General features: G+C 59.2%; 56 protein-coding genes (2 of these 56 only partly in view). 28 read left to right on the top strand and 28 right to left on the bottom strand.

The features are described 5' to 3' along the window. On the bottom strand, window positions 1-267 hold the 5' end (the start) of the coding sequence (locus tag ACR0KS_RS10650; RefSeq protein ID WP_170564014.1) for an NADPH-dependent 2,4-dienoyl-CoA reductase. The gene continues 1,761 nt to the left of window position 1, outside the view; the window shows 267 of its 2,028 coding nt (coding positions 1-267); it begins with the start codon at window positions 265-267; the stop codon falls past the left edge of the window. Between the two features lie 138 nt (window positions 268-405). Here ACR0KS_RS10650 and ACR0KS_RS10645 point away from each other — a divergent pair, with 138 nt between their 5' ends. From ACR0KS_RS10645 to ACR0KS_RS10630, 4 genes are all read left to right on the top strand, one after another. After that, on the top strand, window positions 406-891 hold the full coding sequence (locus tag ACR0KS_RS10645; protein ID WP_170558298.1) for an RNA pyrophosphohydrolase: 486 nt from the start codon (window positions 406-408) through the stop codon (window positions 889-891). A 6-nt stretch (window positions 892-897) separates the two neighbouring features. Beyond that, complete coding sequence (gene sigZ, locus ACR0KS_RS10640) at window positions 898-1,437, top strand: RNA polymerase sigma factor SigZ (RefSeq protein WP_170564011.1); 540 nt, start codon at window positions 898-900, stop codon at window positions 1,435-1,437. A 64-nt stretch (window positions 1,438-1,501) separates the two neighbouring features. Next, on the top strand, window positions 1,502-2,212 hold the full coding sequence (locus ACR0KS_RS10635) for a glutathione S-transferase family protein (protein WP_170564008.1): 711 nt from the start codon (window positions 1,502-1,504) through the stop codon (window positions 2,210-2,212). A gap of 129 nt (window positions 2,213-2,341) precedes the next feature. After that, complete coding sequence (locus ACR0KS_RS10630; RefSeq protein ID WP_480693196.1) at window positions 2,342-3,178, top strand: DUF547 domain-containing protein; 837 nt, start codon at window positions 2,342-2,344, stop codon at window positions 3,176-3,178. A gap of 2 nt (window positions 3,179-3,180) precedes the next feature. Here the strand turns inward: ACR0KS_RS10630 and ACR0KS_RS10625 are convergent, their stop codons facing one another. The 3 genes from ACR0KS_RS10625 to nth are packed head-to-tail and all read right to left on the bottom strand — an operon-like array spanning window position 3,181 to window position 5,296. Beyond that, entirely contained in the window at window positions 3,181-3,669 is a 489-nt protein-coding gene (locus ACR0KS_RS10625; RefSeq protein ID WP_170564002.1) for a hypothetical protein, read from the bottom strand. Further along, window positions 3,666-4,655 carry an adenosine kinase gene (locus ACR0KS_RS10620; protein ID WP_170563999.1) on the bottom strand — a complete coding sequence of 330 codons (990 nt, stop codon included), beginning with the start codon at window positions 4,653-4,655 and terminating at the stop codon, window positions 3,666-3,668. Before ACR0KS_RS10620 ends, ACR0KS_RS10625 begins: the two co-directional genes overlap by 4 nt. Beyond that, window positions 4,652-5,296, bottom strand: a complete 645-nt coding sequence (nth, locus tag ACR0KS_RS10615) for an endonuclease III (RefSeq protein ID WP_170387699.1) — start codon at window positions 5,294-5,296, stop codon at window positions 4,652-4,654. The genes ACR0KS_RS10620 and nth overlap by 4 nt, the downstream gene beginning before the upstream one ends. Window positions 5,297-5,412: 116 nt before the next feature. Here nth and ACR0KS_RS10610 point away from each other — a divergent pair, with 116 nt between their 5' ends. Beyond that, window positions 5,413-6,264: a bifunctional helix-turn-helix domain-containing protein/methylated-DNA--[protein]-cysteine S-methyltransferase gene (locus tag ACR0KS_RS10610; RefSeq protein WP_170563995.1), complete on the top strand. Its 852-nt coding sequence runs from the start codon at window positions 5,413-5,415 to the stop codon at window positions 6,262-6,264. Between the two features lie 54 nt (window positions 6,265-6,318). Here ACR0KS_RS10610 and ACR0KS_RS10605 read toward each other — a convergent pair whose 3' ends face one another. Further along, window positions 6,319-7,758 (bottom strand): aldehyde dehydrogenase family protein, encoded by a 1,440-nt coding sequence (locus ACR0KS_RS10605; RefSeq protein WP_170563992.1) that lies wholly within the window; start codon window positions 7,756-7,758, stop codon window positions 6,319-6,321. A 218-nt stretch (window positions 7,759-7,976) separates the two neighbouring features. Here ACR0KS_RS10605 and ACR0KS_RS10600 point away from each other — a divergent pair, with 218 nt between their 5' ends. Then, window positions 7,977-8,627 (top strand): peroxiredoxin, encoded by a 651-nt coding sequence (locus tag ACR0KS_RS10600; RefSeq protein WP_170355987.1) that lies wholly within the window; start codon window positions 7,977-7,979, stop codon window positions 8,625-8,627. Between the two features lie 43 nt (window positions 8,628-8,670). Here ACR0KS_RS10600 and ACR0KS_RS10595 read toward each other — a convergent pair whose 3' ends face one another. Then, window positions 8,671-9,393 (bottom strand): glycosyltransferase family 25 protein, encoded by a 723-nt coding sequence (locus ACR0KS_RS10595; protein WP_170387693.1) that lies wholly within the window; start codon window positions 9,391-9,393, stop codon window positions 8,671-8,673. A 299-nt stretch (window positions 9,394-9,692) separates the two neighbouring features. On the opposite strand from ACR0KS_RS10595, the gene ACR0KS_RS10590 reads away from it, so the two are divergent. Then, window positions 9,693-10,328, top strand: coding sequence for a DUF1326 domain-containing protein (locus tag ACR0KS_RS10590; protein ID WP_170550812.1), 636 nt, complete (start codon window positions 9,693-9,695; stop codon window positions 10,326-10,328). A gap of 54 nt (window positions 10,329-10,382) precedes the next feature. On the opposite strand, the gene pnp is transcribed toward ACR0KS_RS10590, so the two are convergent. Next, window positions 10,383-12,530, bottom strand: a complete 2,148-nt coding sequence (pnp, locus tag ACR0KS_RS10585) for a polyribonucleotide nucleotidyltransferase (RefSeq protein WP_170563989.1) — start codon at window positions 12,528-12,530, stop codon at window positions 10,383-10,385. Between the two features lie 420 nt (window positions 12,531-12,950). Between pnp and ACR0KS_RS10580 the strand changes: the two genes are divergently transcribed. Next, window positions 12,951-14,552 carry a BCCT family transporter gene (locus tag ACR0KS_RS10580; RefSeq protein WP_170387687.1) on the top strand — a complete coding sequence of 534 codons (1,602 nt, stop codon included), beginning with the start codon at window positions 12,951-12,953 and terminating at the stop codon, window positions 14,550-14,552. A 145-nt stretch (window positions 14,553-14,697) separates the two neighbouring features. Further along, window positions 14,698-15,954 (top strand): guanitoxin biosynthesis MBL fold metallo-hydrolase GntH, encoded by a 1,257-nt coding sequence (gene gntH / locus ACR0KS_RS10575; RefSeq protein ID WP_170563986.1) that lies wholly within the window; start codon window positions 14,698-14,700, stop codon window positions 15,952-15,954. A 78-nt stretch (window positions 15,955-16,032) separates the two neighbouring features. Here gntH and ACR0KS_RS10570 read toward each other — a convergent pair whose 3' ends face one another. The 8 genes from ACR0KS_RS10570 to rbfA all read right to left on the bottom strand — a co-directional run bounded on the left by ACR0KS_RS10570 (window position 16,033) and on the right by rbfA (window position 21,809). Next, on the bottom strand, window positions 16,033-16,683 hold the full coding sequence (locus ACR0KS_RS10570; RefSeq protein ID WP_170563983.1) for a sulfotransferase family 2 domain-containing protein: 651 nt from the start codon (window positions 16,681-16,683) through the stop codon (window positions 16,033-16,035). Window positions 16,684-16,797: 114 nt separating this feature from the next. Next, window positions 16,798-17,427 carry a porin family protein gene (locus tag ACR0KS_RS10565; RefSeq protein WP_170563980.1) on the bottom strand — a complete coding sequence of 210 codons (630 nt, stop codon included), beginning with the start codon at window positions 17,425-17,427 and terminating at the stop codon, window positions 16,798-16,800. A 255-nt stretch (window positions 17,428-17,682) separates the two neighbouring features. Further along, window positions 17,683-17,952: a 30S ribosomal protein S15 gene (gene rpsO / locus ACR0KS_RS10560; protein WP_050605082.1), complete on the bottom strand. Its 270-nt coding sequence runs from the start codon at window positions 17,950-17,952 to the stop codon at window positions 17,683-17,685. Between the two features lie 145 nt (window positions 17,953-18,097). Beyond that, window positions 18,098-19,093: a calcium-binding protein gene (locus tag ACR0KS_RS10555; RefSeq protein ID WP_170563976.1), complete on the bottom strand. Its 996-nt coding sequence runs from the start codon at window positions 19,091-19,093 to the stop codon at window positions 18,098-18,100. A gap of 95 nt (window positions 19,094-19,188) precedes the next feature. Continuing rightward, a complete protein-coding gene (locus ACR0KS_RS10550) occupies window positions 19,189-19,692 on the bottom strand; it encodes a DUF1643 domain-containing protein (protein ID WP_170387679.1) in 504 nt (167 codons plus the stop codon). A gap of 21 nt (window positions 19,693-19,713) precedes the next feature. Next, entirely contained in the window at window positions 19,714-20,619 is a 906-nt protein-coding gene (truB, locus tag ACR0KS_RS10545) for a tRNA pseudouridine(55) synthase TruB (RefSeq protein ID WP_170563973.1), read from the bottom strand. A gap of 60 nt (window positions 20,620-20,679) precedes the next feature. Further along, the gene (locus ACR0KS_RS10540; protein WP_170563971.1) at window positions 20,680-21,417 is read right to left on the bottom strand and encodes a phosphodiester glycosidase family protein; all 738 of its coding nucleotides are present in this window, start codon (window positions 21,415-21,417) and stop codon (window positions 20,680-20,682) included. Further along, a complete protein-coding gene (gene rbfA, locus ACR0KS_RS10535) occupies window positions 21,414-21,809 on the bottom strand; it encodes a 30S ribosome-binding factor RbfA (RefSeq protein ID WP_170387673.1) in 396 nt (131 codons plus the stop codon). The genes ACR0KS_RS10540 and rbfA overlap by 4 nt, the downstream gene beginning before the upstream one ends. A gap of 90 nt (window positions 21,810-21,899) precedes the next feature. Between rbfA and dapB the strand changes: the two genes are divergently transcribed. Together dapB and ACR0KS_RS10525 are read left to right on the top strand one after the other, a co-directional pair. Then, a complete protein-coding gene (dapB, locus tag ACR0KS_RS10530) occupies window positions 21,900-22,709 on the top strand; it encodes a 4-hydroxy-tetrahydrodipicolinate reductase (protein WP_170563968.1) in 810 nt (269 codons plus the stop codon). Between the two features lie 109 nt (window positions 22,710-22,818). Next, window positions 22,819-23,919 (top strand): NADase-type glycan-binding domain-containing protein, encoded by a 1,101-nt coding sequence (locus ACR0KS_RS10525; protein ID WP_170563965.1) that lies wholly within the window; start codon window positions 22,819-22,821, stop codon window positions 23,917-23,919. Between the two features lie 32 nt (window positions 23,920-23,951). Here the strand turns inward: ACR0KS_RS10525 and ACR0KS_RS10520 are convergent, their stop codons facing one another. The 3 genes from ACR0KS_RS10520 to tmpA are packed head-to-tail and all read right to left on the bottom strand — an operon-like array spanning window position 23,952 to window position 26,340. After that, a complete protein-coding gene (locus tag ACR0KS_RS10520; RefSeq protein ID WP_170563962.1) occupies window positions 23,952-24,620 on the bottom strand; it encodes an ureidoglycolate lyase in 669 nt (222 codons plus the stop codon). Further along, window positions 24,617-25,207 (bottom strand): (R)-1-hydroxy-2-trimethylaminoethylphosphonate oxygenase, encoded by a 591-nt coding sequence (gene tmpB / locus ACR0KS_RS10515; protein WP_170412081.1) that lies wholly within the window; start codon window positions 25,205-25,207, stop codon window positions 24,617-24,619. The genes ACR0KS_RS10520 and tmpB overlap by 4 nt, the downstream gene beginning before the upstream one ends. Beyond that, window positions 25,204-26,340 carry a 2-trimethylaminoethylphosphonate dioxygenase gene (gene tmpA, locus ACR0KS_RS10510; protein ID WP_170563959.1) on the bottom strand — a complete coding sequence of 379 codons (1,137 nt, stop codon included), beginning with the start codon at window positions 26,338-26,340 and terminating at the stop codon, window positions 25,204-25,206. The genes tmpB and tmpA overlap by 4 nt, the downstream gene beginning before the upstream one ends. 99 nt (window positions 26,341-26,439) lie before the next feature. On the opposite strand from tmpA, the gene ACR0KS_RS10505 reads away from it, so the two are divergent. Further along, window positions 26,440-27,294 (top strand): LysR family transcriptional regulator, encoded by an 855-nt coding sequence (locus ACR0KS_RS10505; protein WP_170387660.1) that lies wholly within the window; start codon window positions 26,440-26,442, stop codon window positions 27,292-27,294. 4 nt (window positions 27,295-27,298) lie between these two features. Here ACR0KS_RS10505 and ACR0KS_RS10500 read toward each other — a convergent pair whose 3' ends face one another. After that, window positions 27,299-27,481: a DUF1674 domain-containing protein gene (locus ACR0KS_RS10500; protein WP_170563956.1), complete on the bottom strand. Its 183-nt coding sequence runs from the start codon at window positions 27,479-27,481 to the stop codon at window positions 27,299-27,301. A gap of 88 nt (window positions 27,482-27,569) precedes the next feature. On the opposite strand from ACR0KS_RS10500, the gene ACR0KS_RS10495 reads away from it, so the two are divergent. From ACR0KS_RS10495 to ACR0KS_RS10465, 7 genes are all read left to right on the top strand, one after another. Further along, the gene (locus ACR0KS_RS10495) at window positions 27,570-28,826 is read left to right on the top strand and encodes a transcription antitermination factor NusB (protein ID WP_170563953.1); all 1,257 of its coding nucleotides are present in this window, start codon (window positions 27,570-27,572) and stop codon (window positions 28,824-28,826) included. Window positions 28,827-28,916: 90 nt separating this feature from the next. Then, complete coding sequence (locus ACR0KS_RS10490) at window positions 28,917-30,656, top strand: heparinase II/III family protein (RefSeq protein ID WP_480693195.1); 1,740 nt, start codon at window positions 28,917-28,919, stop codon at window positions 30,654-30,656. A 22-nt stretch (window positions 30,657-30,678) separates the two neighbouring features. Further along, window positions 30,679-32,268 (top strand): bifunctional phosphoribosylaminoimidazolecarboxamide formyltransferase/IMP cyclohydrolase, encoded by a 1,590-nt coding sequence (gene purH / locus ACR0KS_RS10485; RefSeq protein WP_170412067.1) that lies wholly within the window; start codon window positions 30,679-30,681, stop codon window positions 32,266-32,268. Next, the gene (lspA, locus tag ACR0KS_RS10480; RefSeq protein WP_170563950.1) at window positions 32,268-32,738 is read left to right on the top strand and encodes a signal peptidase II; all 471 of its coding nucleotides are present in this window, start codon (window positions 32,268-32,270) and stop codon (window positions 32,736-32,738) included. The genes purH and lspA overlap by 1 nt, the downstream gene beginning before the upstream one ends. Window positions 32,739-32,788: 50 nt before the next feature. Then, entirely contained in the window at window positions 32,789-33,307 is a 519-nt protein-coding gene (locus ACR0KS_RS10475; protein ID WP_170387650.1) for a DUF3035 domain-containing protein, read from the top strand. Window positions 33,308-33,389: 82 nt separating this feature from the next. Next, the gene (locus tag ACR0KS_RS10470) at window positions 33,390-34,730 is read left to right on the top strand and encodes a M16 family metallopeptidase (protein WP_170563947.1); all 1,341 of its coding nucleotides are present in this window, start codon (window positions 33,390-33,392) and stop codon (window positions 34,728-34,730) included. Further along, window positions 34,727-36,037: a M16 family metallopeptidase gene (locus tag ACR0KS_RS10465; RefSeq protein WP_170563944.1), complete on the top strand. Its 1,311-nt coding sequence runs from the start codon at window positions 34,727-34,729 to the stop codon at window positions 36,035-36,037. Before ACR0KS_RS10470 ends, ACR0KS_RS10465 begins: the two co-directional genes overlap by 4 nt. A 55-nt stretch (window positions 36,038-36,092) precedes the next feature. On the opposite strand, the gene ACR0KS_RS10460 is transcribed toward ACR0KS_RS10465, so the two are convergent. The 3 genes from ACR0KS_RS10460 to deoC are packed head-to-tail and all read right to left on the bottom strand — an operon-like array spanning window position 36,093 to window position 39,645. Next, complete coding sequence (locus ACR0KS_RS10460) at window positions 36,093-36,254, bottom strand: SDR family oxidoreductase (RefSeq protein WP_480693193.1); 162 nt, start codon at window positions 36,252-36,254, stop codon at window positions 36,093-36,095. A gap of 48 nt (window positions 36,255-36,302) precedes the next feature. Next, window positions 36,303-38,636, bottom strand: coding sequence for an aldehyde dehydrogenase family protein (locus tag ACR0KS_RS10455; RefSeq protein ID WP_170563941.1), 2,334 nt, complete (start codon window positions 38,634-38,636; stop codon window positions 36,303-36,305). Between the two features lie 10 nt (window positions 38,637-38,646). Further along, window positions 38,647-39,645 carry a deoxyribose-phosphate aldolase gene (deoC, locus tag ACR0KS_RS10450; RefSeq protein WP_170563939.1) on the bottom strand — a complete coding sequence of 333 codons (999 nt, stop codon included), beginning with the start codon at window positions 39,643-39,645 and terminating at the stop codon, window positions 38,647-38,649. A 199-nt stretch (window positions 39,646-39,844) separates the two neighbouring features. On the opposite strand from deoC, the gene ACR0KS_RS10445 reads away from it, so the two are divergent. The 6 genes from ACR0KS_RS10445 (at window position 39,845) to ACR0KS_RS10420 (ending at window position 47,150) form a co-directional block, all read left to right on the top strand. Continuing rightward, window positions 39,845-40,798 (top strand): metal ABC transporter solute-binding protein, Zn/Mn family, encoded by a 954-nt coding sequence (locus tag ACR0KS_RS10445; protein ID WP_170563936.1) that lies wholly within the window; start codon window positions 39,845-39,847, stop codon window positions 40,796-40,798. Window positions 40,799-40,801: 3 nt separating this feature from the next. Beyond that, complete coding sequence (locus tag ACR0KS_RS10440) at window positions 40,802-41,605, top strand: metal ABC transporter ATP-binding protein (protein ID WP_170564775.1); 804 nt, start codon at window positions 40,802-40,804, stop codon at window positions 41,603-41,605. A gap of 2 nt (window positions 41,606-41,607) precedes the next feature. Next, complete coding sequence (locus tag ACR0KS_RS10435; protein ID WP_170563933.1) at window positions 41,608-42,813, top strand: metal ABC transporter permease; 1,206 nt, start codon at window positions 41,608-41,610, stop codon at window positions 42,811-42,813. After that, entirely contained in the window at window positions 42,810-43,739 is a 930-nt protein-coding gene (locus ACR0KS_RS10430) for a metal ABC transporter permease (RefSeq protein WP_170563929.1), read from the top strand. The genes ACR0KS_RS10435 and ACR0KS_RS10430 overlap by 4 nt, the downstream gene beginning before the upstream one ends. A 278-nt stretch (window positions 43,740-44,017) precedes the next feature. Then, window positions 44,018-45,868, top strand: a complete 1,851-nt coding sequence (gene mutL / locus ACR0KS_RS10425; RefSeq protein ID WP_170563926.1) for a DNA mismatch repair endonuclease MutL — start codon at window positions 44,018-44,020, stop codon at window positions 45,866-45,868. Window positions 45,869-45,920: 52 nt separating this feature from the next. Beyond that, window positions 45,921-47,150, top strand: a complete 1,230-nt coding sequence (locus ACR0KS_RS10420) for a DNA recombination protein RmuC (RefSeq protein WP_170563923.1) — start codon at window positions 45,921-45,923, stop codon at window positions 47,148-47,150. Window positions 47,151-47,153: 3 nt separating this feature from the next. Here the strand turns inward: ACR0KS_RS10420 and ACR0KS_RS10415 are convergent, their stop codons facing one another. The 3 genes from ACR0KS_RS10415 to ACR0KS_RS10405 are packed head-to-tail and all read right to left on the bottom strand — an operon-like array spanning window position 47,154 to window position 48,932. After that, on the bottom strand, window positions 47,154-47,555 hold the full coding sequence (locus ACR0KS_RS10415; protein ID WP_170563919.1) for a hypothetical protein: 402 nt from the start codon (window positions 47,553-47,555) through the stop codon (window positions 47,154-47,156). 59 nt (window positions 47,556-47,614) lie between these two features. Further along, complete coding sequence (locus ACR0KS_RS10410; RefSeq protein ID WP_170483669.1) at window positions 47,615-48,265, bottom strand: ChrR family anti-sigma-E factor; 651 nt, start codon at window positions 48,263-48,265, stop codon at window positions 47,615-47,617. 10 nt (window positions 48,266-48,275) lie between these two features. Beyond that, window positions 48,276-48,932, bottom strand: coding sequence for a sigma-70 family RNA polymerase sigma factor (locus ACR0KS_RS10405; protein WP_170563917.1), 657 nt, complete (start codon window positions 48,930-48,932; stop codon window positions 48,276-48,278). Between the two features lie 147 nt (window positions 48,933-49,079). Between ACR0KS_RS10405 and ACR0KS_RS10400 the strand changes: the two genes are divergently transcribed. From ACR0KS_RS10400 to ACR0KS_RS10390, 3 genes are all read left to right on the top strand, one after another. Then, entirely contained in the window at window positions 49,080-49,853 is a 774-nt protein-coding gene (locus ACR0KS_RS10400) for a DUF1365 domain-containing protein (RefSeq protein WP_170563914.1), read from the top strand. Between the two features lie 88 nt (window positions 49,854-49,941). Further along, window positions 49,942-50,259, top strand: coding sequence for a DUF3775 domain-containing protein (locus tag ACR0KS_RS10395; RefSeq protein WP_170387622.1), 318 nt, complete (start codon window positions 49,942-49,944; stop codon window positions 50,257-50,259). 153 nt (window positions 50,260-50,412) lie between these two features. Beyond that, window positions 50,413-51,492, top strand: coding sequence for a hypothetical protein (locus tag ACR0KS_RS10390; protein WP_170563911.1), 1,080 nt, complete (start codon window positions 50,413-50,415; stop codon window positions 51,490-51,492). 67 nt (window positions 51,493-51,559) lie between these two features. On the opposite strand, the gene ACR0KS_RS10385 is transcribed toward ACR0KS_RS10390, so the two are convergent. The 3 genes from ACR0KS_RS10385 to ACR0KS_RS10375 form a co-directional block, all read right to left on the bottom strand. Then, window positions 51,560-53,794 (bottom strand): CHASE2 domain-containing protein, encoded by a 2,235-nt coding sequence (locus ACR0KS_RS10385; RefSeq protein WP_480693192.1) that lies wholly within the window; start codon window positions 53,792-53,794, stop codon window positions 51,560-51,562. Window positions 53,795-53,827: 33 nt separating this feature from the next. Beyond that, a complete protein-coding gene (locus ACR0KS_RS10380) occupies window positions 53,828-54,796 on the bottom strand; it encodes a FecR domain-containing protein (protein ID WP_170563909.1) in 969 nt (322 codons plus the stop codon). 428 nt (window positions 54,797-55,224) lie between these two features. Then, window positions 55,225-55,726, bottom strand: the 3' portion of a protein-coding gene (locus tag ACR0KS_RS10375) for a tyrosine-type recombinase/integrase (protein ID WP_480693191.1). The gene runs 170 nt beyond the window's last position; only the last 502 of its 672 coding nucleotides appear in the window; its start codon lies beyond the right edge, outside the window; the stop codon is at window positions 55,225-55,227.

Here is a 55,726-nt window from a genome sequence, read left to right as displayed (position 1 = left end):
CTGGGTGACGATGGAATGGTTCGCCACCTCTTTGTCATTGGTCATCATTGATGCGCCCGGCAGGACCGAACCCTCAAGGTTTGGACCAATCCCGCCTGTCACCATAAGGCCCACGCCACCGCGTGCGCGATCGGCATAGAACTCGGCCACCCGGTTCCAGTCGCCGGTTTCTTCTAGGCCAGTGTGCATCGAGCCCATCAGCACGCGGTTTTTCAAGGTCGTAAAGCCCAGATCAAGCGGGGCCAGCATATTTGGGTACTCAGTCATGGCGAACTCTCCCTCCCGGAATTGCAGCGTTAGATTGACCTTCGCGTCAACATTGTCACGCGAAACCTAGCGTCAAAGTCTTTGCTGTCGCTGCGGCACTTGATACAGACGAACCGGGACACCGATATGAGGCCGCCAATGACCCCGGAACAGATTGCCAAACTGCCCTACCGTCCTTGCGTCGGGCTAATGTTGATGAATGCCGAGGGCAAGATTTTCGTAGGCCAGCGCAATGACCGCCACGCCGAGGCCTGGCAGATGCCTCAGGGTGGCGTGGATAAGGGCGAAGACCCTCGCGATGCGGCCCTGCGCGAACTTTGGGAGGAAACCGGCGTCACCGCCGATCTGGTGCAGGTCGTGGCCGAGACCCCCGGATGGCTGCCCTATGATCTGCCCCATGATATCGTCCCGAAAATCTGGAAAGGGCGCTATCGTGGGCAGGAACAGAAATGGTTCCTGCTGCGCTTTACCGGGCGCGATGATCAAATCGACATCCAGACTGAACACCCCGAGTTCACCCGCTGGAAATGGCAAGAGCCGGGCAACCTGATCAACGAGATCGTGCCATTCAAGCGTGAGGTCTACCAGCAGGTGGTTGCCGCCTTTGCCGAACACCTGTCATAAAGTGCCATGCACATCGAGGATATCTGGCCCAAATACCGTGCGCGCCTGAAGGCGTTTCTGCACTCTCGCGTCTCGAATGCGGCAGATGTGGACGACTTGCTGCAAGAGATTTCGGTCAAAGTGTTTACAGGTTTGCCTGCGCTGAATGATCCGTCCAAGTTGCAGCCGTGGCTTTTTCAGACCGCTGATCGCACCATCATAGACTATTACCGCAAGTCCGGCCGCACGCAGGCGCACCCGGACGACCTTTGGTATCACCGCGATGACCCCGAAATCCGGCAGGATCTGGAACGCTGCGTCGAGCCGTTCATTCGCGGTCTGCCCGCGGAAACGGCGGATATGCTGATGGCCATCGACATCAACGGCATGTCTCAGAGCGACTACGCAATGGCGCATGGTCTCCCGTATTCGACACTCAAATCCCGCGTGCAGAAAGGTCGGGCCGAGTTGCGCAAAGCGTTTGAAAACTGCTGCGACATCACGATGGATGCGCGCGGAAACATCGCGGATGTGCAGGAAAAATCGGAAAGCTGCAAAAAATGTTGATCTGAACGTCGTCTTTTTGGCGCGGGCTTCGTCTGACAGATGAAACCACCAAAAGGAAACAAAGATGATCCGTATCGTTAGCTTTAAAATCTGCCCTTTCGTGCAGCGCGTAACCGCGTTGCTTGAGGCCAAGCAGATACCTTATCAGATCGACTACATCAGTCTCAGTGATAAACCCGACTGGTTCCTTGAGCTCTCGCCTACTGGTCAGGTGCCCGTTCTGGTGACCGAAGGCGGCACGCCACTTTTCGAGTCTGATGCGATCGCGGAATATCTCGACGATATTTCCGTGCCTTTGCAACCCGACTTGATGCCCGAGCAACGCGCCCTGAACCGCGCCTGGAGCTATCAAGCCAGCAAGCACTATCTTGTCCAGTGCAGCGCGATGCAAAGCACCGATATGGCGACGTTTGCCGAGCGTATGTCAAAACTGAACGCCGCCTTTACAAGGGCTGAACAGACATTGGGCAGCGGCCCCTTCTTTGGCGGAGAGGCGCTGGGCAATGTCGATATGGCGTGGCTGCCGTTGCTGCACCGCGCCTCGATCGTCGAAGCGCATAGCGGTCATGACATGCTGGCGCACTATCCCAAGGTCAAGGCATGGCAACAGGCTGTGTTGGCGACGGGGATTCCTCAAAAGTCGGTATCCGAAGATTTTGCCGTTCGGTTTACAGATTTCTATCTGGCCGACCGCACCTGGTTGGGGCGAGGAGCCAACCAGAACGAAGCCCCCACACCGGTCCAGACACGTCAATCAGGCGGATGTTGCGGGTGATGCGATCACCGTCCTGCACGTTGGCGTGAGGGGGCGTGGCCCTGTCCGGGGCTTGCCTCTAACTGATGAGTATCCGCCAGACCTTGCGGCCTTGCCCCCGGTCTATCGTCAATGATCGGGGGCCACCTTATGCGTATACTGCTGATCTTGCTGCTGCCTCTGATTGCTGCCTGTGCCAGCGTTGAACGTCTGGCTTTGCCCTCGGCCACCCCTTTGCCGGACGCCTCTTTGACCCGAGCCTCCACTCAAGCGGGGCAAAAAGTGGATCACGCGGCCTGGACGGTATTTCTGGGCCGCTACACTTCTCAGGATGCGCAGGGTGTGAACCGATTGGCTTATGGGCAGGTGACGCAAGCCGATCGGGACGTGTTGGAAGGGTATCTGACCCAGCTTCAATCCGTCGATCCCGGTCGCCTGAGCCGCGAACAGCAACTGGCCTACTGGATCAACCTCTACAACGCGGCAACGGTGGTTGTGGTTCTGGACAGCTACCCGGTTGAATCGATCAGAGATATTAAAGACGGGCCGTTCTCGATTGGTCCGTGGAACCGTCCTCTGGTGCAGGTTTCCGGGAACACCTTGAGCCTGAATGACATCGAACACAGCGTCATTCGTCCAAACTATGACGAACCGCGCATCCACTATGCCCTGAACTGTGCGGCCGTCGGGTGCCCGAACCTGATGGCGCGCGCATGGCAGGCTGAAACTCTGGAACGCGATCTTGCTGCGGCCGAGAGCGCCTATATCAACGACCCGCGCGGAGTTCGTTTCGATGATCGCGGACGGCTGATCCTGTCCAAAATCTTCATCTGGTTCCGCGAAGATTTCGGGCAGGATGAGAAATCGGTTCTGGCCTACCTCCAGACGGCGGCAGATCCGGAACTGCGCGCGCGGTTGCAGCAAGTGTTAGGTGTCAGTGCCTACAAATATGACTGGGCGTTGAACGACGCAGCAACCGGATCGTAGCCTTAGTCGAGGCACTGGCTCAGGCGGTGTCCGTCCTCTTTGTCCTCAAGAATGTAGAACCCGCCCTGATCGCCGTTGACAACCAGCCCGTAAGAAAAAGATTCCGGCCAGAGGCCGTATACAAAGGTGATCGGGTTGCTTTGGTTGCCGTAGTAGCTGACCCACATTTCCACGTCGGGGATGCGCGCGCCATCCACAACCAGCCCGAACGTCTCACCCGGACCTGTGCCTGACAGTTCGATGCCACCGGGGACCGAACAGTCCACGGCATATCTGCCTTCGGTGTTCCGAATATCGAAATCCTCGGCGAATTGCGGCAACCATTCAAGGAACGCGCCGCAATAGGGTTTGTCGCCGCTTTCCTTCCAGCCTTCGCAGGGGCCATCGACCGCTTGTGCGGGTGTAAGGGCGGGCATCATGAAAACCGCCGCCATCGCGAACAGCAGTCGCTTGGGTGTCCCTTTGCCCGGGACGCGGTTCTGGTGGATCACAGCAAACCTTCTTCGCGCAGGAGTTCCAACATGTTTGCCTCGGGGCGCGGGCCGATGTGACTGATCACTTCGCGCGCGCAGACATTGCCGATTTTGGCGCAAGTCTCGTAGTCGCGGCCTGTCGCCATACCAAACAAGAACCCGGCGGCGAATTGATCGCCTGCGCCAGTGGCGTCGACCGGCACAACCTTTTCAACGGGCACGTCGATGCGCTGTCCCTCATGTAACACCGTCACACCATCGCCCGAGCGTGTGCACACCACCAGAGGGCAGATCACGGCGGTTTTCGCCAGCGCATCTTCAAGGTCATCGGTTTCAAACAGGGATTTGATCTCGGCCTCATTGCCAATCACAAAGTCCAATTCGTTCTCGATCAGCAGAAGGAAATCGACCCGGTGGCGTTCCACGCAGAACGGATCGGAAATGGCGATCCCGGCCTTGCCGCCGCCCTTGTGACAGGTGCGCGCGGCCTCAAGGAATGCAGCCTTGCCCTTTTCCTTGTCGAACAGATAACCCTCAAGGAACATGATCTGGCTGTTGCCCGACACATCTGCGGACACGTCCTGCGATGACAGTTCCGAGGAGATCCCCAGATAGGTGTTCATCGACCGCTCACCATCCGGCGACACGAAGATCATCGAGCGCGAGGTTGGCAACTCCCCGCCCGGGACCGGAGGGTTCACGAAATCGACGCCATCCTCGTTCATAGCGTCCGCGTAGAACCGACCCAACGCGTCGTCGTGCACACGTCCAATGAACGCTGAATCCAGACCCAAAGCACCTGCACCCGCGATAGTGTTGGCGACTGAACCACCGGGCGTCTGCACGCGCCCTTCCATCGACGCATAAAGAACCTCGCCGCGTTCCTGCTCGATCAGTTGCATGATGCCCTTCTCGATGCCCATCAGCTCTAGAAAACTGTCATCGGCCTGAGAGATCACGTCCACGACGGCGTTGCCGATACCGGTGAGCTGGTAGGTTTTCATAGGTTCTTGTCCTCGAATTGGCAGAGATCGCGGATGATACAGGTTCCGCATAAAGGTTTGCGCGCCTTGCAGTGATAGCGGCCATGCAGGATCAGCCAGTGATGTGCGTGCAGTTGGAAATCGGCGGGGATGTTGTCTTCGATGGCACGCTCGACCGCGTCCACGTCCTTGCCGGGGCAAATGCCGGTGCGATTGCCGACGCGGAAGATATGCGTATCCACCGCCTGCGCCGGTTGGCGCCACCACATGTTCAGCACCACATTGGCCGTCTTGCGCCCCACACCGGGCAGCGATTGCAGCGCGGCGCGGGAATTGGGCACCTCGCCGCCGTAATCCTCGACCAGTATACGGCTGAGTTTGATGACGTTCTTCGCCTTCTGGCGGAACAGGCCGATGGTCTTGATATGTTCGATCAGACCTTCTTCGCCTAGGTCCAGCATCTTTTGCGGCGTGTCGGCGATTTTGAACAATTCGCGCGTGGCCTTGTTGACGCCCGCATCGGTGGCCTGCGCCGACAGCGCCACGGCCACGACAAGGGTATAGACGTTCACATGCTCTAACTCGCCCTTGGGTTCGGGGTCGGCGTCCTGAAAACGAGTAAAGATCTCACGGATCGTATGATAATCGAGTTGCTTTGCCATCAAGGCCTTAATGCCGCCCAAGGGCTGGTGACACAAGCCCTAAGCCAATGCGCACGTTCCGGGTCGCTCGGATACGACCAACGCGCTATGGTTCGGTTCAGCAGATGAGGTGCGAAATGAACGTCCAGACCCCGGAAAGCGGATACCACTATAACGTCATGCGCCGCGCGATCGAGTTGATTGATCAGGGCGGAGAATCCCTATCTCTGGAGGAGCTGGCGCGACAGATGGATATGAGCCCAGCCCATTTTCAACGTCTGTTCTCGCGCTGGACCGGGGTGTCGCCGAAACGGTATCAGCAGTATCTGACGCTGGGCCATGCAAAGGCGTTGCTGCGCGAACGGTTCACGACCCTTGAGACTGCGCATAACGTAGGTCTGTCTGGCAGCGGTCGCCTGCATGATCTGTTTCTGAAATGGGAATCCATGAGCCCCGGCGAATACGCTCGCAAGGGCGCGGGTCTTACGATCTACTGGGGCTGGTTTGAAAGCCCCTTTGGGCCTGCGTTGGAGATGGGAACAGACAAAGGCATTTGCGGCATGGCCTTTGCCGCAGAATCCGGTGAGGAAGCGGCGATGGAGGATATGCTCTCACGTTGGCCCCTTGCGGATTTCGTAGAGGACCCGATGCGGTTGCGTCCTTGGGTGCTAAGCGCGTTCGGATCGGTAAGCGACCGTTTGGAGCCGACACCTCTCTACCTGATCGGCTCTCCGCTTCAAATAAAAGTGTGGGAGGCGCTGATGCATATCCCGTCTGGTCAGGTCACGACCTATTCCGAGATTGCGCAGCGGGTGGGATCGCCGCAAGCCGTCCGCGCTGTGGGTACGGCGGTCGGGCGTAACCCGGTCAGTTGGTTGATCCCCTGCCACCGCGCCTTGCGAAAGTCTGGCGGTCTGGGCGGGTATCACTGGGGCTTGCCGGTCAAACGCGCCATGCTTGCCTATGAAGCCGCGCAGGCAGATGCCTGAAAATAAAGCGAGGCACCGTTGGGTGCCTCACAACTGGATCATGTAAAAACGCGGTTATTCAGCGGCCCAGCCGCCGACCGCCTTAACCTCAAGGAAATCCTCAAGACCCCAGACGCCGCCTTCGCGCCCGTTACCGGACTGTTTCATCCCACCGAACGGAGACCCCGCACTGCGCGACTGGCCGTTCATCTCGACCATTCCCGAACGCAGCTCACGCGCCATGCGGTTGGCACGGCTTCCGTCCTGCGTCTGGACGTAGTTGGTCAGGCCATACGGCGTGTCATTGGCGATCTCGACGGCTTCTTCCTCGGTGTCGAAGGGGATCATGGTCAGGACCGGGCCAAAGATCTCCTCGCGCGCGATGGTCATCTGGTTGTTGGCATCTGCAAAGACCGTGGGACGAACATAATAGCCTTTGTTCAGACCTTCTGGCCGACCGGTGCCGCCCGCGACCAGACGCGCGCCTTCGTCGATGCCCTTCTGGATCAGATCTTGAATCTTGTTCCACTGAAGCTCGTTCACAACCGGGCCAATGTGCCGCCCTTCTTCCTGAGCGTTCCCGACCGACACCATGTTGGCCACCTGCGCAGCCGTCTCGACCGCCTGATCGTAGATCGGGCGCTGCACCAGCATGCGGCTGGGGGCGTTACAGCTTTGACCGGTGTTGTTCATCATATGCAGCACGCCGCGTTTGACGGCCTTTTCATCGGCATCGGCAAAGACCACGTTTGCGCCCTTGCCGCCCAGCTCAAGATGCACTTTCTTCAACGTATCTGCGGCGTTTTTGGAAATCGCCGTGCCCGCGCGGGTCGAGCCGGTGAAGCTGATCATATCCACATCCGGATGCGCCGACAGTTGCGAGCCGACGCCCACGCCGTCGCCGTTTACAAGGTTGAACACACCGGCGGGGAACCCGGCCTCGTCCATCATCTCGGCAAAGATCATCGCGTTCAGCGGGCTTTGCTCGGACGGTTTCAAAACCATGGTACAACCCGCGATCGCAGCCGCGCCCACCTTGAGCGTGATCTGGTTCATCGGCCAGTTCCAAGGCGTGATCAGGGCGGCAACACCCACGGCTTCGTAGATAATCCGGTCGTTAGGGGCGTGATCCCCCAAGGGGCGATCAAACTGAAACGCCTTGGCGGCGCGGATGAAGTTTTTAAGGTGATAGACGCCGGCGCCAGATTGCTGTGTACGCGCCATGTCAATCGGAGCACCCATTTCCAGCGACATTGTCTGCGCCAAGTCTTCCGAGCGAGATAGGTAAATCTCAACCAGTTTTTCAACCAGCGCGATGCGGTCCTCGACCGGGGTGGCCATCCATCCGGGTAATGCGGCTTTGGCTGCGGAGACGGCTGCGTTTGTGTCCTCTGCCCCGCCCAGAGAGATGACCGCGCACGGGTCTTCGGTCGAGGGGTTGATCACCTCGAAATCATTGGCCTGCGCCGGAGCGACCCATTGTCCGTTGATGTAGAAATTGCGTTTGTCGATCATGGCTCCACCTTTTGAACTGAGTTATTTCGACCGCCCGGTCGGTTTTGTGGGGCACTCTGTCACTCTGTCCCAAAAGGGGCAAGTAACAATTCAACGTGACGCTGCGCGTTGGGCTAGGGAAATATCCGGCAAGTCACAAAAGAACGGTTTAACTTGATTGCAAAGTGATTAAGTTTGCACCAACCGATCACGCTCATCAGCAGAAAAGGAGATGCCTCATGGGTTTGCGCATCAACGACACGGTTCCCAACTTCACGGCAGAAACGGATCAGGGCACCATTCAATTCCACGATTGGATTGGTGACAGCTGGGCCATTCTGTTTTCGCACCCCAAGGATTTTACCCCTGTCTGCACCACCGAATTTTCGGCTGTTGCTCAGTTGAACGACGAATGGGCCGCGCGGAACACGAAAGTCCTGGGTGTTTCCGTCGACGGAGTCGAGGACCACAAGAAGTGGAAAAAGGACATTGAGGCATATGGCAATGCCAACCCCGGTTTCCCCATCATCGCGGATGACGGGTTGGCTGTCTCGAAGGCGTTCGACATGCTACCGGCCGAAGCATACCTGCCGGATGGCCGCACACCGGCTGACAGCGCCACTGTTCGTTCGGTCTTTATCATTGGTCCCGATAAGCAACTGAAGCTGTCGATGACCTATCCGATGACCGTAGGCCGCAACTTTGCGGAAATCCTGCGCGCACTGGATGGTTTGCAGATGAGCAGCAAGGGCGTTGCGACCCCTGCAAACTGGGTGCCGGGCGAAGACGTGATCATCCCTCCGGCGGTTTCCAACGAAGAAGCCAAGGAAAAGTTCGGCGAGTTTGAGACGATCTTCCCGTACCTGCGCAAGACCAAAGCGCCCAGCTAAGACAGAAAGCGGGGCTATATGCCCCGCTTGACCACTTTGCGTATCAGGCGGCCGGTCGCTGTGGGTGTTGGTAGAGCTTCGCGCGATAGGCCGCGCGCTTGAACTCTCGGGATATCTTGTCGCCCAGCGGAGGGCGGGCTTGAATGGTTGACCCGCCAATCTCGTTGGCGACTTCCTGATTGCCGCTGCCTAGCAGTGCCAGGATCGGCTGGCCCGTCAACCAGTGCATTTGCAGAAACGTGTCAATCGGACGGTCGATTTTGTTGGTTGCCTCAAGCAGCCGTTCGGCCGCGCGCCGACCGACCAACTGGCACACACACTGCAGCCCGATTACTTTGGGCAGGATCAATCGCATGTCGTTGTGTTTCGCCAGCACCTGGGCGGCGATCTCGCGCTGTTTCACGGGAATGCGGATATAGTGATCCGGCGTCGCGATCGGCGCGAGCATCTTTAGCGCCTCGGTCATCCGGCACGGGTCAACGCGCAGGTCGTCCTCGGTGATGATAGCCATGTCTATCTTTTCATCGACCAGCTTGCGCCAGATTCGGCGGTGGCTTTCAAAAACACCAATTTCAGCAGGTCGCAAATTGAACGGGTATTCGGGCCGATGCAAATTGCCGGGAAACAGCTCGACATTCGCGATCTGGTCAGAATTTCGCCCATTCACGGCCTCGAACAACTCGGCGTTTGGCAGGTCAGCACACAGCTTTTCTGCGTTAGGCCGCCGGGCCGTACTTGAGGACATGTGAATTACGAAAGAGCGCATGCCCAAGTGCATAGAACACGAGCGCAATCTGGGAAAGAGAAACAAGTGGGTAAGACAGCAAAAATACAATCATAGGTCTTGGTGGACGCAGGTTTTCACCCAAGACATGTGCGAATGGCGTGTCGAAGGGACTAGATGACCTTGTTTTGGTACTCACTCCCGGGTGCCTTTCTCGCATCGGGAAATGTTGCTCGGTTCGTGAATCCAGCCAGTTATGGTAGGGTATAGCTGTTCAGCAGAGCTACAGGCGCAAGGCCACAAACATCGAGCATTCACACTGTGCATCACAGGAGAAGACGATGGCATTTACAGATTGGTATGTCGAAGGTGAGGCTTTCGGGAACTGCAATTGCGGCTATGCCTGCCCTTGTCAGTTCGAGGAAGTACCGACCCATGGGAATTGCCGTGGGTTTGAAGTTCTGAATATTTCAAAGGGACATTTCGGCGACACGGACCTTGTCGGGGCGAAGGCTGCGTTGATTTACGCGTGGCCCGGTCCGATTTTTGAGGGCGGTGGTGAGATGCAGGTTATCATCGACCCAAGCGCCTCGGACGCGCAGCGATCCGCGTTGGAAAAGGTCTTTCACGGCGAAGAGACCGAAGAAATGGCGACCCATTGGTTCGTCTTTCGGGCGATGTGCAAAACTGTTCACGAGACGCTGTATCTGCCAATTGATTTCGAGATGGATATGGAAGGCCGCACGGCCAAGGTCACTATCGGCGATGTGCTAAACTCGACCGGTCGCCCGATTCAGGCGCCGCATGGGGGCGGTGAGCATCGGGTTCGGATCGACATCCCCGGCGGGATCGAGTTCACTCTGGCGGAAATCGGCAGTGCGTCGACCAAGGCGGATGCCGCGATCAAGCTGGATCTGAACGACAGCTTCGGCCAGTGGCATATCATGAAGCACGGACCGTCCGGGGTTGCGCACTAAACAAAAGACCCCGGCCAAAACCGGGGTCTTTCGCTGTTCAGAAAGAGGCGCAGATTATTCTGCGTCTTCTTTCTTTTCTTTCTTCTCGGGAACGATCTCTTCGCCGGTTTCCTGATCGACGACTTTCATCGACAGGCGGACCTTGCCGCGGTCGTCAAAGCCCAGCAGCTTGACCTTTACTTCCTGACCTTCTTTCAGAACATCCGACGGATGGTTCAGGCGGCGGTTTTCGATCTGGGACACGTGGACCAGACCGTCGCGCTTGCCAAAGAAGTTCACGAAGGCACCGAAGTCGACGATCTTGACCACTTTACCGGTGTAGATCTGTCCTTCTTCCGGCTCGGCCACGATCGAATAGATCATGTCGTATGCCTTTTGGATCGACTCTCCGTCCGGCGAGGCGATCTTGATCACGCCGTCGTCGTTGATGTCGACCTTGGCACCCGAAACCTCGACGATTTCGCGGATGACCTTACCGCCCGAACCGATCACTTCGCGGATCTTGTCGGTCGGGATGTTCATGGTCTCGATGCGTGGGGCGTGGACCGAGAATTCGTTGGTCTCGGACAGGGCTTTGCCCATCTCGCCCAGGATGTGCATCCGGCCGTCCTTGGCTTGCGCCAGGGCTTTCTCCATGATCTCGGGCGTGATGCCTGCGACCTTGATGTCCATCTGCAGCGAGGTGATGCCGTTTTCGGTACCCGCCACTTTGAAGTCCATGTCGCCCAGGTGGTCTTCGTCACCCAGAATGTCTGACAGGATGGCATAGTTGCCGTCATCTTCCAGGATCAGACCCATGGCCACACCGGCAACCGGTGCTTTCAACGGAACGCCTGCATCCATCATCGACAGCGAACCACCGCAGACCGACGCCATCGAGCTGGAGCCGTTGGATTCGGTGATCTCCGACACGATGCGGATCGTGTAGGGGAAGTCGGTTGCCGCAGGTAGAACCGCCTGAAGGGCGCGCCATGCCAGCTTGCCGTGGCCGATCTCGCGACGGCCGGGGCCACCCACGCGGCCAACTTCGCCAACCGAATACGGAGGGAAGTTGTAATGCAGCAGGAAGTTCGATTTGAAGTTGCCGTGCAGCGCGTCGATGAATTGCTCATCATCACCGGTGCCCAGCGTGGTCACGGCCAGCGCCTGTGTCTCACCACGGGTGAACAGGGCCGAACCGTGCGTCCGCGGCAGCATCGAGGTTTCGGCTTCGATCCCACGGATGTCGGTGGTCGAGCGACCGTCGATGCGCTTGCCGCCTTTGACGACGTCACCGCGCAGGATGCCGGCTTCCAGTTTTTTCATCGCGGAACCAAGGTTCGCGTCTTCCAGCTGTTCTTCGGTCAGCGCTTCTTTGATCGCTTCACGCGCAGCGGCAACAGCGGCGGTGCGCTCTTGCTTGTCGGTGATTGCGAAAGCGGAGCGCATCTGCTCTTCGCCGGCCGCCGAAACAGCGGCGTACAGGTCCGAGTAATCCGGGGCTTGGAAGTCGAACGGCTCTTTCGCGGTTTCTTCGGCCAGATCAATGATCAGGTCCAGAACCGGCTGGATCTGTTCGTGCGCGAAGTTCACGGCACCCAGCATTTCGGCCTCGGACAGCTCATACGCTTCGGATTCCACCATCATCACGGCGTTCTTGGTACCGGCCACAACCAGATCCAGACGCTGTTCAGGGTTCAGGCGCAGGTCCTGCATATCGTCCACGGTCGGGTTCAGGACGTATTCGCCATCGACGAAACCAACGCGGGCACCGGCGATCGGGCCCATGAACGGCGCGCCGGAAATGGTCAGAGCTGCCGAGGCAGCAATCATCGCAACGATGTCGGGATCGTTGACCAGATCGTGGGACAGCACGGTGCACATGACCAGAACTTCGTTCTTGAAGCCGTCAACGAACAGCGGACGGATCGGACGGTCGATCAGACGCGCGGTCAGCGTCTCTTTCTCGGTCGGGCGCGCCTCGCGCTTGAAGAAGCCGCCCGGAACCTTACCGGCGGCATAGTATTTCTCTTGGTAGTGCACGGTCAGCGGGAAAAAGTCCTGACCAGGCTTTTGTTGCTTGGCAAAAGTCACGTTCGCCATGACGCTGGTTTCGCCCAGCGTGGCAATCACGGTGCCGTCGGCCTGACGCGCAACCTTGCCGGTTTCCAGCGTGAGCGTCTCTTCGCCCCACTGCATTGATTTCTTTGTTACATCAAACATTTGCGTATCCTAAAAGGGAGCACTCCCGGCCCTCCGGGTCTCCCGTTTTGCATGGCGGCCCCATTGCCGCCGACCCCATTTTATCTTCCGTTCGAGTGCCGGGGTCAGGGCACAACGTCTCAGATGCTGCGCGCATACATGAGATTCCTCTCAAAGGAAAGAGAAACCGCATAGTGGCACAGTTGACGGCCATTCCACCGGTTGGAACAGCATTGTCGAGATAGTCAGGCTTTTATGTGAATTTGACCAAACAAATGCGATAACTTGAATGCGTTTTGTAAAAATATGATGTCAGTGTAAGATGTTACCACTGAACCCGCGGTCGAAAAGACGGAAACGCGCCAAGGGGGTACAATACTCATATCCGTCAGTCGACCGAATACCTTGGCGTTTGCACCTAGCGGACAGAGGGGCAGTCGAATGGCTCAGACAAAGAAAATGCTGGATCCGGATCCCCGGATCTATGACTTTGAAACCGAATACGAACTTGGGCAGGATAACGTCCGACCGTTCGGTTTGGACATCCACAACCCGGTTTTCCTGATCTCAAGTATCCTCATTTTTGCGTTCGTCCTGATCGCATTGGCCAATCAGGAGGCCGCCGCGACCTTCTTTGGATGGCTCCGGCCATGGCTGACCAGTACGTTCGATTGGTTCCTTGTTCTTTCGGTGGATGCAATCACCCTGTTCTGTCTGGTGCTGATCGTTTTGCCCGTCGGCAAGGTGCGGATCGGCGGCAAAGACGCCAAGCCCGACTATTCCTATGCTGGCTGGATCGCGATGATGTTCGCGGCCGGGATCGGGATCGGTTTGCTGTTCTTCGGCGTGATGGAGCCGGTGTATTACAACTTTGCCGAGGACGGGAATGCTGTTCCACTGGGAATTGATATTGCGGTGCCTGGCAATGAGTATGCCGGTATCGTTGGTACGATCCACCATTGGGGGCTAGAAGGCTGGGCCGTTTACGCCGCCGTTGGTCTTGCGCTGGCCATCTTCAGCTACAACCTTGGCTTGCCGCTGACCCTGCGGTCGGCCTTCTATCCGATCCTGGGTGAACGCGTGTGGGGCTGGTGGGGTCACATCATTGATACCCTGGCCGTATTTGCTACGCTGTTCGGCCTGACAACCTCGCTTGGATTGGGCGCGCAGCAGGTGGCCGCGGGCCTTTACGAGGTGTTCGGCATCGAACCCAGCCCGACAGTTGTGGTGCTGCTGATCATCGGGATCACAATGATTGCGCTGGGCTCGGTTCTTTTGGGCATGGATGCAGGTGTCAAACGGCTGAGCGAGATTAACATGATCATGGCTGTCGGCTTGTTCCTGTTCGTGATCGCAGTCACCGGTATTGGAACGGCCATCGCGCGGTATTTCAACGTGATGACGGACTACGTGCTGCACCTGCCAGCCTTGTCCAACCCGTTCGGGCGTGAAGACACCAGCTATTTCCACGGCTGGACGACCTTCTACTGGGCGTGGTGGATTGCATGGTCGCCGTTTGTGGGCATGTTCATCGCGCGTATCTCAAAGGGTCGCACGGTGCGAGAGTTCGTTATCTGCGCGTTGCTGGCGCCCACGGCGGTCTGTGCGCTGTGGATGTCAACCTTCGGCGGTGCCGCGATTGACATGCTGAACGCAGGCGGAGCGGAAGGTGTCCGCGCCACCGTGATCGACAGCTATGCCCCTGAAGGCGCGCTGTTTGGCTTCCTGAAAGAGCTTCCGCTCTATGGTATCGTGGCGCCAATCGCGTTGATCCTGATCGTGGTGTTCTTTGTGACCTCGTCTGATTCCGGTTCACTGGTGATCGACACGATTACCGCGGGCGGCAAGATGGATGCCCCGGTGATCCAGCGCGTGTTCTGGTGCACTTTGGAAGGGCTGGTCGCAATCGCCCTCTTGCTGGGAGGCGGCTTGGTTGCCCTTCAAGGTGCGGCGGTTTCAACGGGTATTCCGTTTACGTTGGTCGTACTGGTCATGTGCTATTGCCTGTGGCTGGCGCTGAAATCAGAGAAAGCCAAAATGTAGGCCAAACGAAGCAAAGCGAAGCGCCTGTCCTATGGCGGGCGCTTCCATCGCGTATAGTCGCTAAAAGTATTCAAAAATTCCCGGTTGTTGATATAGTGCTCTCATATCTTTGAGCATTACGTTTGGTTGCGTGGGGGGATTTTGGATGCGTTTGAACACAGGACCGATCAGAGCAGCGCTATTTGGCGCGGCGTTTGCTGTCACCGCGACAGGAACAGCAATGGCGCAATCTTCTGAACCCAAGGCATGGTCGCGCACCGAACCTTACCCCAACCAAACCGTTTACTATCCCGGCACTGAAACGCTGGGTCCGGACGAAATGCGGGTTGTTGCCTGCGGAACGGGCATGCCGCAGCCGCGCCTGAAACAGGCTGCGGCCTGTTTCCTGGTCGAGCTGGGGAACGGCGACAAATTCATCTTCGACATGGGGGAAGGGTCCTTTGAGCGGATCATGGCACTTGGAATTCCTCTGGATCAACTCGACAAGGTGTTCCTGGGTCACCTGCACCTTGACCACGCAGGCGATTTTCCCGCGTTCTACTTCACCGGCCCGGTGAATAACCGCCTCACACCTGTGCGCCTTTGGGGGCCGGAAGGCATTAAGCCTGAATGGGGTACAAAGGCTTGGGCCGATCACATGATGAAGATGTGGGCATGGGAAGAAGCAACCCGAGGCGCAGCCGTTGATCCGCGCGGCCTGCAGCTTGAGGTGAATGAGTTCGACTGGAAGGCTGTGAACAACGTCGTCTATGACGAAAACGGTGTTCAGGTCAGAACCCTTCCCGCTATTCACGGCGAACAGGCTGTCAGCTTTCTTCTGGAATGGAACGATCTGACATTTGCCTTTTCTTCCGACACGCTGCCGACCCGGTGGTGGAGAGAACACGCGGCCGGAGCGGACCTGGCGATTCACGAATGCTTCACGCCTCCTGAATTCATGATCGAAAAATACGGTTTTGCGCCCTCCGAGGCGATTTTTGTCGGATCGCAAGGTCACACCGCTGCGCAGGCATTTGGCAAGATCATGTCGGATACAGAGCCAAGACTGGCGGTCTGTTACCATTTTCAGAACGACCACGACATTGCGTTGGCGGTCTATTCGGCCATTCGGGAAACCTATGACGGCCCGCTTGATCTGGCGACCGATTTCATGACGTGGAACGTCACCAAAGACAGCATCCGCACCCGCCAGGGCGTCCCCAACGAAGAATCCTTTCCCGCGCCGGTTCAGATGGTCAAACAGCCACCGGATTCTGCGGCTGAGTTCCCGTTCTCCGAGTTCGACCTTGAGAGTATTGATTTGGATGCCGCAAAAGCCACCAACGACATGATCGAGGCGTTCAACGAACGATCGGGAAATAACGAAGTCGGTGCATACACCAGTCTTCCATTTGTCGAGTGACGGATAACATTTGCGCAGCAGATGATTTCGGCTGTTGCGGTCGCCGATAGAAGTGGGAGCATAACTGGGGTCGCTGGGCTATTTCAGCATCCCAAACAGCCCTGATTTCTCACGGCGGCGACCGTCATCAAACTTGTAGCTGAACAGGTCCACATCTTTCGCATAAACGCGTCCAACGATGTCCTGAGTCTCTTGGTCGTAGTAGTCGCGGTAGTCAGTGCGTTTTGATTGTTTTCGGTGACGAACAAGCGCCCTTCGCATACCGATCTGCTTCAAGGCGACCTTGAGGTCCTCGTCAAACCGCTCAAAGCGGCCCACGAAATCAATGGGCATCTCTCCTGAAGCGTCGGTCAGGTAGATATGTTGTGGCTGGAAATAGCGGATTTTGAGAAACTTGTCCGGTTCTTGCGAAAAGGCGTGAACAAACTCGGAAAATGATCCGTGAGAGCTGACCTCTGTGATTTCCGGCCGTCGCTGACAGACGTAGTGATAGCCAGACACGAAGCGATCCCAAGGGTTCCGCACAAAGCTGAACTTGTAATAGTCGTTGGCTTCATTCCCAAGTAAATCGAAATACTGCGAGATATAGTCGATGTCGGTGTCGCGCGGATCTCTTGGGTTTACCCGCCGCCCCAAGAAGCGATCACGTTTTAATACAGTCGTCACCGTGGAACCGCCCGATTTCGGGATGTGTACAAATATCACTTTGATGTTCGGAAATATGGGCATTGGACTTCCATCATGGCGCAGGGAAACCGAATGATCCATTTGGACTGCGCCGAATTCGTGTCGTCGGGTGACGTGGCAGGCCAGAAAACATCTGGCCTGAACGTGGGTGTTCGCTCAGAACCGATAGGCGACCCTGGCGGTGAGGGTGCTGAGGTCGAAGTCCGAGTCATTGGGCGCGTCGTCAAACTCGCCGCTTACGTCCCTATAGGTATAATCCGCGCCCAAGGACCAGCGGTCATTGAAGTTGTATTCCATGCCCAGACCGATGTTGAATCCGTCCAGCGTGGTTTGGCTGTCCCGGTCAAATTGGGCGCTTGGGTGGACCCGCAGCCTGGACCACGACCAGCCAAGGGCGCCGTAAAACATGAAATCACCGTTCACGTAGCCAACCCTGCTGCGCAAGTCCGCAAAGTCCATGACCTCGCGTGTTTCCGGGTTGCCCTTTTCCACAACGTGAGACAGATTCGAGTACCTGACTTCCGCACCGTAGATCATGTCGCCGCGCTGCATATTATATCCCAGCGCCACGCCGAAACTGCGGCCTGTGTCAGGGTCGAATGAAGTGTTCCTCGTGCCGCCCGACAAAACTGGGAAATCGGTCATTCCGTCGGCTGTTGCTGCCCCTAGTTCCAATCCCGCATATGCGCCCTGAAAAGCGCTTGCAGCCGCAGAATTGTCCGCATACGCCAAGTCAGGAGCCACCTGCACCAATGGTATCAGGGACAAGAGGGCAAATTTCCTCATTCAAACTCTCCTCAAACAATTCACATTTTACATGGCGGCCCGTTTTTCGGACTAACTGGAATCATAGGGCCGTCGCAAATGCCGGCAAAGGAATTGTGGTCGCCTGCGAAAATTTTGGTGAGATTTGATGCTGAAAAACACGCTGCCGGATCAGGGGGCAATCACGACGCGCCTAAAATGAAAACGCCCACCGCAAGGGTGGGCGTACAAATCGTAAATCTGGGGTCTGGCCCGGATAATCGCGCAAAGTGGCGATCAGCGGCGGATGCCCAGCTTTTTGATCAGGTCCTGATAGCGCGCTTCTTCCTTGCCCTTCAGGTAGTCCAGCAGCTTACGACGCTGGGCGACCATTTTCAGCAGACCGCGACGACCGTGGTTGTCTTTTTTGTGGGTCTTGAAGTGCTCGGTCAGGGTGTTGATGCGCGAGGTCAGGATTGCAACCTGAACTTCAGGCGAACCAGTGTCGCCGTCCTTGGTTGCGAATTCTTTCATGACGCGTGCTTTATCAGCGGCAGTAATCGACATCGGGGTCTCCTTGTAAAAGGTTAGAGTTAATGGCGCAGGCCGGGATGTCGTCCAGCACAGGCCCATGGAGAAAACCGCACCGATTCCGGTACGGATGCGCGCGTATAAGCGTATTTGCGGCGAATGGCAAAAGGATTCTGTTGGATCAGCCCAGCGCACTTAGCTGCGTCAGGTCGAATGCGCCGATCAACTGAATATCATCCGGGGTCAAACCTTCGGCCCCAAGCAACTGAGCGACGTTTTGGCCGTTGATCATCACATTTGTCAGGTTTTCATCCTCGGCATCAGGCTCGACCTGAACAACCGGGTTTTCTTCGCCTTCCCATGAAACCAAAAGTTTGTCCTGTCCGGGTTGAAAATCCATCACGGTCGTAGCCGTGCCGTCCTGAGACGCTTGGACGACGACTTCGTCTTCGCCTTCGCCACCTGTCACGATGTCGTTGCTATCGGCCAAAATCGTATCATCCCCGGTGCCGCCGTTCAGGAAATCCACACTACCGTCCGAACCCATCAGGACGTCGTTGCCATCTCCGCCGAACAGGACATCCTGCCCTTTGCCACCGTCCAGATGATCGTCCCCATAGCCGCCATTCAGAGCATCATCGCCTTCGCCACCGGTCAGAGTGTCGTCGTCCTGCCCACCAAATAGCTCGTCATCACCCGCACCACCGTCCAGAATGTCGTTGCCGAAATGCCCAAACAGCGCGTCATCCCCTGCGCCCCCGGCAATTTGATCAACCCCGCCTTCGCCGTGCAGGACATCATTGCCGCCTTCGCCAAGAAGGTGGTCTTCACCGGCCCCACCATGCAGAGTGTCGTTGCCTTCCCCGCCGCTCACACTGTCGTTGCCGCCGTACCCGTTGATCTGGTCGTCGCCGTCCTGCCCCGTCAAAAGATCCTGACTCTCTGAGCCTGCAATAATCAGATCATCCTGGAATTCAGATATCACTGTCCCGGTGGACGGTTCAGTCGGGGTGTCTATGTTTTCGCCAACATCCAGCAGGTTGCCTTCTGAAACGTCCTCAGCCTCATCCTCGACGATTTCCTCGTCCTCAAGGTCGTCGTCGGCCTCAAAAACATCGCTTATCGCGTAGGCGGCGCCGCCGACTGCGGCAAGGCCCAGCAATCCGAACAGAAACATGACATCCCTCCGCAAGCGCGCTGTATCGAGGGTGATTTGTCTCATGTTGCCAGTTGGTTGGTCAAAGCTGAGTTGGGCTTGTGGTTAACCTTTGATCACCATGGTTCGGGCTGCTGGGTATAAGCGATATACAGAGGGTGTTTGGGGTGGCCGTCCTTAGTCAGCCCCAAATGAAACAAAGGTTGCCCGGTGCCGCGCAGCAAGGTTTCAACCGCCGGTCCACGGTCTAGATGTGCGCCGTGGGTGCCCCAAGCGGCGATGACCTGATCGGCCCATTGCACACCATCCAGAATGGCTGCGTCATTTTCCGGCCCTACAGGATCGGCGGCGGCGCGCATCTTGCGCGGGTCGGTGTCGCGCCAAGCAAAGATGTTGGTGACCTGAAACGCCCCGAACCCCAACGCGCGGGCGCGGCGTTCGCAGCGTTCGACGGTTGGGTCGTTCTGCACCTCGGTCGCGGTGGACGGGTTCAGCATCACGAACAGCGCTTTGCGCCCGCCCTCATCCCAGACGCGGGTCAGGCTATAGCGGTAGTTTTCGCAATCCGAATAGATGGCGGTCGAGGGCGCGTCGCCCTTGGTATGCGTTCGGGTGATCATGCCCACGGCCTAGCACGGCGCTTAGGCGACGAACACCCGGCTGGGATGCAGTTCGCCGGATTTATAGACACCAACCGCCACGGCTTTGCCATCCAAAGATGCCCATGCCTCGTCCCCGTATTCCACGTCCGAGGCCAGAACCATGCCCGGATTGCCGTTGCGCAGACGGGTGGCACCCTCGGGGGTGCATTTCAGCTCGGGCAGGTCGGCGAGGCCGGTTTCCAGCGGGTGCAGGTAGTCGTCCAAAGCAGTGGTCTTCGCCATCTCGTCGATCTGTTCGATGGATAGGCCATCTTCTACCTCGAACGGGCCGGACCAGATGCGGCGCAGCTCTTTGACATGGCCATGGCATCCCAGAGCCGCGCCCAGATCGCGGGCGATGGACCGGACATAGCCGCCTTTGCCGCAGGTCATTTCCAGCACGACATGATCATCGTCGGGGCGGTCCACAAGGATCAGCTCCTCAACCCATAGGGGGCGGGCGGACAGCTCCACATCCTCGCCATCGCGGGCCAGCTTGTAGGCGCGTTGCCCATCGATCTTCACGGCGGAAAACTTCGGCGGCACCTGCATGATATTGCCTAGAAACGGCGCCAGAGCCTGTTTGATATCGTCATCCGAAGGGCGTGCATCGCTTTGGGCAATCACCTCGCCCTCGGCATCGTCGGTATTGGTGGCCTGACCCAGACGCACCGTGAACGTGTAGGCTTTCAACGCGTCGGTGATATAGGGAACGGTCTTGGTCGCCTCGCCCAATGCCACGGCCAGAACGCCGGTTGCCTCGGGGTCCAGCGTGCCTGCGTGACCTGCTTTCTTGGCGTCCATCGCCCAGCGCACCTTGTTGACCACCGCGGTCGAGGTCATGCCAGCAGGCTTGTCCACCACCAGCCAACCGGAAATGTCGCGGCCCTTGCGTTTGCGTCCCATATCGCACCTTGAATCTTGCTAAGGCGCGCGAGTTAGCGGATCACTAAAGCCCTGTCAATTTCAGGGTGCATCCTCGACCACGCCCACGATCGGCCCAAGCGAAAAGCCAACGTCCGACCGATTGCTGGCCCGTTCGTACATCCGCGAAATATTACCGTCCAAGAACAGCGCGTTCGGAGTTTCCAACACATCCCGGAACAGGCTGCCGAACTCGTGAAAGGTGACATAGTCGTCCGAGATCGCAAACACAGCCCGCGCGCCATCGGAACTGGTGCCCACACCATTGCGTACATAGCGAGAGGTCGAGTCGGGCAGAAAGCGTGGATGCAACTCTCCGTCTATCACCAGCATGGGGCCAGATTGGGTTGCAAACTCGCAGTCGGGGGCTTGGTCGACGAAATCCAATGTCTCGAACACATCGGCGCGGCCCTCGCGGATGCAGAACACGCCGTTGGGCAGCAGGCCGAAATTGCCGGGGCCGGGATTGGCGATGACGCGCATCTGTTCCTGACCATTCTCAACGTAGTGGCCCACGGGTGAGCGGTCGTCGTGATACATCCCGGCGTTCATCGCAAAGGCCAGTCGCTTGCCCTCACTGGCCAGCGCGTCGTTCACCGAGGAAAAATGACCCAGAACAGAGCCGCTTTCATCCTTGAGGAACAAACGCAGGTCTTCGTTGGCGGTATCCACTTCGCAGACAGTGTACCGCTTTTGCCCGTGGGTCACCTTTTCACAGGTCACGGCCGAGGCTTGCGAGGCCCAGAAAACCGCGCAAATCGTGGCCAGCGTGCGGATCACTCGTCCAGATCGCGGCGCACCGCGTCCTGTTCAAACATGCGGCGGGTGTCGTCCAGACGGTCGAACGTGTCATCCAGACGGAACCGCAGATCGGGCGAGAATTTCAGATTCAGCTTCTTGCCGATCACGCGCCGCAGCTCACCTTTGTTGCGGGCCAGCAGCTCGATCACATCATCCTGCCCCTTGCCGCCCAGGGGCAGCACATAGGCAGTTGCGATCTTCAGATCGGGCGAGGTGCGCACCTCACCTACGGTGATTGACATGCGGTTCAGGTCAGGGTCGTGGACATCTCCGCGCGCCAGAACCTCGGACAGGGTGCGGCGGATCAGTTCGCCGACGCGCAGTTGTCGTTGGGACGGGCCGGGGCCATCGTGGAATTTGTTCTTTGCCATGCCTTCGATCTAAGCCCAAATCCGGCCTTTGCCAAGCGGCCCCGAACCGGGTAGGAGGCTTTGAGCCGACAGAAACAGGGAAAGAACGCCATGACCCATATTCCGGGGATCGTCATCACAGGGGCTTCGGGCCGAATGGGTCAGATGCTGATCAAGACCGTGACGGACAGCGATCAGGCGCGTCTGGTCGGCGTGGTCGAGCGTAAGGGCCATGACTGGATCGGTCAGGACGTGGGCACCGCTATGGGCGGGCAGGCGCTGGGTGTCACTGTCACGAATGATCCGCTTGAGGCATTTGCACAGGCGCAGGCCGTCATCGACTTTACCGCGCCCGAAGCGACGTTGGAATTTGCTGCGCTGGCGGCGCAGGCCCGTTGCGTCCATGTGATCGGCACCACGGGGATGACGGACGAACAGATCGCCGCGCTGGAGCCTGCCGCACGCCACGCTGTGATTGTTCGGGCGGGCAACATGAGCCTCGGGGTGAACCTGCTGGTGCAACTGACCAAAAAGGTCGCGGCCGCGCTGGACGAGGATTTCGATATCGAGGTGATCGAAGGCCATCACCACCACAAGGTCGATGCCCCTTCGGGCACGGCTTTGATGCTGGGTGAGGCCGCCGCCGAAGGGCGTGGTGTCAATCTGGCCGACGTATCTGACCGAGCCCGTGATGGGATCACCGGTGCGCGCAAGCGTGGGGATATCGGGTTCCACGCCATCCGTGGTGGCGACATTGTTGGTGAACATGACGTCCTGTTCGCCGCCCCCGGCGAGCGCATCGTCCTGCGCCACCTCGCCACCGACCGCGCCATCTTTGCCCGAGGCGCGCTGAAGGCGGCGCTTTGGGGGCAGGGGAAGGCTCCGGGGCAGTATGACATGGTGGATGTACTGGGGCTTTAACCCCACACAACCAAAGGATTTTATCAATTTGGCTTTACCTTCTTCCGATACTCGGCCAAACCCGAGTTGCTATGTAGAGAGTTAGAGTGATTTGGTCAGAACTGTCGCAATGGCGTTTGTGCTTGCGGTGATCGCAGGTGGCGCCCGGGCGGATGAAACTACTCAGCCGCAGGTGGCTTGCACGGTGGAAGGGTGCAAGGAAATTTCGCTGCAAAAACCGCGCTACAGCGATGCCAGCGCTTTCTCGGTGCAGCAGGTCTGGGGCGTAGTGGACGAGATCCTGTCCGTGTCGGGGCTGTTGCCGAATTTCCAGGTTGTGGAGACCTACGAGGTTGGCAACGCCGCTGCGGTTATCCTGGGCGAAGAACGGTTTCTTGCCTTCAATCCCGATTGGCTGGCGCAATACGAGGCTGACCCGAATGCGTACTGGCAGCTTTATGGTGTCATAGCGCATGAGGTTGGTCACCACCTACAGGGCCATACCATCACGGAAGGCGGCTCACGTCCTCCGACCGAACTTGAGGCGGATGAGTATGCCGGCTTCGTGCTGGCCGCGCTGGGCGCGACCCTGATAGAGGCGCAGTCTCTCTGGGCGACGTTGCCACCAGAAGGGTCGTCCACCCACCCGCCACAACACCAGCGTCTTGCGGCGGTCGAACGCGGATGGATGCGCCGCAAGGGGCAGGCACCGGCCGACACGACCCCGGCTGTTCAGCCCCCCGAGCCAGCAGCACCGCCGCCGCCCCGCTGGGCCATGGGAAGTTGTACCGGTGTCGCGGTTCTCGGGAGCTGGGCAGACCTGTGTTTCAGTTCGGTTCTGGCAGCTCAGGGCAGCAACAGATATGGCCCTTCATCCGCAACGGACGGAGATCATCAAACCGCCTGGGCCGAAGGCGCGTCGGGCCAAGGCGTCGGCGAAGCCTTTGTGCTGGTCTTCGACGAGCCAACCCAAGTAGACACCTGGAGCCTACGCAACGGCTACGCCAAGTCGCAAAAGTCATTTTCACGCAATAGCCGGGTGCGGAAACTGCGGCTGACGTTCTCTGATGGTCGTCAGACATTCTTCACGCTGGATGACACACCCGACTGGCAGAGCACTTCGGCGCTGGCCAAATACGGACCTGTTTCGTGGATCTTGTTCGAGATCACGGATGTCTACCCTGGTACCCACTACGAGGACACGGCGATAACCGAGCTGAACTTCGACTGAATTCGGTCGACAGGAAGCTCTGTGGTCGAACCCTAAAGCGACTTGATCTTGTCCGTGCGAAGTGGGCAGGCGAGGTAAACCCCGAATTCCTTTCCGATATCCGCGCTGACCCGCGCATGAACTGCGCCCTGTCTGTCAAGGAACCGCTGGTTGTCCTCCACGGGGAAAATCCCTTCGTGCCAGATGCCGGGATGGATATAAAGCCCGCGCGAACCGTCGCACCAGAATGCCACAACCTTGTCTGGCGTCAGGTTATCGCCGGGTAGGGCCGCAGGAACGATAAAGGGCTTGTTGTCCAGCGGCCAGAACATCTGCCCCCCGTCCGGGTGGTAGTTCATATGCCACAGCAACACCTGATCACGCCGAGCAGTCTGGCTGTCCGCCTGTGCCTGCTGCGGGTCCGTTGACCAGCCGAGAACATAGTGACCGCCCACCGCTTCGTTCTTGCCGTAGAGCACGTCGCCCTTCCACTCGCCGCTGAACGTGCCTTCGACCCAGCCGCCTTCGTCACCCGTCCCTTCGTCGATGGGACGCCAGCCCTGTTGCGGCCAGCGGGTGATTTCGATCTCGAACCCCTCGGGATCATCGACCAGGCAGCCATAGCCCTTGACCGACTCGTCGGTGGCGCGGATCAGAGGGACTTCGTGCCAGGGTAGCGAGGGCTTGGAGCTGGCTTCAAAAATGTATTCCGGGGCGTTCATGCGACCTCCATATGCTTGTCGACCATGCGCTGCACCATCGGCGCAAAATGGGAAAAATCGGGTGTTTCCATGTCTGGCCGCTTGCCGGCCTCGTCCAGATACCGGACCTGAACGATCTCTTTCAGGTTTGGATTGGCTTCAAATTCGGCGACTTCCTCGGCGCTCATCGGTCCGCCCTGCAATTCCAGAGTGTGAACGGAGGCGTCGGACAGACGGTTGAAATAGTCCGGCTTTGTGGCGCATAGATACCGCTTGGCGGCAACGTGGTAACGGCAGCAATCGGTGATGACCGAGGGAAAGAACTGCTCCAGCACCTCTGCGCCTGCATCCTCGTGGTGGCGGTCTTCGGTGTCGTCAGGATGATAGGTGCCGAACTCGGACGTGAAATGGCCGATGTCATGCAGCAACGCCCCGACGATGATTTCTTCGGCCATGCCGTTCTGTTCGGCAATCGTCGCGCCCTGAAGCATATGCTCGGCCATCGTGACGGGTTCGCCCAAATACTCTTCGCCGCCCCGACGCGTGAAGATATCGCCGATGAACGCGACGATATTATCGCGGTTCAGGGTTGAGAAATCCGGTTTCATTCCGCTGCCTCCTGTTGTCCCATGTCCATTGCCGCCAAGGTCGACAGCAGGCCGTCCTTGTCCGCGTAGCAGCCCTGCAACCAACGCGACCCCGCCCCAGAATATCCCAGCCGCGCATGAAGGACGCGGGTATTGTCGACGATAAAGCTCTCGCCGGGTTCCAGCTTGAACGACACGCCCATCGCAGGATCGTCGATGATCGCACCCAGTTGGCGGTAGGCGGTGTAATACGCTTCCATCTTGTCGAACGGGACATCTACCAGAGGCGCGGTCGAGCGGTTGTTGAAACGGATGCCGATCAGCTCTCCGTCCGGCGACAGCTCGATCATGGGTCGGCGTGAGCGTAGGCAAACTCCGTCGGAACCTACGTATTCAAACCGAGCCGGGTAGCCCGCCAGCAATGCAAACCCTTCGGGATTTTCGCTGTTAAGCCGTTCTGCCGCCCGGAACCCGTCCACCACGATCGAATCCCCGCCTTCTGCGCTGTTTTCGAGGCAGTAGAGAATTTGAAGTGTCGGCACAGGATCGCGATAGGGGTTGTCGGTATGCGCCTGAAGCCCAAGGCCGGTAAAGGCCAGGTTTGTCGGGTTCACTTCGGTCCGAACCTCGAAATATGGGCCGTAGTTGGTTTCACGCACATATCCAAACAGTTCCGCCACTTTGAGCAGCGACTCAGGCTCGGTCGGGCCTGCGGTCAATTTGGCAAACCCATATTCGGCGACAGAGGCCAGCCAGTCGCGCTTGATCGCGGGGTCGGTGTGCACCTCGGTCCAGTCTGCGCTGGGCGCTGCCATGCCGCGCTCCCAAGTCGTCAGGTCTGGGGAAATGCGCCCAAAAGCACCTTTACGGTCCCGGTCATAACTGTGGGTGGCAAGCCAGTTGGCCGGAAAAGAGACGGTTTTATCCTCGGGTTGGAACGTGACCTGAAGATCGCCGTTTGCAATTTCGGCAGCGCTGACCGAGGTCTCGGCCGGTATGTCTCCTATGGTGATCAGGCGCTGGCCATTGCCGGTCGCGCGCGTTTCTGGATCAAGGGCATTGTCGCGCAGCCAGATGGCATGAAAACGCGATCTGGTCCCGTCGGCAAATTCAACGGTCACGACGGAAGGATCATGGGTGACGGAGCGCAGCATGGGGTCTCTCCTGTTCGGCGCGGTCTCTGGTTGAGCAGATACGCCTGTTATGGCATTACCACAATTAATCCTTATTTCTACTGAGGGTTGGAAAATCTTATGTCTAAGAAAAAGATCGGATTGCCGCCGTTGGACTGGCTGCGCGTGTTCGAGGCAGCCGGACGACTGGGCGGGTTCTCAGCCGCAGCGCGCGAGTTCGGATTGACGCAGGCGGCTGTCAGTCAGCGCATCGGGAACCTTGAGGCGTGGTTGGGTCGGACATTGTTCGTACGCGAAGCGCGCGGTGTGTCGCTGACGGTTGAGGGGGAAAGCTATCTGCCCTTGGTTCAGGAAAGCCTTCAGGCGTTAGAGCGAAATACCGAAGATCTTTTCGGAAAATCGCCACGCGAATTGCGCGTGGCGGGTTTATCCTCGCATATTTACGCCTTGGTATTGCCGCGTATTCCAGGTTTTCTGGAAATGCGCCCCAAGGTCCGGGTGTTGACGGATTCAATGGCCCGCAGGTCTTCGCTGAATGAAGAAAAGACCTGGTTGCAGATCCGGTACGGCAAAGGGGCTTGGCCGGGGCGCGAAGCGGCGTTGATCGCGCAAGAAGTGCTGGTTCCCATGGCCGCGCCCGGTGTTGAATGGGGTGCCCCCCTTGTCGATCAGCGCGGTGAAAGACCGGGATGGCGCGACTGGGCGCGGAAAGCCGGAGTGGAAGACCTGCCGCCAATGCCGGTGAGCTTTGATTCAATGGGCCACGCCATTGTCGCTGCGCGGCAGGGAATGGGGGTTGTTCTGGGCTCTGTCCCATTGGCCCGGGGCAACCTGCAGAACGGTCAGCTATGCCGGTTGGACTTGCCGGAGCTTGAAACCAGAGACGGGTATTGGCTGACCTGGCCAGAGGATCGGTTAAAGTCAAAAAAGCAACGCGCCCTCATCGGGGATTTTCTGGAAGCGCTGCGCGGCTAGGCTATCAAAAGTCGATCGCGATGCCTTTCTTTTCCCAATCGCCATAACGCGCCGGATCGGGGCCGTCGCGCCCGCCCAGTTCCTTTGGCATCTCTTTTGCCTTGGCCTCGGCCTTGCGACGGCGTTCTTCGGCTTCGGCCAAAGCGCGCTGGGCGGCAGGGGGCAGGTCTTTGCTGTCGTCGCTCATGACATCGGGTTCCTTTCCGTGCTTGGGCTTGATATACGCCCCCGTCCCCGCTTGGCAATGCAAGCGCGGCGTATCGAAAGGCGATTCCATGTCCGACAACGCTACGGCAGCGCGACGCAGCGCGATCTATCTGCTGGATCAGATCCTTGGAGAAGGACGGCTTCTGCCCGAGTGTCTGGCCGCCGGTGCACTGGACCGATTGGGCCCAGAAGACCGCGCGCGGGCGCAGCGCCTGACGCTGGAAACCCTACGCGGATTAGAGCGGGCCGACCGTCTGCTGGACAATCACCTGAACCGGACGCCTGCACTGACGGTCCATAACGCCTTGCGTCTTGGCGCGGTTGAGCTGTGCCACGGTGAGGCGGCGCATGGTGTCGTCAATTCCATGGTCGAAATCGTGGGCCGCTCGCGCAAGCACGGCCGCCTCAAGGGGCTGGTGAACGCCGTTCTGCGCAAAGTGGCCGCCGAAGGGCCGGACGCCTGGCCAAAGATGCGAGTGCCGCGCCTGCCCGAATGGTTGCGCGATCCGCTTGTCATGGCTTGGGGTGCCGAGGCGGTGGCAGGCATGGAAAAGGCACATTTCGACGGCGCTCCGCTGGATATATCCGCCAAGCCCGATGTCGCTGGGCCGGGCGAGGCCTTGCCGACCGGATCGCGTCGGGTGCGTGATGCGGGTCAGGTCTCGGCGCTGCCGGGATATGATCGCGGCGACTGGTGGGTGCAGGACGCGGCGGCGGCGCTGCCGGTTCGCGTGCTGGCACCCAAACCGGGCGAGAAAATACTGGACCTGTGTGCCGCACCGGGCGGCAAGACTTTGCAGTTGGCCGCAGAAGCGGCCGAAGTCACGGCGCTGGATATCTCGGAGTCGCGGCTCGAGCGTGTGCGGGAAAACCTTGCGCGGACCGGGCTGAAGGCCACAGTCATCGCCGGGGATGCGTTGGAGCATCAGGGCCAATACGATGCCATTCTGTTGGATGCCCCGTGTTCTGCCACGGGCACCATTCGGCGGCACCCTGATTTGCCCTTTGCCAAGGACGGATCGGAATTCGGCGGGTTGATCGAGCTTCAGGCCCAGATGCTGGCACATGCCTGGACCCTGCTGAAACCGGGCGGGCGGTTGGTGTATTGCACGTGTTCCCTGTTGCCCGACGAGGGTGAGGTTCAGATCGAAGAGGCGTTGCCCCAATATCCCGACATGCAGGTCGATCGCGAGGCCGTCATGGTGGCTGGGGTCGAAAAAGACTGGATCACTGAGGAAGGCGGCCTGCGTCTGCGTCCTGATTCCTGGGCGGATCGCGGTGGAATGGATGGGTTCTATATCGCCAGCCTGAACAAATCGGCATAGGTCGACGCTTTTCGGTGACTTGACGGGCGGGGCGGTCTATCGTTGGGTCTCAGGCGCCAGCAGAGCGCAAGAGGCAGAGTAACGAGCGGCATGTCGAACTCAGATACCATGGCCAATCGATGGACGCGGTTTCAGAACCGTATTTACGCGCGGTTTAGTCAGCGGCGTAAAGCCGTCGCCGGGTTTGTGGGTGAGCCCGAGCCGCGCACGGTGGGCTCATTCGCACGCGGTCGGCAGCTTGTGGCGGGAAACCTGCTGTTCGCCGGATTTCTGGTCGAGGCGCAGGATACCGGCCTGTGGGACGTGACTGCGCCAAGTACCGGTTTCGATGGCGAACGCCACGGGTTTGCATGGTTGGATGATCTGGCCGCCGTCGGGGATATGCGGGCGCGCGAAAAGGCGCAACGGTGGATCTGGGGTTGGATTGACGCGCATGGTCGCGGTCAGGGGCCGGGCTGGGCACCGGACCTGACAGGTCGACGCGTTTTACGTTGGATCAACCATTCGGCGTTTCTGCTGCGCGGAATGGACGAAAAGCAGACCAGAGCGTTCTTTCGCTCTCTGGCGCAGCAATCGTGGTTCTTATCCAAACGATGGCGGGCCGCGACACCCGGGCTTCCTCGGTTCGAGGCATTGGCGGGGCTGGTGCAAGCGGGGCTGGCGCTGCAGGGTCTAGAGCAGATGGCTGATCCGGCCCTTCGTGCCCTTGCGCGAGAGTGCGAAAAGCAGATTGATCAAAAGGGCGGTATATCGACGCGAAACCCCGAAGAATTGCTGGAAGTGTTTACGTTGCTTGCCTGGACATCGGCTGCGCTCAGCGAATTGGGCCGGGGCACGCCAGCAGCACAGGCCGACGCGATCAAACGGATCGCGCCGACCTTGCGAAATCTACGACATTCGGACGGCGCGTTGGCGCGGTTTCATGGGGGCGGTCGCGGGTTGGAAGGGCGACTGGATCAAGCGTTGGCCCAAAGCGGGGTTCGGCCGCAACATGCGGACGGGCTGACGATGGGGTTCGCCAGGCTGTACGCGGCGCGGACCAGCGTGATCGTCGATGCCAGCCCGCCTCCGAAAGGGGCTGCGTCCTACAACGCACATGCGTCGACATTGGCGTTTGAAATGACGTCCGGTCGGCGGCCGCTGATCGTAAATTGCGGAGCGGGTGAGAGTTTTGGTCTTGAATGGCGTCGGGCCGGGCGCGCTACGCCGTCTCATTCGACTTTGTGTCTGGACGGCTATTCCAGCGCCCGTTTGACGGACCCGGTCGCGGGGACCGAAAAAGAGGCGCTGGTTGACGCGCCGCAGGACGTGCCGGTCGAGTTCGAGGACGCTTTTGAAGGCAGGCGGTTCATGGCAGGGCACGATGGCTATGCCAAGGTTTTCGGGCTGACTCATGCGCGCACGTTCGAGTTGCGCTTTGACGGGCGTGAATTGACGGGCGAAGACATCCTGCTGACCGCGACCGACAAGGCCAAGCGTCAATTCAACAAGGCGATGGATGCCTCGAAACTCCAGGGAATCGAGTTTGACGTAAGGTTTCATCTGCATCCTGATGTGGATGCGGCCATTGATCTGGGTGGTGCGGCGGTGTCGATGGCCCTCAAGAGCGGTGAAATTTGGGTGTTCCGCCACGACGGGGTTTCTAAATTATCTGTTGAACCAAGCGTTTACCTTGAGAAAGGGCGTCTGAAGCCACGCGCGACAAAACAGATCGTTCTATCTGGTCGCGCGATGGAGTATGCGACGCGCATCCAGTGGACGTTTAGCAAGGCGCAGGATACAGCCTATGCCGTGCGCGACGTGCACCGGGACGAGCCCGTATTCGACTGACGCCAAAAGGACCTTTGGACCCATGACCGATCTTCACCCCGTGCGCCGCGCGTTGCTTTCCGTTTCCGACAAGACAGGGCTGATTGACCTGGGAAAGGCGCTGGCCGAGCGCGGGGTCGAGCTGTTGTCGACCGGCGGAACCGCCAAGGCGCTGCGGGATGCGGGGCTTGAGGTCAAGGATGTCAGCGAGGTTACCGGTTTTCCCGAAATGATGGACGGTCGGGTGAAAACCCTGCATCCGATGGTACATGGCGGGCTGCTGGCGTTGCGCGACAATGACACCCATGTCGCGGCGATGGAGGAACACGGCATTGGCGCGATCGACCTGCTGGTGGTCAACCTCTATCCGTTTGAGGCGACTGTCGCCAAGGGCGCGGGCTATGATGAGTGCATCGAAAACATTGACATCGGCGGCCCGGCGATGATCCGCGCGGCGTCCAAGAACCATGCTTTTGTGAATGTTGTGGTGGATGTCGAAGACTACACGTCGCTGCTGGATCAGCTAGAGGAAAACTACGGCAAGACCTCGCTGGGCTTCCGTCAATGGCTGGCGCAAAAGGCGTATGCCCGAACCGCGGCCTATGATACCGCCGTGTCGAATTGGATGGCCGATGCATTGCAGCTTGAGGCGCCCAAGCGCCGTGCCTTCGCCGGTGAGTTGAAGCAAACTCTGCGCTATGGCGAGAACAGCCACCAACAAGCCGCGTTCTATACGGACGGCACAAACCGCCCCGGCGTGGCGACTGCCGTGCAGCATCAGGGCAAGGAACTGAGCTACAACAACATCAATGACACCGATGCGGCGTTTGAATTGGTGGCCGAGTTTGACCCGGCGAAAGGGGCGGCCTGCGCCATCATCAAACATGCCAACCCGTGTGGCGTTGCCACGGGCGCAACTCTGCTAGAGGCATACAAGTCTGCTTTCGATTGCGACCGCACCTCGGCTTTTGGCGGGATCGTGGCGCTGAATCAGCCTCTGGACGCGGAAACAGCGCAAGAGATCACCGGGATTTTCACTGAGGTGGTGATTGCTCCGGGCGCTTCGGACGAAGCCAAGGCGATCTTCGCCGCCAAGAAGAACCTACGCCTGCTGACGACCGAGGCATTGCCCGATGTGACCGCAGGCGGCAAGACTGTGCGTCAGGTGGCCGGCGGCCTGTTGGTGCAGGATAAGGACAACGGCTTTGTCGGCATGGACGACCTGAAGGTTGTGACCAAGAAGGCCCCGACCGAGGAACAGATGCGCGATCTTCTGTTCGCGTGGAAAGTCGCCAAGCATGTCAAATCCAACGCCATCGTCTACGTCAAGGATGGCGCGACCGTGGGTGTGGGCGCAGGCCAGATGAGCCGCGTGGACTCGGCCCTGATCGCGGCCAAGAAAGCTGAACGCATGGCCGACGTGCTGGGCTTGGCCCAGCCGCTGACCATCGGCTCGGCCGTGGCGTCGGATGCGTTCTTCCCCTTCCCAGACGGGTTGATGGAGGCGGCAGAGGCTGGCGCGACCTGCGTGATCCAGCCCGGCGGCTCGATGCGCGATGACGAGGTGATCGCAGCGGCGGACGAGGCCGGTCTTGCGATGGTCTTCACCGGCATGCGCCATTTCCGCCACTGATGGGGTATCGTCTACTGCTCTGGGCCGCGCTAGGCGCGATTGCGATCGACCAGATCAGCAAGTATCTGGTCGTGCATGTCATGCGCGTGGCCGAGGGCAGTATCGATGTTCTGCCGCCCCTGCTGGTGTTCAAGTACGGCGAGAATCGGGGTATCAATTTCGGGTTGTTCCAAGGGGACAGCGACGCTTCTCGGTGGGTGCTGATTGGCGTTTCACTGGTGATTTCCGTCGCCGTTCTGATCTGGTTGCTGCGCTCTGCCCCTTCGCGAATAGTGCTGCTGTCCGGCGGGCTTCTGATTGGAGGCGCGTTGGGAAATGTCATTGACCGTGTTCTCTACGGCTATGTTCTGGATTTTCTGAACATGTCCTGCTGCGGTATCGATAATCCCTTTGTGTTCAACCTTGCAGATGTCTTCATTTTTGCAGGAGCGATCGGTTTGATGCTGTTCGAGGGCAAAAAGCACTCGTGACGCGCCCGGGGAAATGCGATAAAAGCCCCTCAAACAGGCTGGAGACTTTGATGCGGTTGCCGCGTTCCATTATTGCAGTGACATTGGCCGTTGCCACGGCGGGATGTTCCGATATCGGCTTGCGCCATCTTGAGGCGCCGGGCCCGGGGCCGGATGAATTCTCGGTCTTGCCGGTCAAGCCGCTGACGCAGCCAAAAGACTACCAGTTTCTGCCAGCCCCGACACCCGGGGGTGGCAATCTGACGGACCCGACGCCCAACGCGGATGCGGTCGTGGCGCTGGGCGGTAGTGCCGCGGCGTTGAACCCGAACACGCCTATCCCGTCGACTGACGCGGCGCTTGTGACCGCCTCGAGCCGTTATGGTGTGCCGTCGAACACACGGCAGGTCGTTGAATCCGAAGACGCCGCGTTCCGCAAGAAGCAGGGTCGCTGGACCCGGTTGCGCCTGTTCAAGGTGGACCGTTACTCGCAGATATATCGCCGCGAAGCCCTTGATGCCGATCTTCAGAACGAAGCTGCGCGGCGTGCGGGTATAGAAACGCCTTCCTCGCCACCGGTCGATGAATAATCCTTAACTTTTCGTCATCGGCCTTGAACCCGCGCCGCACCACCGTAGTTTGAACATCACAAAACGAAACGGAGGATGCCCTATGGTTCGGGCCTTGGCATTGTCGGCCGCCCTGATCGCCGCCACACCGGTTTTTGCCGAAGATGGCCTTGAGGCGGTCACCACTTTCACGCTGGACAACGGCATGGATGTCGTCGTGGTTGAAGATCACCGCGCCCCGGTGGTGCAGCATATGGTCTGGTATCGCGCAGGGTCAGCTGACGAGCCCGTAGGCTCGTCTGGCGTCGCCCATTTTCTGGAACATTTGCTGTTCAAGGGTACGGATACGCTGGCTCCGGGTGAGTTTTCTACAACCGTCGCTGCCAATGGCGGCAATGACAACGCGTTCACGTCGTATGACTATACCGCCTATTTTCAGCGTGTTGCAGCCGACAGGCTGGAATTGATGATGCAGATGGAAGCGGACCGGATGCGCAACATCCGCCTGTCTGACGAAGATATCCGCACCGAGCGTGACGTGATCCTTGAAGAACGCAACCAGCGCACCGAAAACAACCCGCGTGCCCTGTTTGGCGAACAGATGAACGCCGCGCAGTATCTGAACCACCGTTACGGCGTTCCGATCATCGGCTGGCGGCATGAGATGGAAACGCTGGACATGGAGGACGCGCTGTCCTTCTACCAGACCCACTATGCGCCCAACAACGCGATCCTTGTGGTCACTGGTGATGTGCAGCCTGACGAGGTCAAGGCGCTGGCGGACCAGTATTATGGCGTGATCCCCGCCAACCCGGACCTGCCCGAACGGGTTCGGTCTCAGGAACCACCGCAAACCGCTGAACGTCGCCTGACCTACAAAGACCCGCGCGTGTCGCAGCCTTATGTTCAGCGCAGCTACCTCGCGCCCGAGCGTGACCCCGGCGCGCAGGAAAAAGCGGCTGCGCTGTTCTTGCTGGCAGAATTGCTGGGCGGTGGAAACACGGCCTATTTGAACGAAAAGCTGCAGTTCGAGCAGCAGAAAGCCGTTTATACAGCCGCTTTCTATCGCGGCGTGTCACTGGACGATACAACCTTTGACCTGCTGATCGTACCCGCGCAGGGGGTGTCCTTGCAGGAAGCAGAGGATGCGATGGATCAGGCCGTGGCTGACTTTATTGCCGAAGGTGTGAACCAAGAGGATCTGGACCGGATCAAGATGCAGCTTCGCGCCTCGCAAACTTATGCGCGCGACAACGTGGATGGCATTGGCAACCGGTATGGCCGTGCCCTGACCAGCGGGTTGACGGTCGAGGATGTGCAGGCGTGGCCCGATATCCTTCAGGCCGTGACCGGAGACGAGATCATCGCCGCGGCCCGCGAAGTGTTCCAGCCCGAGACTTCTGTAACCGGTTGGCTGATGCGTGACGACGAGGTGACGCAATGAAACGGATTTTCGCAACCCTGATCGCATTTGTCATCGCATTGCCCGCATGGGCCGAGATCGAGATTCAGGAGGTCACCTCACCCGGCGGGATCAAGGCTTGGCTGGTCGAAGATCACTCGATCCCCTTCACCGCGCTGGAACTGCGCTTTCGGGGGGGTACGTCTCTGGATGATCCTGACAAGCGCGGGGCCACATATCTGATGAGCGGCCTGATCGAGGAAGGGGCCGGGGACATGGACGCCCGCACCTATGCGCGCGAATTGGAATCGTTGGCGGCTTCGTTCAGATATAACGCAAGCGACGACACGGTTTCGGTTTCAGCTCAGTTTCTGACTGAAAACCGGGATGACGTGATTGATCTGCTGCACACCACGCTCCACGAACCTCGGTTCGACCAGGATGCCGTCGATCGTGTCAGGGCGCAGGTCCTGTCGGGTCTGCGTTCGGACCAGACAGACCCAAATGACATCGCTGGGCGCAATTTTGCGCGTATGGCCTATGGGGATCACCCTTACGGGTCCGAGGGGAAAGGCACCATTGACAGTGTGACCGCCCTGACCCGGGATGACGTTGCCACCGCTTTTGCGAACGTGTTTGCAAAGGACCGGCTGTATGTAGGTGCCGTAGGGGACATAACGGCCGAGGAGCTTGGTGTTCTACTGGATAAACTGCTGGCCGATCTGCCCGAGACCGGAAAGCCAATTCCTGACCGTGCCGACGTTACTATTCCCGGCGGTGTCAGCGTCGTTGAGTTTGACACCCCGCAGTCCGTTGCCCTGTTCGGGCATGCAGGCATTGATCGCGACGATCCCGACTTCTTTGCTGCATTTGTTCTGAACCACATTCTGGGTGGTGGTGGATTTGGAAGCCGCCTGATGCAGGAAGTGAGAGAAAAGCGTGGGCTGACCTATGGCGTGGCGACCTATCTCGTGCCCAAGGACCTGGCCTCGGTCTATCTGGGGTCGGTGTCGTCCGCGAATGATCGCATCGCCGAGGCGGTCGATGTGATCCGAAACGAATGGGCACGCGCGGCGTCCGAAGGGGTGACTCAGAAAGAGCTGGATGATGCCAAGACCTATCTGACCGGGGCGTATCCGCTGCGGTTTGACGGGAACGGCCAGATTGCCAGCATCATGGTCGGGATGCAGATGGACGACCTGCCGATTGACTACATCTCGACCCGCAACGACAAGGTAAACGCGGTGACGCTGCAAGACGTGAACCGCGTGGCCAGTGAATTGCTTGATCCCGAAGGGCTGCATTTCACCGTTGTCGGCAAGCCTGAAGGTCTGGAAACGACGAACTGATGCAAACGGGGCTGAGTGTCGCTCAGCCCTTTTTCCCTGCGGCACCGCGCAGCATCTATCCGAACTTTCCCGACCCGCGCTGATAAAGTGCGCCATCCACGGATAGGACAGTCCCGCTGATATAGCTGGCCATGTCCGAGCTGAGAAGCAGGCAGGCACTTGCCACGTCCTGAACGGTGCCCCATCGTCCAATGGGGACATCGACGCCCCATTCCATGGACAGGGTGCGGGTGATCTGATCAACGCCTGCCTTTAGGCGGGAGCCCTATTCTCCGAAGGGCACCCAGATGTTCTTGACCTCGGTCGCAGCCTGAAGGAACCGGCGCGTATGGTCCACGCTCCAATCGGTTGCCTTGGCGTTGTTGACCCACGTGCGTTTGAGGTTTCCGGCCGAGACGACCTCGATCTCTTTTGACAGGTCCGTGGATGAGAACGACCAGACCGCATCCACGTTCAGATGAGATGCCAGCGGTTTCGCCAGTTCCGCATGGCTGCCGGTCAGGATGTTGACCACGCCTGCGGGCACGTCCGAGGTTTCAAGGATCTGGTAGAAATCCGTTGCAGCCAGCGGGTAAGGCTCGGACGCGGCCAGCACCACCCGGTTGCCCATCGCGATCGCCGGGGCCATGGCTGACACCAGACCCAGCAATGGTGCCTCATCCGCGCAAAGCGCGCCGATCACGCCCACGGGTTCCTTCATCGCAATGGCCACGCCCCGGATCGGGACACCGTGCACCTGACCGTCATACTTGTCGGCCCATGCTGCGGCAGTAAACAGGCGCTGAATCGAGGCCTCAACCTCAGACGCGCCGGTCTTGCCGCCCGTCATGGCGTCGATCCGCGCGGCGAATTCATCCGCTCGGGCCGAGAGGTTTTCGCCAATATAATACAGGATCTGCGCCCTGAGGTGGCCCGTGGTCTTGGACCAGCCTTTTGCACCCGCCGCGGCCTCGACCGCGTTGCGTACGTCCTTGCGGTTCGCCAGACCCACATGCCCCAACAGGCCGGATTTGCCCCAAATGGGATTGGAATAGCCGCCATCGGGCCGCGCCTGCTTGCCGCCGACATACATTTTTGCGGTGCGGTCGATTGGATCCACTGGCGCGCCTTCGCCGGTGGCGGCGTCAAGTTTCGTCAGCGCCTTGGTCTTGCCCTTGGGCTTGGTATAGGCGGTCAGACCCTCCCAGCCGCCTTCGCGCCCGAACCCGCTTTCGCGCACGCCGCCAAACCCGGCGGCGGCGTCAAACAGGTTGGTGGCATTCACCCAGACCACGCCTGCAACCAGTTTTGGCGCGATGTCCAGCGCGAGGTTCACGTTCTCGGTCCAGACCGTCGCGGCCAGCCCGTAACGGGTGTTATTGGCCAGCTCGACCGCCTCGGACGGGGTGCGGAAGGTGGACGACACCAGAACCGGGCCAAAGATTTCCTCCTGCATCAGCGGATCGGATGTCTCCAGCCCCGAGATCAGCGTCGGCGGGTAGTAGCAGCCATTCTCGGGCAGCGCGCAGTCGGCTTGGTAGAGGTCGCCTGCGGTGTTGCTTTCGACCATTCCCTTGATGGTCTGCAACTGAACCGGGTCCACGACCGCGCCGACGTCGATGCATTTATCCAGCGGGTCGCCAATGCGCAGGTTGTCCATCCGCGCGCGCAGTTTGGCATGGAAGCGATCAGCAATCCCTTCCTGCACCAGAAGACGCGAGCCTGCACAGCAGACCTGCCCCTGATTGAACCAGATCGCGTCAACCAGCCCTTCGATGGCTGAATCAATATCGGCGTCGTCAAAGACGATGTATGCGGATTTGCCGCCCAGCTCTAACGTCAGTTCCTTGCCCGAGCCTGCTGTGGCTTCGCGGATGCGCCGCCCCACGACGGTCGAGCCGGTAAAGGCGATCTTGTCCACATCCGAGGCCACGATCATCTCGCCCACCGCACCGTCGCCGGTGACGATATTGACCACGCCCTTGGGCAGCCCGGCTTGCGAACAGATATCGGCAAACAGCAGCGCGGTTAGCGAGGTATATTCGGCCGGTTTCAAAACCACCGTGTTCCCCATCGCCAAGGCCGGGGCCACTTTCCACGCCAGCATCAACAGGGGGAAGTTCCACGGAATGATCTGACCGCACACACCCAAGGCCTGCGCGTCGGGCAGCTCGCTCTCCATCAACTGGGCCATGCCTGCGTGGTAGTAGAAATGCCGCTGGACCAGAGGGATGTCGATGTCGCGCGATTCCCGGATCGGCTTGCCGTTATCGAGGCTTTCCAGCACCGCGAACAGGCGCGAATGTTTCTGCAACAGCCGCGCAATGGCATAGAGGTATCGTGCACGGCCAGCACCGCCCAGTTTCTCCCACTTTGGCTGGGCTTTGCGGGCGGCGGACACAGCGGCGTCCACGTCACCCTGTTTGGCTTGGGTCAGTTTGGCCAGAACCTCTCCGGTCGCCGGGTTGCGGCTTTCAAAGCCTTTGCCCGGCTTGGTGAAGGCACCGTCAATGTAGTGGCCGAATTTGCCGCCCTGATCGACCAGCCATGCCAACGCCTCGGCAGCGCTTTCGGGGGCGGGTCCGTAATCCATGGTCTCGAAGATTTCTTTGACTGTCATTGTTCTTTCCTCAGCCCATGGAGTGTCTGTAGCCGGCCGAATACGCGCCGGTGACATGGTGTTCCAACTGTCGTTCAATATCGCCCAGCAGCGACGATGCGCCAAAGCGGAACAGGTCCGGCTCCAGCCAGCGGTCGCCCAGCTCGTCCTTGATCAGCGACAGGTAGACCAGAGCGTCCTTCGCCTTGGAAATCCCGCCCGCAGGTTTGTAACCGACGCGATAGCCGGTGCGGTCATAGTAATCGCGGATCGCTCGGACCATCACGAGGGTGACGGGCAGAGTGGCGTTGACGCTTTCTTTACCAGTCGACGTCTTGATGAAATCCGCTCCTGCCATCATGCACACGACCGAGGCGCGGGCGACGTTGCGCAGGCTACCCAGCTCTCCGGTCGCGAGTATGGCTTTGACGTGGGCATCACCGCAGGCGGTTCGGAACGCCTTCATCTCATCATACAAAGCCTGCCAATCGCCCGACAGGACGTGGCGGCGAGAGATGACGATGTCGATTTCCTCGGCCCCTGCTTTAACGCTTTCCTCAATCTCGGCCACGCGCAGGTGAAATGGCGACAGTCCCGCCGGAAACCCGGTTGAGACGGCGGCGACCGGGATGCCGGTGCCTTTCAGCGCATCTACGGCGGTTTCGACCATATCGTGATAGACGCAGACGGCCCCGGTTGTGATCGGCGGCATGTCCATCGCTTGCAACAGCGCGGGTGCGACCGGCTGACGGGCCTTGGCGCACAAACGGCGCACACGGCCAACCGTATCGTCACCGGACAGCGTCGTCAGGTCGATCATCGTGATCGCCTTCAACAGCCACGCGGCCTGATAGTCTTTCTTGACCGACCGTCGACCTGGCAGGGTGGCGGCGCGGCGTTCAATAGCCGAGGTGTTGGCTTGAACACTGCGCACCCAGTCCAGATCAAGGTCCATTCCGGGAATTCTGGGTTCGGTCACTTGCGGCAGATGCGCGGTGCGCACTGGGCTGTCTGAGCTCTGCGTATCCATCTTCACATCCTTTGGGAATTTCGGGCCAAATTCGCACGGGTTGCGCCTAAATGAAAGGCAAACTGGCCTCTCGCAGGTAACTTTTTTGACCAAATGGACAAATTTAGGCGCTTTCTTGCGAATAATTCGCAATAGCGTTGACTTAGTTGCGAATGGTTCGCATATTCATTCTCAAGGGGATACCAAATCGGGGTCTTACATGATTCGTCGCACCTTTCTTGCAGCGTTGGCGTTTGCCGCTGCACTGCCATTAACGGCTTGGGCCGAAGCACCGCTGAAAGTGGTCGCCACAACCGGTATGATCGCTGATGCAGCGCGTCAGATCGGCGGCGATCAGGTTGAGGTCAAGGGTCTGATGGGTCCCGGTGTGGACCCGCACGCCTATCGGCAGACCCGCAGTGACATTGTTGCCATGACACGGGCCGATCTGATCCTGTGGCACGGGCTGTATCTTGAGGCGCAGATGGAAGATTTCTTTCACGATCTTGGCCGCAAACGTCCTGTCGTGGCGGTTGCAGAGGGCGTTGAAAAGTCCAAGCTGCGCGCGCATGACGACTATGCCGACAAATTCGACCCTCACCTGTGGATGAGCCCAGCCCTGTGGCGTGACGTAGTGATCGAGGTTCAGGCGGCGCTGACCGAGGCGCGACCCGAGGCCGAAGACATCTTTGCCGCCAATGCTCAGGTGCATCTGGCCGAGGTTTCCCAGCTTGAAGGCTATGCTGCCGAGGCTCTTGCCTCGGTTCCCGAAAACAATCGCGTTCTGGTGACGGCCCACGACGCGTTCGGCTATTTCGGTGCTGAATATGGCTATGAGGTGATGGGTATTCAGGGGATCTCGACCCAGTCCGAGGCGGGTCTGAACCGGATCGGTGAACTGGTCGACACGCTTGTGGATCAACAGCTTACGGCGGTATTCGTCGAAAGCTCGGTTTCTGACAGGTCGATGCGCGCTCTGATTGAAGGTGCTGCTGCAAAGGGTCATGAGGTTGGCGTTGGCGGCGAGCTATACTCGGACGCTATGGGCGAGCCGGGAACCTACGAAGGCACCTATGTCGGGATGCTGGATCACAACATCACCGTGATTGCCGGGGCGCTGGGCGCGGATGTGCCTGACCGCGGCATGAACGGAAAGCTGTCGGCGGGGTTTTGAGTGATGCTCGAGCTGGCGGCTGAACAAGGTCTTTCAATATCAGAGCACGGCCTTGACCAAAGCCCTCTGGCTGTTCGTGGCCTGACGGTCTCATACGGTCAGAAGCCGGCGGTGTTTTCGGTAGACATGACTGTGCAGCCGGGTGCTATGACCGCCATTATCGGGCCGAACGGCGCGGGGAAATCGACACTGCTAAAGGCGGCTTTGGGTATTGTCTCACCGCTGTCGGGTCAGGTCACGGTGTTCGGCAAGCCGCTGGACAAACAGCGCGAACGGATCGCCTATGTCCCGCAGCGGGCCAGTGTCGACTGGGATTTTCCGACCCGTGTGATTGACGTGGTCCTGATGGGTTTGTCGCGACAACTCGGCCTGTTGGGGCGGATCAGGGCACGTCATATGTCGCGTGCGATGGACTGTCTGCAGCGTGTCGGCATGCGTGACTTTGCGGATCGCCAGATCGGTCAGTTGTCGGGAGGGCAGCAGCAGCGCGTCTTTCTGGCTCGTGCCTTGGCACAGGATGCCGATCTCTATTTGCTGGATGAGCCTTTTGCAGGCGTTGACGCGGCCACGGAAAAGGCGATCATCGCCGTGCTGAAATCGTTGAGAGAGGCCGGCAAGACAGTCGTCACCGTGCATCACGATCTGGCGACCGTCACCGATTATTTCGACCACGTCTTCCTGATCAACACGCGCAAAGTGGCCGAAGGCCCGGTAGCCGAGGCGTTCACCGCCGAAACCCTGCAATCGGCGTATGGAGGCCGTCTGGCCACCGCTCAGATCGACCAGATCTCACGCGCGCTGGGGTAAACATGATTTGGGATGCCCTGACCCTGCAGCTTGGCTATAACGCCACGCTGGTCGCTGTCGGTGCGACTTTGTTGGGAATCTCTGCGGGGGTTACCGGAACTTTTCTGTTTCTACGCAAGCGCGCTTTGGTCAGCGATGCGATCAGCCATGCGACCCTGCCGGGCGTGTGTCTGGCTTTTATGGTTCTGGTCGCGCTTGGGGGCGACGGTCGCAACCTGATTGGCCTTTTGGTCGGGTCGGCTCTGTCCGCCGGGGTTGGCCTTCTCTGTATGAATTGGCTGACCCGGTACACGAGGTTGGCTGAGGACGCCGCAATCGGCGCGGTCCTGTCCGTGTTCTTTGGGTTCGGTATCGTCCTGCTGACGGTGATTCAGACGATGGGCGTGGGCCGTCAGGCGGGGCTGGAGGGGTTTCTGCTGGGTTCGACCGCCGGAATGCTGTGGGCCGACGCTCTGATCATAGCCGTCGGAGGGGCAGCGACGCTGGCGCTGGTGTTGATCATTCGCCGTCCCATGACACTGGTGGCGTTCGACGCGGAATATGCTGCGGCGCAAGGGCATGCGGTGCATCGCATTGACCTTGCGATGATGGGGTTGGTCATGGCCGTGACCGTCGTGGGGTTGAAGATTGTCGGGTTGATCCTGATCGTTGCGCTGTTGATCATCCCGCCTGTTGCTGCGCGCTTCTGGACCGAGCGATCAGAGCGTGTTGTGCTGTTGGCCGGGCTGACCGGCGGGCTTTCGGGCTATCTGGGGGCGGCGCTGTCGGCCTCGGCCCCCAACCTGCCAACCGGTCCGATCATCGTTCTGGTCAGTTTCGCCCTGTTTGCCCTGTCCCTGTTGTTCGCACCTGTCAGGGGCGTTCTGGCTGCCGTTCTTCGCCACCTGCGCTTTCAGCGCCAGGTTCACATCCGACAAGGGCTTTTGGCGCTGGCGCAGGGGCAAAAGATATACGAACCGTTGACGCTTCGCCTGTTGCGCAGCGCGGGGCTGGTGCGGGCCGATGGGGTTGCGACAGAGGCGGGCAGGGCGCGCGCTGCAAAAGCGCTGCGCGACGAAAAACGGTGGGAGATCGTCCGCGCGGATCAAGCGCATGAGGCTACGGCGGTGCTGTATGACGGGTTGCGCGACATTGAAACCGTTCTGACACGGGATCAGATCATCGAAATTGACCGTCAGATCGGTGGGCCGCAGGGGGTGAACCCATGAGCGGAGAAGAATTCGTCCCCCTTTCCCTGACGCCGCTTTTGATCGGGACTTTCGCGGCCATCGCTTGTGCCCTGCCGGGCAACTTTCTTGTGCTACGCAAACAAGCGCTGATCGGTGATGCGATCAGCCACGTTGTTCTGCCTGGTATCGTTGTGGCGTTCCTGCTGACCGGAGCAATCTCGACCTGGCCGATGATGCTGGGCGCAGCAGGCGCGGCGATTGTCGCCGTTATGATGATCGAGGCCATACGGCGGTTGGGCCAGATTGAGCCCGGTGCGGCAATGGGGGTTGTCTTCACCACCATGTTTGCGGGCGGGGTGCTGCTGTTGGAGCAAACCGACACCTCGACCGTTCATCTGGACGTCGAACACGCACTGTATGGCAATCTGGAAAGCCTGATCTGGTTGGACGCGGTGGGATGGGCATCCCTGTGGGATATTCAGGCGCTGGCTGGCTTGCCGCCGGAATTGCCCCGCATCGCGCTGACCTTGGCCGGAGTCACCTTGTTTACCTGGCTGTTCTGGCGGCCGCTGAAAATCTCTACCTTTGACGAGGGGTTTGCCCGAACGATCGGCATCAGGACCGGAGCCCTTGGCATGGCGTTGGTGATTGTCGCGGCGATTGCGGCTGTTGCGGCGTTTGATGCGGTAGGCTCGATCATCGTGATCGCAATGTTCATATGCCCTCCTGCGGCGGCGCGCATGATGACCAATCGGCTGGAAACTCAAATCGGGTGGAGCGTGGTTTTCGCGGTGATTTCGGCCGTTGCCGGGTATGTTCTGGCAGGCTACGGACCTTTGTGGCTGGGCGCGACGGATGCGGTCAGCGCGGCCGGAATGATTGCGACCGTATCCGGCCTGATCCTTGCCTTTGCCGCTGTTTGGGGGCCGTGCCGGACACGGACCGGCGCGCCCGGCGCTGCGTGATTCGGCATGATCTTGCTGTGTCAGGATATGGTTTATCGGCTGATCTCCGCCCAAGATATGTCACGGTCCAGAGTTTAAGAGTCACACGCGGTTCTTCGTGCTACGAACCACGTATTGCTAAAGAACGTCCACCACTCACAACGGTTCGTTCGGACAATTGCGACGATGTTCGCCGCCTCTCGCAAACGCGACGCGATTGTCCGAACGCCCCCTCGCCAGAAAATTGACCATCCCAAACATGTGGCAGAATCGTATGCGGCTGTGCTAGCTCTAGGGGTATGGCGCAGGCAAACCACAATATCAGCGAAACGCGACCCGTCATTCGTCAGCTTGACGACGCGGCGATCAATCGTATTGCAGCGGGTGAGGTTGTCGAACGGCCAGCCTCTGCTGTGAAAGAGCTGGTCGAGAACGCGATCGACGCGGGTTCGACACGAATTGCAATAGATATTGCCGACGGCGGCAAGACACTCATTCGCGTCACCGACGATGGGTGCGGTATTTCCGGCGAGGATTTGCCACTGGCGCTGTCTCGCCACGCGACGTCCAAAATCGACGGGTCCGACCTGCTGAACATTCATACTTTTGGGTTCCGGGGCGAGGCGCTGCCGTCGTTGGGCGCGGTAGGGCGGCTAACTATCACCAGCCGCGTAGCGGGGGATGAGGCCGCTTCGATCCATGTCGCGGGCGGCAAGATGGAGGCCGTGAAACCCGCCGCTCTGCGTGCAGGTACGGTGGTTGAACTGCGCGACCTGTTCTTTGCAACGCCCGCGCGTCTGAAATTCATGCGCACCGACCGGGCCGAGGCGCAGGCGATCACCGACACCGTCAAGCGTTTGGCGATGGCCGAGCCTGCGATCACTTTCACCCTGCGCGATGTCTCGGGCGGGGGCGAGGGGCGCGTGACGTTCCGCGCCGACCGCGAGAATGGCGATCTGTTCGATGCGCTGCATGCCCGGCTTGCCCGCGTGATCGGGCGCGAGTTTGCCGAGAACGCCCTGCAAATCGACGCCACGCGCGAGGGGATACGCCTCTATGGGTATGCCGCCTTGCCGACCTATTCGCGGGGCGCGGCGGTGGCGCAGTATCTGTTCGTCAATGGCCGCCCTGTGCGCGACAAGATGCTGACCGGCGCCTTGCGGGCGGCGTATTTCGATTTCCTCAGCCGCGACCGCCACCCGGCGGCGGCGCTGTTCATCGACTGTGACCCGACGCTGGTGGATGTGAATGTCCACCCGGCGAAATCCGAGGTTCGGTTTCGCGATCCGGGCGTGGCGCGGGGGCTGATCGTTTCGGCCTTGCGGCACGCGCTGGCCGAGGCAGGACACCGGGCATCCTCGACCGTGGCCAATGCCACTCTGGGCGCGATGAAGCCCGAACCGGCGCAGCCTGCACCAGCGCGCGTTTACCAGATGGACCGGCCTTCTCAGCTCGCGCGACAGGTGGCATATCAGGCGCAAGCACCGGGGTTTGCCGAACTGTCGCAGGATTACAGTGGCAGCATTGTGGAACCTGCGCCCGTGGTCACAGAAGAGCCTCCGGCGCAGGACTTGCCGTTGGGCGCGGCGCGCGGTCAGGTGCATGAGAACTACATCATTGCCCAAACTGCCGACGGGATGGTGATCGTGGACCAACACGCGGCGCATGAACGTCTGGTCTATGAAAAGCTCAAACGTCAGATGGCTGAAAACGGCGTGGCTGCGCAGGCGCTGCTGATCCCCGAGATCGTGGAACTGTCCGAAAGCGACTGCGCGCGCCTGATGGCCGTGGCCGACGACCTGACACGCCTTGGCCTGACGCTGGAGCCCTTTGGCGGCGGGGCCATCGCTGTGCGCGAAACCCCAGCGATACTGGGCGAAGTCGATGCCCGCGCAATGATCCTGGATATCCTTGATGAGCTGGCCGATCAGGGCGAAAGCCAAACCGTGCAGGCGCGGATCGAGGCGATCCTCAGCCGGGTGGCCTGCCATGGCTCGGTCCGGTCGGGCCGTCGGATGCGGGCCGAGGAGATGAACGCCCTGCTGCGCGAGATGGAGGCGACGCCCCATTCCGGGCAGTGCAACCATGGGCGGCCAACTTATGTGGAACTGAAACTGGCCGATATCGAACGTCTGTTCGGGCGCAGTTGATCCCGCGCGTGCTGCGCGGTAAGAAGAATAAAACAAGAACACCCGAGGCGACATGATCGAGATTGCTGGCACCCAGATTGCATTGAACGACCCCGTGATCCTGATCGGCGGCGGCATTGTCGCGCTGATCCTGCTGTTGTTGTTCCTGTCTTTGCGTGCAGCCAACCGATCCGCCCGGATGTCAGAGCCATTGGCGCGGCAGATGGCGCATCTGGGACAGAATGTGCAGCAGTTGGGGCAAGGGCAGGAACAGTTGCGCGGCGGCCTCCAGCATGTCTCGGACACGCAGGCCAATGCGCAGGTTCAGGTGATCCAGACGGTTGAGGCGCGGCTGTCCTCGGTCCAGCAGCAGATGAATGACAGGCTGGCGGACAACGCGATGAAGTCCGCCCGCGCGCTGGCCGAGATGCAGGAGCGGATGAAGGAATCGCTGCATGGTTCGTCGAAACAGACCGCGACCTCGCTGACGCAGTTGCAGGAACGGCTGGCCGCCATCGACAAGGCGCAGGACAATATCACCAAACTATCGGGCGATGTGCTGTCGTTGCAGGACATTCTGTCGAACAAGCAGACGCGCGGTGCGTTTGGTGAGATTCAGTTGAACGATATCGTGTCCAAGGCGCTGCCCTCGGACAGTTTTCAGTTGCAGGCGACGCTGTCGAACGGACGTCGGGCGGATTGCCTGATCCATTTGCCGAACCCGCCGGGGCCGATCGTGATCGATAGCAAATTCCCTTTGGAGGCGTATGAGGCGCTGATCGGTGCGACAAATGACATGGAGCTGAAGGCCGCCGTTCAGATGTTCCGCAGCACGGTGCGCAAACACATCACCGATATTGCCGAAAAATACATTCTGGACGGCGAAACTGCCGATGGCGCGCTGATGTTCCTGCCGTCCGAGGCGGTCTATGCCGAGTTGCACGCCAAGTTCCCCGAACTGGTGCAGGAGAGTTTCAAAAAACGAGTCTGGATCGTCTCGCCCACCACCTGCATGGCGACATTGAACACGATGCGCGCGATCCTGAAAGACGCGCGGATGCGGGAACAGGCGGGGGCCATCCGCAAGGAATTGGGGATGCTGCACAAGGATGTCGAACGGCTGGGCGACCGCGTGGCCAATCTGGACCGTCACTTTGGACAGGCGGCCAAGGATATCTCGGACATCAAGATCAGCGCCGAAAAAGCCGGACGTCGCGCGCAGCGTCTGGACAATTTCGATTTCGAGGAACTCGCACCGGAGGATCACGCCAACGTGGTGCCGCTTGGTAAAAGTGAGGCTTAAGCTCTACTGGATCGAGAGGTCCAGATTGTACCCAACCGTCTTGTCGGCGTCCCGGTCATTGCCCATGAGGTATACGCGGATCGTGTAGTCTCCGTCTTCTGGCAGATCAACCCGTGCGGTATTCCCGTTGATGGACCCGTTATAGATTGCAGCGCCGTCGCTGCCCGGAGGTAGGACGTTAAAGTAGATTACACCATACCCGTTGGTGTCGCTGACCTGAAGTTCTGCGAACAGTTCCTGCCCGGCTTTCGCACCCAGTCGGTAGTCAAAATACTCTTTGCCCGTAACGGTTCCGTTGACCATTGTGCCATAGTTGCCTGTCTCAAACTTCACGTCGGCAACGCTCTGTGCATTGGCAGGCGTGGTGAACCCGATACAGGCAAGGGTCAGGGCAAGTGCTTTCATGACTACATCCTCCGATTGCAGGGTCGAAGTCTCAGTGTAGCATAAAACGGCTGTTCAGGTCAGATGCGTAGAAAGGGCTGGAACAGGCGCGGCATCAGCTTGCTGAACTTTAGCGGCGCATCCGTCACGGCCAGGCAAATGCAATCCTCAGAGATGTCCGCCGTTGGCATGTGGTGCAGGTCTTCATCCGCAATCTCGACATCGCCGCGCGCAAAATGGTCGACTTCGTCCGAGAATGCCCCTTGCAGGACCATCGTCAGTTCCATGCCATTGTGACTGTGATCGGGCACGGCGGCCCCTGCCGGGATAAACAGCAATCGGGCTGTCGCTTCGCGCGTTGTGGGCAAGATCGCCTGTTTAACGCCCATCCCGATCGAGCGCCACTGGATGGCATTCACGTCGCCGCCGACATAATCCTGCAGCGGCGCGGGAAGCACGGAACAGCCGGGGCGCGCTGGCTTGGCCACCGGCGCACCCTTGGCGATCAGCGCCATGGTTGCGGCCAGCGAACCGTCGCTCAGCGCCGCACTATCATCCTGATCCTGCAAGACACACCCGCCGACAGCCTCGAAACTTTCGGCGCGCGCGCGGCAGTGGTCGCACAACGACAGGTGCGTTGCGACCATCAGGTCGAATGCTTCTGGCAGACCGCCTGCGGCATAGGCCATCAGCAGGTCATCTGTCAGGTGATGTTTGATCTTGTTGCTCATCGTCATCATCTCAGTTCATCGCGTGGCGCAAGCGGTCCAGCGCCAGCCGTATGCGTGATTTGATCGTTCCCAGGGGCAACCCGGTCTGAGACGCAATCTCTCGGTGACTCAGGTCGCCGAAATACGCCTTTTCGATCAGTTCTCTCTGCGCCTCTGGCAACGCTGACAATGCGTCGCGCAGTTGCGCGGTTTCCTGTTGCAACGCAACGACGTCATGCTGTTCCGGTTCTGCCTCGGGACCCCAACCCAGATCCTGGGGTTCCGGTCGCCGTTGCTTGCGCAGCACATCAATGCGTTTGTTCCGTGCGATCGTGAAGACCCAAGTGGCCACGGTCGCGCGCGAGGGGTCGAACAGATGCGCCTTGTGCCACAAGGTCGCCATCACCTCTTGCGCGCATTCCTCGGCCATCGCCGCATCAGACCCCGATTTGATCAGGAACGCCTTGATGCGAGGCGCAAAGTACTGAAACAGTTCGGCAAATGCCGCCTGATCCTGCGCATCCCGAATGCGGGTCACATGTCCAACCCACTCGGTCTTGGTATTGCAACTGCCGTTTGCTTCGTTCACCGGCCTGCCCCTGGTACGTTCTTTCGCGTGCCAGGTTTTTGCTAGGGGCCCGTCGGCCACCGGTTCATCCAAGCTCGCGGTATCGATCTCGGTAAACATAACCACATTACGCGGGGCTGCCCAAGGCGGATCACTTTCTGTGGCAAATAATAATCCATATGGGCATTCGCTTCGTAGAATATCTGTATAAGGTCTGAGGAAAAGGCCGCCGTTTGAACGGTTTACAGACAGAATGGAAAAGGTCGCATGAAGCGGGTCGATCACATTGCAGGGCATACGTATCACGGGCGGAAAGGCGCGATAGAAAACGCCTTTCGGTATTCGCTCGACTACATCCTGCTGGACCCGGAAAATACCGGTCCCACGCCCGCGTTGTTCTCTGTCAACGGGGCAAACGTAACGAACTGGCGGGATCGCGATCACGGTGGAGAGCCCGGCAAAGGGCGCGGTGCCGCGTGGCTGCGCGAGCAGTTCCATGACCTCGGGGTCACACAGCCGAACCGGATCATGCTGTTGACCCAGCCGCGCGTTTTCGGCCACGTGTTCAACCCGGTCAGCTTCTGGTTCTGCTTTGACACGGAAGGCGTGCTTTATGCTGTTGTGGCCGAAGTGACCAATACTTACGGCACGCGCCACAGCTATCTGTGCCACAATCCAAACTTTGCGCCGATTCAACCGTCAGACCGGATCGTGGCTGACAAATTGATGCATGTGTCCCCGTTCCAGAAGATCGAAGGCACCTATACGTTCGGGTTTGACTTCCGTGCCGACAGGGTCGGCGTCTGGATAGATTACGGGCGCGAAAATGGCGGGCTGATTGCAACGCTCACCGGCCCACGTGCTGCGCTGACGGACCGAGTGATCCTCTGGTCGTTGATACGCAGACCGTTTGGCGCGCGGCGCGCGTTTGCTCTGATCCTTTGGCAGGCGCTGAAACTGAAACTGAAAAAGGCCCGGTTTCGCCCGTTTCGTTCCTCTCCTGTTCCGGATAATCCAATCTCGCGGGTCCGCGAGCCATAAGCGGGCGTTATTTGCGTAAGATCAAAGACTCAGGCCACGCCGAGTGTTTGTGGTAGAATGGAAACCGCGAACACGAAGGAGTTGGGTCATGTTGGAAATCTCGGCAAGAAAAGTCGCTCAGGTCGCCATGATGGGGCGGGAACTGAACCGGGCCGAGGGCGAATTGCGCGCTTTCATCGACCGGATGAGCGAGGATGAACAGGCCGAACTGGTTGCCGTCATGTGGATCGGACGCGAGAGCTTTTTCGCCGAGGACTTGGCCGAAGCCATCGCAACCGCCAAGGCCGAGGCGTCTACTCCGTGCGCGGACTATCTGATCGGAACGCCGCACCTGTCGGACCACCTTGAGAATGGTCTGGATTCGCTTGGTATCTCAGCCGAGGATGTTGAAAACGACCTGATGTAGCCTTGCGGACGGCAGGAGGGGCGGGCAGGGATTCCTCAACCCGTCTGATCACCTGCACAGAACTGTCGCCCAGATGCCAGTGATCGGGTAGCCTGCTCCTGTGGCCCGGGAATGCCGTCGCGCACTCCGGGCAAGGACAAGGGAGGGTAAGCGATGCGATCCGCGTTGCTGACGGTTTCGGTCTTGGCGTTCCTCGCGGGTGGCGTTGTCGCTCCGCGTCCGTCGTTGGCCTGTCCTGTCTGCATCACCCTGCCAGAATATTCGTTGGCTGACCGCATCCTGTCGGCGCGCGTGATCGTGCTGGCGGCGCCAACACCGGATAATCCCTTCAGGTATTCGCCTGTTTCAATCCTGAAAGGGACGCCAAAGCAGGTTTCAGGCTTGCCGGACATTCCGTATCTGGTCGACAGCGTGACCAGATCCGCGTTTCGCGTAGATCCGAACAGAACCGTTCTCATGATCTATGGAGACGGATTGCGGGACAAAGCCGGTCGCAGCCTTTCAACAGGCTGGAGCAAAGGGTTCCTGATGACACCAGAACGCGCGGAGTTCGTATCGGAGATACGCGAACAGGGACGCGCGTGGGCTTTTGGGCAATCGGCTGATCCTGCCCGTGTGTCGTTCTTCGGCAACTTCCTGGGGCACGAAGACGCCGTATTGCGGAATGCGGCACTGATCGAGTTTCACCGCGCACCTTATGAGATTGTCAGGCAGTTGCGCGTTTCGCACCCGATTTCTCCGCTGTTGCAGGAGCTATATGATAGAAACCGCCTCGCGTATGCCCCGGCGATCATAAGGTTGCTGGGCCTGCAATCCGGCCCCGAAGCTGCGCAGGCGGTCAGAACGCGGTACCGCACGGCGCTGCGCGTCGGCGACTTGAACCTTTATGATTGGGCGCTTGCAGGCATCGAGGTGGCTGGCTCTGAGGCAATCGAGGCGATAGGAGGTGCCTTGACGCAATCCAACCACGCTCTCCAAGCTAAGCGGGATTTGGTTCAAGCCCTGACAGATGGTGGGACCGCCCGGTTCGAGCATCAGGCTCAAATCCTGAGAATATTCGAGCGTGAGCTGGAGAAAGACGCTTCGCTTGCGGTCTGGATTGCCCTTGCCGCGAAGTCTTGGGAAACGGATGTGCTGAATTCCCGGTTCCGCTCGATATTGATCAGTGAAGAATTGGAGCCAGCAGCCCAGTTTCTCGTTGAAAACACACTCGGTATGAGCGAGCCACGCTAAGACAGCGCGTTGCAGGCGGCAGGGCTCGCCAATTTTGGGATGTCTGGAGTGTACTGGACGCCTCGGCTCAGGCAGAGGGTCGCCGTGCGTGACCGTGATGGCTGAAGACAACCTGACTCGACTGGACATCCGACCGGAAATCCGCAGCCCGCCCCGGCAGCGTCAGATAAAACTGTCGCAGGCCGGGTTCGATATCCGCCGCCATTGCCGCGCAACGGTGGCACATCCGTTCGATGCGCAAGTGCGAATGGCGCTCGCGTACTGCCGCGATCAGGTCAGCATGTGCCTGTGACAGCTTTTGGAATTCTGGACTGTCTGTCAGGGTTTTGTCACCGACCAGAGCATACACGGCCTCGAGGTCGGATTTGCCCTTGAGATCGACAAACCCTGCCTCCAACATGGCTAAATCCTGCCGTGCTGCCCGGTAGACCGCGCTTGAGACCAGAATATCGTAATCGACGTGACGGCAACTCTGCTCGATCCGGGCCGCGACATTCACGACATCGCCGATGACGGTATAGTTGAACCTGCTGCGCGACCCGATATTGCCCACACACGCCTGACCTGTCGCGCATCCTGTTGCTAAGGCGATGGGCGGCCGACCTCGCATGACGTCCGACGCGTTGAACCTCACCAGTGCCTTGCGCATCAACAGCGCCGCGTGCGCAGCCCGACACGGATGGTCCTCGACCGGAAGGGGCGCGTTCCAGAATGCCATGACAGCATCCCCGATGAACTTGTCGATCGTACCCCTTTCCTTCAAAATCTGGTCGCCCACCTGAGAAAAAAGCTCGTTCAGCAACGCGACAAGGTCGGCGGCCGACACGGACTCGGACAGCGGTGTGAACCCCCGGATGTCCGAGAACATTACCGTGATCTCCTGAGTCTCGCCGCCCAGTTGCAGACTGTGGCCTGAAATTTCCATCTCATCCAGAATCTCGGGGGCGACATAGTGCGAAAAGACCTGCCGGATTTCCCGTTTTTCCCGCTCGGTCGAAACGAACAGATACCCGGCGAGCAAGCCAAAATTGGCCATCCCGCCCATCAGCGGAAATGTCACGTCGAACAAGACAAGCTGGTTCTGGAAGGCCAGCCAACTGGTGCCCAGAACAACTGCAGCGGCCGCGCCGCCCGCAACAAAAGAGGCGACGGCACCAAAGCTGGACATGACCGCGATCACAATCAGGCCAAGCAGCACGAAGGACAGCAATTCGAGCGCGGCGGTGACGTCCGAACGGCTGAGCATTTCCCCGGTTATTATCTGTTCCAGCATCTGTGCATGGATCGAAACGCCCGGGACGGATTCCCCCAGCGACGTCTGATGCATGTCGAACAGACCAGCCGCCGAAGTGCCAACCAGAATGATCCGGCCCTCGATTTCCGCCCTCAGCGCCGGGTCGTCCGGGTTTTGCATGACATCATCGGCCGAGAGGTAAAGCTCGGGCCTGTCTTGCCGGTACCGAACCCAGACCTCGCCGTTTTCGGTCGTCGGCAACCGAAAGTCACCAAGCTCGACTGCCAGCATAATCCCTTTTTCGTCGGGCGCACCTTCGGCCAGAATGAATGGTGCTCCGATTGCAACCCTCAAGGCTTCGATCCCAAGACCGGGGAGGGGACCATTTGGGCCGCCCCACAGCACCGGAACACGCCGCACAATTCCCGTTCCACCCAGCGGGGATACATTCACTCCGCCGATCCCGGCTGCGCTGCGGTCGAGCGGTGGCGCGATCGGAGTCCAATAGGGGACGGCAATCAGCCCGGCAGTCGGGTTTTCACCGATTTCGATAATTCCGGTTTTCGGGGTCACCTGACTGCCTTCATGCGAAAGCTGCGCCGCTGTTCCCATCACGACGGGCCAGTTGGCGACTTCCAGTCCGAACAGAACATCGTAGTCCATCTTTTGCGCGCGACGTTCTACCGTAAGAACGCCTGCGAGGGCAGGATCGTTGAGCAACCGAGCCGGCGAATACCTGTCTGGTTCAACAAACAACATATCAAACGCAATCGCCGCGGCACCGTATTCGCCCAGGTTTTCAACCATCTGTGCCAGAATTGTTCGCGGCCAGGGCCATTGGCCCCAATTCGCCAATGACTTTTCGTCGATGTCCAGAACCCGGACCGGCAAATCCGGGTTGTATTCCCGCGGCATGATGCGCTGCAGAATGTCAAAGTAGATCAGCCGGGTCATTCGCACGGGGTAGGGGTCCATGACCCTGATGAAACAACCGATCAGGATCAGGCCCAGGCCCACCAGCCGAAAGCCGCGCCTCCGGCCAATCTTTTCTTTGGGCTTCACGGTCACGTTAACCTCCGAAGTCACTGGGCGATGCCCATGTTAACGCGCTGCTTGATTACCTTTCCCCTTCCCGTGGCCCGGCCCTTTGCCTTTTCCGGGGTTCCCAAAGCCACGAGCGTTTCTGTTTTGCCCACCCGGATTGCTGCCGTCCCCGTGACCCGAGCGGTTTGTCTTGGTTTGCGGTTCCGGCGTCGGTGGTTCTGGCGTCGGTGGCTCTGGCGTCGGTGGTTCAGGTGTAGGCGGCTCTGGCGTCCGAGGTTCAGGCGACCGAGGCTCAGGCGACTGTGGCCTGCTGGTGGGGGCCGGGGTTTCTCGGAATGCAGCCCTTTGCCGCCGTACAGGTGTTGGAACCGGTGCGTCGGATTTCAGGACCGGAACAGGCGCAAGCTCTCCGGCACATCCGCCAATATCGATTTGCAGCGGACTAAGCAGGTTTTCCTGCGATTGGACAAAGGGGAAACCGTTTTGCAGAGCCAGTTCATATTGCTCCTGATCCACGGGGCGGCCGACATTTCCCTGCTGGCTCGTGGCAAACAGGCTGCACTGGCGCCCGGTTGACCGACAGCTTCCACTCAGGCTGCACATTTCAACGTTGCCCTCCAGTACCAACATTGCACTTTGGGTGCCGGGCACCACCCACATATCGAACGTCGTGCCACGAACGGCCATTGTCGCTGTAGGGGTTTGGATCGAGTAGGCCCGTTTCTTGCTTTTGCCCGAGATGAAGCGAAAGCTGCCGCCCAAGGCCTGAACCGCAAAAGACTTGGCCTTGCGGCTGCCACGCAGCATCGTCACGTCCAGAATCATGCTGGCGTTCGGACCAATGGCGATTTTGGTCTCATCCACGAAAACGAGTTGGACCAATCCATTGCCGTCTGTTGAAATCGCATCTCCTGATGCGACCTCCATACCGGATTGAAGGGGCCGTGATTCTCCGGCGCGTGTTATCTCGGCGCCCTGCTTGACGCCGATAACCGTGCCGATGTTGGAAAATGCCGTTGCGGGCATCAGCGAAATACACAAAAAAATTATGAATACTCTGAACCAGGCCAAGCTTCTATTCCCCCAAATAGATTACGTCGTGAGCGATGCGCTCACTGCCCGGTTTTAGCCTCTGGAAAATCGCGTGTTTTTTATTGATGCTGAAAATATGTCTAGCCAAATATGCCTTAAACACCGTGGTTTTGGCAAGTTGGTTACTTTTGAACGTCCGAGGAGGTTACATTTCGCCCCGATCTTCAGACCTATTGTCATAGGATTGGCAGAGGTTTCGGGACGACGGATATCAAATAGGTGCCGGTTTCCAGAAAATTGACGATGCACGGGAAAATCGCCTTGTATCTGGTCCACCGCCGAGGATATACCGGCCAGCGGAGACGTGGCCGAGTGGTCGAAGGCGCTCCCCTGCTAAGGGAAAACTTGGTCAGAATATTCCCTTATTTTACAATACGTAAGCGGGAATCTAGTTCGATGTTGCCAGATTTTTGCCGAAAGTCCCACCCATGTTCAAGCAGGCGATCCGCTAAGTCGTCAGGTGCAATCTTTCTATAACGATTGGCCATTTCGCTCTTTGCCCAGCCCCCGAGGTCCATGAGCCCACCGAAGTCTCTTGTCTGAGCGTAGTACCAAGTTGCCCAAGTATGCCGGAGAACGTGTGGTGTCACATCTTTTCCAAGGCCGGCCGCATCTCGGGCCTTGTTAAACGACGCTTGCATTTGACCGCCGCCATTCTTTCTCAACTTGATCGGTTTTCCATATGGCGTGCGGAACATGCGTCCCGACTCGGGCAACTCCCCCATTAAACATACAGCACGGCTAGGTAGCCGTACCAAGCGCTCACTCGATACAGTTTTACCTGCGCCGTCCTCCTCAGCAGGAATAAACTGTTGAGAGGTTGCTGGATTCCAATCATTAATGTCCGCTGCAAAGCACTCTCCT

The sequence above is a fragment of the Ruegeria sp. BC7 genome, assembly GCF_056539165.1.
This window is presented reverse-complemented; position numbering and strand designations above follow the sequence as displayed.

Bases quoted from the DNA above. Each gene is read 5' to 3' on its own strand.
- ACR0KS_RS10420 (WP_170563923.1), top strand. From the start codon at position 45,921: ATGATCGAGATTGCTGGCACCCAGATTGCATTGAACGACCCCGTGATC.
- ACR0KS_RS10410 (WP_170483669.1), bottom strand. From the start codon at position 48,265: ATGAGCAACAAGATCAAACATCACCTGACAGATGACCTGCTGATGGCC.
- tmpA (WP_170563959.1), bottom strand. From the start codon at position 26,340: ATGCTGCGCTCCGTCACCCATGATCCTTCCGTCGTGACCGTTGAATTT.
- ACR0KS_RS10390 (WP_170563911.1), top strand. From the start codon at position 50,413: ATGCGATCCGCGTTGCTGACGGTTTCGGTCTTGGCGTTCCTCGCGGGT.
- ACR0KS_RS10610 (WP_170563995.1), top strand. From the start codon at position 5,413: ATGAACGTCCAGACCCCGGAAAGCGGATACCACTATAACGTCATGCGC.
- ACR0KS_RS10570 (WP_170563983.1), bottom strand. From the start codon at position 16,683: ATGCCCATATTTCCGAACATCAAAGTGATATTTGTACACATCCCGAAA.
- ACR0KS_RS10500 (WP_170563956.1), bottom strand. From the start codon at position 27,481: ATGAGCGACGACAGCAAAGACCTGCCCCCTGCCGCCCAGCGCGCTTTG.
- ACR0KS_RS10520 (WP_170563962.1), bottom strand. From the start codon at position 24,620: ATGAACGCCCCGGAATACATTTTTGAAGCCAGCTCCAAGCCCTCGCTA.
- rbfA (WP_170387673.1), bottom strand. From the start codon at position 21,809: ATGGCAAAGAACAAATTCCACGATGGCCCCGGCCCGTCCCAACGACAA.
- ACR0KS_RS10645 (WP_170558298.1), top strand. From the start codon at position 406: ATGACCCCGGAACAGATTGCCAAACTGCCCTACCGTCCTTGCGTCGGG.
- dapB (WP_170563968.1), top strand. From the start codon at position 21,900: ATGACCCATATTCCGGGGATCGTCATCACAGGGGCTTCGGGCCGAATG.
- ACR0KS_RS10505 (WP_170387660.1), top strand. From the start codon at position 26,440: ATGTCTAAGAAAAAGATCGGATTGCCGCCGTTGGACTGGCTGCGCGTG.
- ACR0KS_RS10630 (WP_480693196.1), top strand. From the start codon at position 2,342: ATGCGTATACTGCTGATCTTGCTGCTGCCTCTGATTGCTGCCTGTGCC.
- ACR0KS_RS10435 (WP_170563933.1), top strand. From the start codon at position 41,608: ATGATTTGGGATGCCCTGACCCTGCAGCTTGGCTATAACGCCACGCTG.
- ACR0KS_RS10550 (WP_170387679.1), bottom strand. From the start codon at position 19,692: ATGATCACCCGAACGCATACCAAGGGCGACGCGCCCTCGACCGCCATC.
- ACR0KS_RS10465 (WP_170563944.1), top strand. From the start codon at position 34,727: ATGAAACGGATTTTCGCAACCCTGATCGCATTTGTCATCGCATTGCCC.
- ACR0KS_RS10430 (WP_170563929.1), top strand. From the start codon at position 42,810: ATGAGCGGAGAAGAATTCGTCCCCCTTTCCCTGACGCCGCTTTTGATC.
- pnp (WP_170563989.1), bottom strand. From the start codon at position 12,530: ATGTTTGATGTAACAAAGAAATCAATGCAGTGGGGCGAAGAGACGCTC.
- ACR0KS_RS10580 (WP_170387687.1), top strand. From the start codon at position 12,951: ATGGCTCAGACAAAGAAAATGCTGGATCCGGATCCCCGGATCTATGAC.
- ACR0KS_RS10445 (WP_170563936.1), top strand. From the start codon at position 39,845: ATGATTCGTCGCACCTTTCTTGCAGCGTTGGCGTTTGCCGCTGCACTG.
- tmpB (WP_170412081.1), bottom strand. From the start codon at position 25,207: ATGAAACCGGATTTCTCAACCCTGAACCGCGATAATATCGTCGCGTTC.
- ACR0KS_RS10405 (WP_170563917.1), bottom strand. From the start codon at position 48,932: ATGTTTACCGAGATCGATACCGCGAGCTTGGATGAACCGGTGGCCGAC.
- gntH (WP_170563986.1), top strand. From the start codon at position 14,698: ATGCGTTTGAACACAGGACCGATCAGAGCAGCGCTATTTGGCGCGGCG.
- ACR0KS_RS10495 (WP_170563953.1), top strand. From the start codon at position 27,570: ATGTCCGACAACGCTACGGCAGCGCGACGCAGCGCGATCTATCTGCTG.
- lspA (WP_170563950.1), top strand. From the start codon at position 32,268: ATGGGGTATCGTCTACTGCTCTGGGCCGCGCTAGGCGCGATTGCGATC.
- purH (WP_170412067.1), top strand. From the start codon at position 30,679: ATGACCGATCTTCACCCCGTGCGCCGCGCGTTGCTTTCCGTTTCCGAC.
- ACR0KS_RS10635 (WP_170564008.1), top strand. From the start codon at position 1,502: ATGATCCGTATCGTTAGCTTTAAAATCTGCCCTTTCGTGCAGCGCGTA.
- ACR0KS_RS10600 (WP_170355987.1), top strand. From the start codon at position 7,977: ATGGGTTTGCGCATCAACGACACGGTTCCCAACTTCACGGCAGAAACG.
- nth (WP_170387699.1), bottom strand. From the start codon at position 5,296: ATGGCAAAGCAACTCGATTATCATACGATCCGTGAGATCTTTACTCGT.
- sigZ (WP_170564011.1), top strand. From the start codon at position 898: ATGCACATCGAGGATATCTGGCCCAAATACCGTGCGCGCCTGAAGGCG.
- ACR0KS_RS10555 (WP_170563976.1), bottom strand. From the start codon at position 19,093: ATGTTTCTGTTCGGATTGCTGGGCCTTGCCGCAGTCGGCGGCGCCGCC.
- ACR0KS_RS10620 (WP_170563999.1), bottom strand. From the start codon at position 4,655: ATGAAAACCTACCAGCTCACCGGTATCGGCAACGCCGTCGTGGACGTG.
- mutL (WP_170563926.1), top strand. From the start codon at position 44,018: ATGGCGCAGGCAAACCACAATATCAGCGAAACGCGACCCGTCATTCGT.
- truB (WP_170563973.1), bottom strand. From the start codon at position 20,619: ATGGGACGCAAACGCAAGGGCCGCGACATTTCCGGTTGGCTGGTGGTG.
- ACR0KS_RS10525 (WP_170563965.1), top strand. From the start codon at position 22,819: ATGGCGTTTGTGCTTGCGGTGATCGCAGGTGGCGCCCGGGCGGATGAA.
- ACR0KS_RS10415 (WP_170563919.1), bottom strand. From the start codon at position 47,555: ATGAAAGCACTTGCCCTGACCCTTGCCTGTATCGGGTTCACCACGCCT.
- ACR0KS_RS10565 (WP_170563980.1), bottom strand. From the start codon at position 17,427: ATGAGGAAATTTGCCCTCTTGTCCCTGATACCATTGGTGCAGGTGGCT.
- ACR0KS_RS10605 (WP_170563992.1), bottom strand. From the start codon at position 7,758: ATGATCGACAAACGCAATTTCTACATCAACGGACAATGGGTCGCTCCG.
- ACR0KS_RS10380 (WP_170563909.1), bottom strand. From the start codon at position 54,796: ATGCCCGCAACGGCATTTTCCAACATCGGCACGGTTATCGGCGTCAAG.
- ACR0KS_RS10490 (WP_480693195.1), top strand. From the start codon at position 28,917: ATGTCGAACTCAGATACCATGGCCAATCGATGGACGCGGTTTCAGAAC.
- ACR0KS_RS10400 (WP_170563914.1), top strand. From the start codon at position 49,080: ATGAAGCGGGTCGATCACATTGCAGGGCATACGTATCACGGGCGGAAA.
- ACR0KS_RS10475 (WP_170387650.1), top strand. From the start codon at position 32,789: ATGCGGTTGCCGCGTTCCATTATTGCAGTGACATTGGCCGTTGCCACG.
- ACR0KS_RS10590 (WP_170550812.1), top strand. From the start codon at position 9,693: ATGGCATTTACAGATTGGTATGTCGAAGGTGAGGCTTTCGGGAACTGC.
- rpsO (WP_050605082.1), bottom strand. From the start codon at position 17,952: ATGTCGATTACTGCCGCTGATAAAGCACGCGTCATGAAAGAATTCGCA.
- deoC (WP_170563939.1), bottom strand. From the start codon at position 39,645: ATGGATACGCAGAGCTCAGACAGCCCAGTGCGCACCGCGCATCTGCCG.
- ACR0KS_RS10395 (WP_170387622.1), top strand. From the start codon at position 49,942: ATGTTGGAAATCTCGGCAAGAAAAGTCGCTCAGGTCGCCATGATGGGG.
- ACR0KS_RS10440 (WP_170564775.1), top strand. From the start codon at position 40,802: ATGCTCGAGCTGGCGGCTGAACAAGGTCTTTCAATATCAGAGCACGGC.
- ACR0KS_RS10455 (WP_170563941.1), bottom strand. From the start codon at position 38,636: ATGACAGTCAAAGAAATCTTCGAGACCATGGATTACGGACCCGCCCCC.
- ACR0KS_RS10460 (WP_480693193.1), bottom strand. From the start codon at position 36,254: ATGGAATGGGGCGTCGATGTCCCCATTGGACGATGGGGCACCGTTCAG.
- ACR0KS_RS10595 (WP_170387693.1), bottom strand. From the start codon at position 9,393: ATGCGCTCTTTCGTAATTCACATGTCCTCAAGTACGGCCCGGCGGCCT.
- ACR0KS_RS10470 (WP_170563947.1), top strand. From the start codon at position 33,390: ATGGTTCGGGCCTTGGCATTGTCGGCCGCCCTGATCGCCGCCACACCG.